45 protein-coding genes and 2 pseudogenes (1 of these 47 running past the window's edge) are annotated in these 57,671 nt (G+C 60.4%); 23 read left to right on the plus strand and 24 right to left on the minus strand.

Annotated elements, in window-relative coordinates; translation table 11 throughout:
- Positions 1 to 190: 190 nt before the first annotated feature.
- From H0I86_RS16310 to H0I86_RS16325, 4 genes are all read right to left on the minus strand, one after another.
- A complete protein-coding gene (locus tag H0I86_RS16310) occupies positions 191 to 409 on the minus strand; it encodes a hypothetical protein (protein ID WP_180921281.1) in 219 nt (72 codons plus the stop codon).
- Positions 410 to 451: 42 nt separating this feature from the next.
- The gene (locus H0I86_RS16315) at positions 452 to 1,792 is read right to left on the minus strand and encodes an erythromycin esterase family protein (protein WP_180921282.1); all 1,341 of its coding nucleotides are present in this window, start codon (positions 1,790 to 1,792) and stop codon (positions 452 to 454) included.
- Between the two features lie 305 nt (positions 1,793 to 2,097).
- Positions 2,098 to 2,511 carry a CBS domain-containing protein gene (locus tag H0I86_RS16320; protein ID WP_180921283.1) on the minus strand — a complete coding sequence of 138 codons (414 nt, stop codon included), beginning with the start codon at positions 2,509 to 2,511 and terminating at the stop codon, positions 2,098 to 2,100.
- 83 nt (positions 2,512 to 2,594) lie between these two features.
- Positions 2,595 to 2,774, minus strand: a complete 180-nt coding sequence (locus tag H0I86_RS16325; RefSeq protein WP_180921284.1) for a con-10 family general stress protein — start codon at positions 2,772 to 2,774, stop codon at positions 2,595 to 2,597.
- A gap of 254 nt (positions 2,775 to 3,028) precedes the next feature.
- Here H0I86_RS16325 and H0I86_RS16330 point away from each other — a divergent pair, with 254 nt between their 5' ends.
- Positions 3,029 to 3,166 carry a hypothetical protein gene (locus tag H0I86_RS16330; protein ID WP_009043940.1) on the plus strand — a complete coding sequence of 46 codons (138 nt, stop codon included), beginning with the start codon at positions 3,029 to 3,031 and terminating at the stop codon, positions 3,164 to 3,166.
- A 130-nt stretch (positions 3,167 to 3,296) separates the two neighbouring features.
- On the plus strand, positions 3,297 to 3,539 hold the full coding sequence (locus H0I86_RS16335) for a hypothetical protein (protein WP_180921285.1): 243 nt from the start codon (positions 3,297 to 3,299) through the stop codon (positions 3,537 to 3,539).
- Between the two features lie 39 nt (positions 3,540 to 3,578).
- On the opposite strand, the gene H0I86_RS16340 is transcribed toward H0I86_RS16335, so the two are convergent.
- The 3 genes from H0I86_RS16340 to H0I86_RS16350 all read right to left on the minus strand — a co-directional run bounded on the left by H0I86_RS16340 (position 3,579) and on the right by H0I86_RS16350 (position 5,220).
- Positions 3,579 to 4,079 (minus strand): DUF4142 domain-containing protein, encoded by a 501-nt coding sequence (locus H0I86_RS16340; RefSeq protein WP_180921286.1) that lies wholly within the window; start codon positions 4,077 to 4,079, stop codon positions 3,579 to 3,581.
- A 157-nt stretch (positions 4,080 to 4,236) separates the two neighbouring features.
- Positions 4,237 to 4,950 (minus strand): SGNH/GDSL hydrolase family protein, encoded by a 714-nt coding sequence (locus H0I86_RS16345; RefSeq protein ID WP_180921287.1) that lies wholly within the window; start codon positions 4,948 to 4,950, stop codon positions 4,237 to 4,239.
- Between the two features lie 96 nt (positions 4,951 to 5,046).
- Positions 5,047 to 5,220 (minus strand): hypothetical protein, encoded by a 174-nt coding sequence (locus H0I86_RS16350; protein ID WP_180925950.1) that lies wholly within the window; start codon positions 5,218 to 5,220, stop codon positions 5,047 to 5,049.
- Between the two features lie 143 nt (positions 5,221 to 5,363).
- On the opposite strand from H0I86_RS16350, the gene H0I86_RS16355 reads away from it, so the two are divergent.
- Positions 5,364 to 6,239, plus strand: a complete 876-nt coding sequence (locus H0I86_RS16355; RefSeq protein WP_180921288.1) for an NAD(P)-dependent oxidoreductase — start codon at positions 5,364 to 5,366, stop codon at positions 6,237 to 6,239.
- A 62-nt stretch (positions 6,240 to 6,301) separates the two neighbouring features.
- Here the strand turns inward: H0I86_RS16355 and H0I86_RS16360 are convergent, their stop codons facing one another.
- Positions 6,302 to 8,920: a hypothetical protein gene (locus H0I86_RS16360; protein ID WP_180921289.1), complete on the minus strand. Its 2,619-nt coding sequence runs from the start codon at positions 8,918 to 8,920 to the stop codon at positions 6,302 to 6,304.
- A 342-nt stretch (positions 8,921 to 9,262) separates the two neighbouring features.
- Between H0I86_RS16360 and H0I86_RS16365 the strand changes: the two genes are divergently transcribed.
- Both H0I86_RS16365 and H0I86_RS16370 read left to right on the plus strand, forming a co-directional pair.
- Entirely contained in the window at positions 9,263 to 11,770 is a 2,508-nt protein-coding gene (locus H0I86_RS16365; RefSeq protein WP_180921290.1) for a hypothetical protein, read from the plus strand.
- Positions 11,771 to 11,780: 10 nt separating this feature from the next.
- On the plus strand, positions 11,781 to 13,739 hold the full coding sequence (locus H0I86_RS16370) for a GMC family oxidoreductase (protein ID WP_180921291.1): 1,959 nt from the start codon (positions 11,781 to 11,783) through the stop codon (positions 13,737 to 13,739).
- A gap of 49 nt (positions 13,740 to 13,788) precedes the next feature.
- On the opposite strand, the gene H0I86_RS16375 is transcribed toward H0I86_RS16370, so the two are convergent.
- From H0I86_RS16375 to H0I86_RS16415, 9 genes and pseudogenes are all read right to left on the minus strand, one after another.
- Complete coding sequence (locus H0I86_RS16375; RefSeq protein ID WP_258019327.1) at positions 13,789 to 15,015, minus strand: phospholipase D-like domain-containing protein; 1,227 nt, start codon at positions 15,013 to 15,015, stop codon at positions 13,789 to 13,791.
- A 63-nt stretch (positions 15,016 to 15,078) separates the two neighbouring features.
- Positions 15,079 to 15,729 carry a MotA/TolQ/ExbB proton channel family protein gene (locus H0I86_RS16380; protein ID WP_180921293.1) on the minus strand — a complete coding sequence of 217 codons (651 nt, stop codon included), beginning with the start codon at positions 15,727 to 15,729 and terminating at the stop codon, positions 15,079 to 15,081.
- Between the two features lie 31 nt (positions 15,730 to 15,760).
- A pseudogene (locus H0I86_RS16385) lies at positions 15,761 to 16,276 on the minus strand (TonB-dependent receptor domain-containing protein); the annotation flags it as partial.
- 185 nt (positions 16,277 to 16,461) lie between these two features.
- The gene (gene fusA / locus H0I86_RS16390; protein WP_180921294.1) at positions 16,462 to 18,582 is read right to left on the minus strand and encodes an elongation factor G; all 2,121 of its coding nucleotides are present in this window, start codon (positions 18,580 to 18,582) and stop codon (positions 16,462 to 16,464) included.
- A gap of 860 nt (positions 18,583 to 19,442) precedes the next feature.
- Positions 19,443 to 20,012 carry a type 1 glutamine amidotransferase family protein gene (locus H0I86_RS16395; RefSeq protein ID WP_180925857.1) on the minus strand — a complete coding sequence of 190 codons (570 nt, stop codon included), beginning with the start codon at positions 20,010 to 20,012 and terminating at the stop codon, positions 19,443 to 19,445.
- 225 nt (positions 20,013 to 20,237) lie between these two features.
- Positions 20,238 to 20,556, minus strand: a pseudogene (locus H0I86_RS16400) (hypothetical protein); the annotation flags it as partial.
- Between the two features lie 113 nt (positions 20,557 to 20,669).
- On the minus strand, positions 20,670 to 21,236 hold the full coding sequence (locus H0I86_RS16405; RefSeq protein WP_180921295.1) for a phosphoribosyltransferase family protein: 567 nt from the start codon (positions 21,234 to 21,236) through the stop codon (positions 20,670 to 20,672).
- Positions 21,237 to 21,498: 262 nt separating this feature from the next.
- Entirely contained in the window at positions 21,499 to 22,056 is a 558-nt protein-coding gene (locus H0I86_RS16410; protein ID WP_180921296.1) for a DUF2231 domain-containing protein, read from the minus strand.
- A gap of 2 nt (positions 22,057 to 22,058) precedes the next feature.
- Positions 22,059 to 23,492: an ethylbenzene dehydrogenase-related protein gene (locus tag H0I86_RS16415; RefSeq protein WP_219637293.1), complete on the minus strand. Its 1,434-nt coding sequence runs from the start codon at positions 23,490 to 23,492 to the stop codon at positions 22,059 to 22,061.
- 489 nt (positions 23,493 to 23,981) lie between these two features.
- Between H0I86_RS16415 and H0I86_RS16420 the strand changes: the two genes are divergently transcribed.
- The 4 genes from H0I86_RS16420 (at position 23,982) to dctM (ending at position 28,414) form a co-directional block, all read left to right on the plus strand.
- Positions 23,982 to 25,201, plus strand: a protein-coding gene (locus tag H0I86_RS16420; protein WP_373369362.1) for an IS3 family transposase whose coding sequence is annotated in 2 segments (ribosomal slippage) — positions 23,982 to 24,327 and positions 24,327 to 25,201 — 1,221 coding nt in all. Because the reading frame shifts where the segments join, the coding sequence is not laid out codon by codon here.
- 246 nt (positions 25,202 to 25,447) lie between these two features.
- Entirely contained in the window at positions 25,448 to 26,443 is a 996-nt protein-coding gene (locus H0I86_RS16425) for a TRAP transporter substrate-binding protein (RefSeq protein ID WP_180921298.1), read from the plus strand.
- Positions 26,444 to 26,501: 58 nt separating this feature from the next.
- Positions 26,502 to 27,134 (plus strand): TRAP transporter small permease, encoded by a 633-nt coding sequence (locus H0I86_RS16430; protein ID WP_180921299.1) that lies wholly within the window; start codon positions 26,502 to 26,504, stop codon positions 27,132 to 27,134.
- Entirely contained in the window at positions 27,131 to 28,414 is a 1,284-nt protein-coding gene (dctM, locus tag H0I86_RS16435) for a C4-dicarboxylate TRAP transporter large permease protein DctM (RefSeq protein WP_180921300.1), read from the plus strand. Before H0I86_RS16430 ends, dctM begins: the two co-directional genes overlap by 4 nt.
- 167 nt (positions 28,415 to 28,581) lie before the next feature.
- Here the strand turns inward: dctM and nhaA are convergent, their stop codons facing one another.
- Complete coding sequence (gene nhaA / locus H0I86_RS16440; RefSeq protein WP_180921301.1) at positions 28,582 to 29,778, minus strand: Na+/H+ antiporter NhaA; 1,197 nt, start codon at positions 29,776 to 29,778, stop codon at positions 28,582 to 28,584.
- 556 nt (positions 29,779 to 30,334) lie between these two features.
- Between nhaA and H0I86_RS16445 the strand changes: the two genes are divergently transcribed.
- The 6 genes from H0I86_RS16445 to H0I86_RS16470 all read left to right on the plus strand — a co-directional run bounded on the left by H0I86_RS16445 (position 30,335) and on the right by H0I86_RS16470 (position 41,537).
- Positions 30,335 to 33,067, plus strand: coding sequence for a cation-transporting P-type ATPase (locus H0I86_RS16445; protein ID WP_180921302.1), 2,733 nt, complete (start codon positions 30,335 to 30,337; stop codon positions 33,065 to 33,067).
- Positions 33,068 to 33,198: 131 nt separating this feature from the next.
- A complete protein-coding gene (locus H0I86_RS16450) occupies positions 33,199 to 33,633 on the plus strand; it encodes a universal stress protein (RefSeq protein ID WP_180921303.1) in 435 nt (144 codons plus the stop codon).
- 515 nt (positions 33,634 to 34,148) lie between these two features.
- A complete protein-coding gene (locus H0I86_RS16455) occupies positions 34,149 to 35,477 on the plus strand; it encodes a TrkH family potassium uptake protein (protein WP_180921304.1) in 1,329 nt (442 codons plus the stop codon).
- A complete protein-coding gene (locus tag H0I86_RS16460; protein WP_180921305.1) occupies positions 35,467 to 36,162 on the plus strand; it encodes a potassium channel family protein in 696 nt (231 codons plus the stop codon). The genes H0I86_RS16455 and H0I86_RS16460 overlap by 11 nt, the downstream gene beginning before the upstream one ends.
- Positions 36,163 to 36,283: 121 nt before the next feature.
- Positions 36,284 to 36,856 carry a CHAT domain-containing protein gene (locus H0I86_RS16465; protein ID WP_258019328.1) on the plus strand — a complete coding sequence of 191 codons (573 nt, stop codon included), beginning with the start codon at positions 36,284 to 36,286 and terminating at the stop codon, positions 36,854 to 36,856.
- A gap of 841 nt (positions 36,857 to 37,697) precedes the next feature.
- On the plus strand, positions 37,698 to 41,537 hold the full coding sequence (locus tag H0I86_RS16470; RefSeq protein WP_124340187.1) for a YobI family P-loop NTPase: 3,840 nt from the start codon (positions 37,698 to 37,700) through the stop codon (positions 41,535 to 41,537).
- A gap of 130 nt (positions 41,538 to 41,667) precedes the next feature.
- Here the strand turns inward: H0I86_RS16470 and H0I86_RS16475 are convergent, their stop codons facing one another.
- The 3 genes from H0I86_RS16475 to qhpR all read right to left on the minus strand — a co-directional run bounded on the left by H0I86_RS16475 (position 41,668) and on the right by qhpR (position 44,133).
- Positions 41,668 to 41,874 (minus strand): hypothetical protein, encoded by a 207-nt coding sequence (locus H0I86_RS16475; RefSeq protein WP_124340186.1) that lies wholly within the window; start codon positions 41,872 to 41,874, stop codon positions 41,668 to 41,670.
- A gap of 180 nt (positions 41,875 to 42,054) precedes the next feature.
- A complete protein-coding gene (locus H0I86_RS16480; protein WP_124340185.1) occupies positions 42,055 to 43,116 on the minus strand; it encodes an AraC family transcriptional regulator in 1,062 nt (353 codons plus the stop codon).
- Between the two features lie 12 nt (positions 43,117 to 43,128).
- Positions 43,129 to 44,133, minus strand: coding sequence for an AraC-like transcriptional regulator QhpR (gene qhpR, locus H0I86_RS16485; protein WP_081361521.1), 1,005 nt, complete (start codon positions 44,131 to 44,133; stop codon positions 43,129 to 43,131).
- A 214-nt stretch (positions 44,134 to 44,347) separates the two neighbouring features.
- Between qhpR and H0I86_RS16490 the strand changes: the two genes are divergently transcribed.
- The gene (locus H0I86_RS16490; protein WP_164485335.1) at positions 44,348 to 44,494 is read left to right on the plus strand and encodes a hypothetical protein; all 147 of its coding nucleotides are present in this window, start codon (positions 44,348 to 44,350) and stop codon (positions 44,492 to 44,494) included.
- 10 nt (positions 44,495 to 44,504) lie between these two features.
- On the opposite strand, the gene H0I86_RS16495 is transcribed toward H0I86_RS16490, so the two are convergent.
- Entirely contained in the window at positions 44,505 to 45,107 is a 603-nt protein-coding gene (locus tag H0I86_RS16495; protein ID WP_124299474.1) for a TetR/AcrR family transcriptional regulator, read from the minus strand.
- 156 nt (positions 45,108 to 45,263) lie between these two features.
- Between H0I86_RS16495 and H0I86_RS16500 the strand changes: the two genes are divergently transcribed.
- From H0I86_RS16500 to H0I86_RS16510, 3 genes are read left to right on the plus strand one after another with little or no spacing between them, the layout of a single operon-like run.
- Positions 45,264 to 46,421, plus strand: a complete 1,158-nt coding sequence (locus tag H0I86_RS16500) for a MexC family multidrug efflux RND transporter periplasmic adaptor subunit (protein WP_124299473.1) — start codon at positions 45,264 to 45,266, stop codon at positions 46,419 to 46,421.
- A gap of 27 nt (positions 46,422 to 46,448) precedes the next feature.
- The gene (locus H0I86_RS16505) at positions 46,449 to 49,580 is read left to right on the plus strand and encodes a multidrug efflux RND transporter permease subunit (protein ID WP_124299472.1); all 3,132 of its coding nucleotides are present in this window, start codon (positions 46,449 to 46,451) and stop codon (positions 49,578 to 49,580) included.
- 4 nt (positions 49,581 to 49,584) lie between these two features.
- Positions 49,585 to 51,009: an efflux transporter outer membrane subunit gene (locus tag H0I86_RS16510; protein ID WP_009049038.1), complete on the plus strand. Its 1,425-nt coding sequence runs from the start codon at positions 49,585 to 49,587 to the stop codon at positions 51,007 to 51,009.
- Between the two features lie 150 nt (positions 51,010 to 51,159).
- Here H0I86_RS16510 and H0I86_RS16515 read toward each other — a convergent pair whose 3' ends face one another.
- Complete coding sequence (locus H0I86_RS16515) at positions 51,160 to 51,732, minus strand: TetR/AcrR family transcriptional regulator (RefSeq protein ID WP_009049039.1); 573 nt, start codon at positions 51,730 to 51,732, stop codon at positions 51,160 to 51,162.
- A 339-nt stretch (positions 51,733 to 52,071) separates the two neighbouring features.
- On the opposite strand from H0I86_RS16515, the gene H0I86_RS16520 reads away from it, so the two are divergent.
- The 3 genes from H0I86_RS16520 (at position 52,072) to H0I86_RS16530 (ending at position 55,400) form a co-directional block, all read left to right on the plus strand.
- Positions 52,072 to 52,245, plus strand: coding sequence for a hypothetical protein (locus tag H0I86_RS16520; protein ID WP_164485450.1), 174 nt, complete (start codon positions 52,072 to 52,074; stop codon positions 52,243 to 52,245).
- 102 nt (positions 52,246 to 52,347) lie between these two features.
- Positions 52,348 to 54,459 (plus strand): 3-hydroxyacyl-CoA dehydrogenase NAD-binding domain-containing protein, encoded by a 2,112-nt coding sequence (locus H0I86_RS16525; protein ID WP_180921307.1) that lies wholly within the window; start codon positions 52,348 to 52,350, stop codon positions 54,457 to 54,459.
- 158 nt (positions 54,460 to 54,617) lie between these two features.
- Entirely contained in the window at positions 54,618 to 55,400 is a 783-nt protein-coding gene (locus tag H0I86_RS16530) for an SDR family NAD(P)-dependent oxidoreductase (RefSeq protein WP_009049041.1), read from the plus strand.
- Positions 55,401 to 55,426: 26 nt separating this feature from the next.
- Here H0I86_RS16530 and H0I86_RS16535 read toward each other — a convergent pair whose 3' ends face one another.
- Positions 55,427 to 56,008 carry a TetR/AcrR family transcriptional regulator gene (locus tag H0I86_RS16535; protein ID WP_028683984.1) on the minus strand — a complete coding sequence of 194 codons (582 nt, stop codon included), beginning with the start codon at positions 56,006 to 56,008 and terminating at the stop codon, positions 55,427 to 55,429.
- A gap of 419 nt (positions 56,009 to 56,427) precedes the next feature.
- Here H0I86_RS16535 and H0I86_RS16540 point away from each other — a divergent pair, with 419 nt between their 5' ends.
- On the plus strand, positions 56,428 to 57,671 hold the 5' portion of the coding sequence (locus H0I86_RS16540; protein ID WP_009049043.1) for a DUF1329 domain-containing protein. The gene runs 181 nt beyond the window's last position; the window shows 1,244 of its 1,425 coding nt (coding positions 1-1,244); its start codon is at positions 56,428 to 56,430; the stop codon falls past the right edge of the window.

Genomic DNA, 57,671 nt, shown 5'->3' on the forward strand with positions numbered 1-57,671 from the left:
CGCATGCTGGAGTACTCGATCCACGCGCCGTTCATGGGCATGGTCAATGGCATGCACCCCAAGCGCATGCTCGAAGAACCGCAGGGGCGCCGAGCACAGGCCAGGCGGGCGGCGAGGGGAAGGGGGGCGCACTTTAGGGCGGGCGCGGCGCCGCCTCCACGATCAGTGGATCACGCCGCTGCTGACGGGCTCAGTTGCCGTCCGCGACTTTCCTTTCTATCTCGGCGATTTTCCTGGCGATGTCCTCGGCCTCCTGCTCGTTGCCTTTCGCAGGGTCTGGCGTGGCGGCGTCATCGAGGTCTTTGCGCTGTTCCTCCTCGTCGCGAGAGTCCGGCGGCTCGGGGCGTTCTTCGGGGGCGGCCGCGGAGGTCGAGGTGGCGGCTTTCGGATGGTGCAAGTCATGGTTCATGCTGGGGCCCTCGCTGGGGTTCTTGATTGCCAAGGGGCAGGCCTATACCCCGAAAGGAAAGGTGTCTTCTTCATGACTGAGGCCGGCTACCACCGGCAACGGCGTGAGGGCGCTCGTTGTTTCGAGCCAGACCAGCGCATCGAACTGCTCGCCCAGGTCCGCTTGGAAATAGTGACTGTGGCGCTCCGTCGCGGGCCGGTAGATGACCCCGATCGCCCGTTCCAGCAGCGGCTCGGACAGCGCCTGGCGCAGGTCTTCGCGCTCGGGCGCGCGCCAGTCGGTCAGCGAAGCGGGGATGCCCGCCTGGAGAAACTGCTGTTCCCAACTGTCGGCGAGGGAAGGCCGCACATCCTTGATCCCCATCTCGCCGTCCCAGTCATCGGCGGCCACGACTTGGCCGCGGTCGGTGCTCATGCCGATCAGCACGGCGCCGTTGCCATAGGCGGTGCGGCACAACTGGCCGATGTTGAACTCGCCGCGCCAGCCCATGTCGGTGGCCGCCGCGTTGCCGATGTGCGAGTTATGCGCCCAGACCACAGCCTTGGCGTCGTCGCCGCGGTGGGCGAGCAAGGCCTGCAAGGTGTCGAACATGTGCTTGTCTCGCAGGTTCCAGGAGGCGGTCGAGCTTCTGAACATGGCTCGGTAGTACTGCTCGGCGGAACGTATGACCCGCGCATTCTGCGTGGCACTGAACAGCGCTTCAGGGTTCGCGGCAAGGCGTTCGCCCAACAAGGTGTTCAACTGCTGCACCACCGCTTCTTCGCAGGAAGCCTCATGGCCGCGCTCGACGGAATGTCCATACAGGGTCGGGTCGTACTGCCAGGGCGTCAGGCAGCCATAACGCCGGCGCGCTTCACGCGCCAGCTGCGGGTCGGTGCTATCAAGGTAGGCCAGTACTTCGCCGATGGAATTGCGCAAGCTATAGACATCGAGCCCGCGAAACTCGATGCGCTGGTCCGCAGGCAGGGTCCGGTTGTAGCGGTGCAGCCAACGGGTGAAGTCGCACACCTCGACATTGCGCCACATCCAGCTCGGAAAACGGCTGAATGCCTGTTGCCTTGCGGTCGACGGGCCCAGGTCGCGCACGCGCCGGTCGATTTGCCCGGCGTCGGGCCAGTCGGCCTCGATAGCGACGATCGTGAAGCCGTGGTGGGTGATCAGGCGCTGGGTGATGGCGGCGCGGGTTCGATAGAACTCCCGGGTGCCGTGGCTGGCTTCACCGATCAACACCACCCTGGCGTCCGCATAACGGTCGAACAGCTCGCCGAAAGCCGCGGACTCGAGTGGGGGCAAGGGTTCGGCGTGACGCCGCAGCAGGGCCTGGAGCGTATTGGCTGGTTCCTTGCCACACCCGGAAATATCCTGCCGTCTGCGTGGGTTCATGGCGCCGCCTCCTTCCAGGTAGAGGATGGGAATTGCCAGGGTCGATACAGAGCAGACGTCGCCGCAGGCAGGGTGTTCCCGCCCGGGGACCGAAGGTCGGCCGCTCAACGCCTGGCGGCCACGACGGCATGCATGACCAGGTTGGCGCAGGCTTATCCAGGCCATAAGAGGTTTGAACGCGGATTTTTCCGGTCTGTACCGCGCAGAGGACGAATGCGCGGGAAAACCCGGGGCCGACGGCTGCCAGCCCATCGGGTAAATACCGGCCGTGGCCGTTCGGCCACAGCCGTCTGGAGGCCAGGATATCAATGGGCCTGGGCCACGCCCTGCAGCACGGTGCTGTTGGCATCGCGATCGTGGGCCTTGGCGATATTGCCCAGGGACACCACGCCCACCAGGCGTTTCTGCCGGTTGACCACCGGCAGGCGCCGCAGTTGGATATCGGCCATGTTGCGGGCCACTTCGTCGACCTCCTGGTCGTCGAAGCAATAGCGGATATCGCTGCTCATCACGCTGCTGATCGGCATATCGCAGCTTTGGCCCTTGGCCACGGCACGAATGACGATGTCGCGGTCGGTGATCATACCGACCAGCCGGTCCTCGTTGTTCACCAGGATGGCGCCGCTGTCGATGCTGGCCATCATGTTGGCGACTTCCCGCAGCGTTTGCTCGGGGCGTGCGGTCTGCACGTCACGGGTCATGACTTCAGAGATCTTCATCAGGGTTCTCCTCGAACGGCCGGGCCGTGGTGGCCCGGCATGAGAGGCAAGGGCCGGAGCCCTTGCACGGTGGGGCTCAACGATCAGCTACGCCCTCCGCGGGCGCCGCTGGGTTGGCCGCCTTTCTTGTTGGCGTCCGACGTTTTCTGCCGGACGTTGGCAACGTTGCCGCCCGATGCCTGGCCACCTTTCCTGCCGGCTTCGGATGCTTTTTGACGATCGTTCGCAAAATTCCCGGGGTTGGAATGTCCGGTGTTGGCCATGATTCGCTACCTCTTGGTCGATTGAATTTCGCTCGCAATTGCAGCAAGCACTAATTGGGAGTGCCGGGATTTTTCAAAAGTTGAAATTTGTTCGGCGGCGTACGACGAGTGGTTAGCCGCTGGTGGAGGGGGCTTCGAGGGTGCTTGCTGTCCGTCTTCGGCAAACTTTTCTGAACGCCGCCGCCAGCCCCGAGTCAGTTTGTTTATGGAGCGCTGCCTGTCCGCGGCGCCGACTTGCCCCCTGGAGCCACGCCATGAACCTGACCCGAGTGTTATCGCTGCTGTGCTGCTTGCTGGTGCTGCAAGGCTGTTTTGAAAACACCGAGGATAAAGACAAGGACAACTCGAAATCCTCGGTGCAGATGACCCAGCCGGATGCCGACAAGAAGTGATCCGGCGCGGGTGCTGGGGCCTGGCTTGGGTGGTCGTCGTCGGGCCAGCCCTGTAGCGGAGCGCCGAGCTGAACATTGGCGCCCGGTCGCGGCTCGAAAATCTATCGGCCATCAACAGAGGAGAACGGTCATGATCAGCGAACGCAAGGCCTCGGTACTGGAGGCCTGGAAGATCCTGCTGGAGGACCGCGGCTACCGTGCGGACTCGCCCGACGCCTGGCATCAGGCGCTGCTGGACGCGGCGGAAAACATGCTGCGCAGCGGCGTGATCGACCAGGCCGGCTGGCTAGAGCTCAAGGACCAGGCCAACGCCGCCTATGGGCGGGCCATCGAGGAAGCCGTGGCGCAAAGGGTCGCCGATTCGAAGGCGTGAGCCGGCAAACCCCGCGCTCAGGCGGGGTTTGCGGGTGCTTCACTTGGTTTTGGACTGCAGGTGCCTGGCCATGTCCAGGTGGTCCTGCAGCTTGGGCAGGGTCTCCTCGGCGAAGGCTTTCAGCTCCGGCTTGTCCGAAGACGCCACTTCTTTCTTGAACAACTCCACGGCCTTCTCATGGGCCACTACCTGGTTGTCGGCATAGGCCTTGTCGAAGGATTCGTCGCGCATCTCCAGGATCATTTGCTTGGCCTTGGCCGTCAGCGAGGCTTCGTCCGGGACCTGGATATCGAGTTTTTTCGCCAGCACCAGCAATTCCTGGTTGGCTTTGCTGTGATCGCTGATCATCTGCGTGGCAAATGCCTTGACGTCCGCGAAGGTGCTCTTTTCCAGGGCCAGCTTGCTGCTTTCGATTTCGTTGATCCCGGCTTGCGCGGCCTCTTCGACAAAGTCGCTGGAGCTCGCCGCCATTGCACCTGAAAGGCTTCCTGCGCTCAGCAGGAACAACAGGCCCATTCGTTTCATCAGCAGGTTGTTCATGTTCTTTCTCCGTTCGTAGCGACAGGTGTCGCCTGACGGTTGATAGGGGCGCTGTGGCAAAGGTTTAAATTATTTCCAGGTTTTTCGACCGCCCGCAGGCTGCCTGGCCCGCTTGGATCTGCAGGCCGTGGACGTGCCGGGTTCAGCCAGGAGTGACTCAGCGGCCGCAGCGCTGGCGAATCACCTGCGCGGCGTCATCCGCGAGGATCCGGTAGAGCGCCGGGGAGGGGTGGAAGCCGTCGCCGGCCATCAGGTCGGCGGCCGGCTGGAAGCGGGTCGCCAGCAATGTGCAGTGCTCCTGGCCGGCCAGAAGCTCGGCCAGCAGGTTGTTGAAGCGCCGGGCCCTGAGGCCCAGGTACCAGCGCAGCGGCTGGGGCAGGGCGGGGAACAGGTGCATGGGCGGCACCGGCAGGAAGACGATATGCCTGGCCTCGAAGCGCTCGCTCAAGAGCGCGATCAGGCGCGAGATCCGCGCCTGCCATTCGGCCGCGGCGATGCTGCCGGTGACGTCGTTGACGCCGATGGACACCAGGGCCACATCGAAGGGCTCCGCCGGGCCGTCCGCCAACAGTTGGAACAACTGCTGCGAGTCCAGCCCCGACTGCGCCCGCAGCTGCCATGACAGCTGGAAGTCGCCGGCCAGCCCGGCCACCAGCCGGCCGGTGATCGCCTCGTCCTGGGTACCGGCACCCACACCCGCCGCCGCGGAGTCGCCGAGGATCAACAGGCGCAGGGCCGGCCCGTTGGCGTCGGCATGCCCGCCTTGGCGCGGACCCTCGGCCTCCGGCAACTTGGGGGTAGCCCAGCGGGTGTAAAGCCCTTGGGCGAGTAACAGCGGCCCCAGGGCCACCTTGGCGAACACGTCAGTCATGGGCAGTTAAGCTCGCGGCAAAAAAAGGCGACGCCCGGTGCGCCCCGTGGGATTGTCTCTGCCACAGGACATGGCAATCGCCAGGGGGCGGGCACTTCAGAAGGCATATTGCAGACGAGTGTAGTAGTAACCGCCGGTGAAGCCGAAGGGCGAATAACTGCCCCAGTTGTCGCCGAACGACGAATTGCTGACGCCGATAGGGTCGGGGTACTTGTCGAACAGGTTCTGCGCGCCAACGGCCACCGGTGGCGCTCCCGGCAGATGCCGCATTGCAAGGCCATGATCAACGCGGCGAACGAGCATATGTTGGAACGCCAGGTCTGCCTGCTTTCGGCGATTGCCGTGGACAACCAGCCGGCCCCTGAGCCAGCGAGCCTTGTTGAACCCCTATTGACGAAATAAGGAGTACGAAGATGAACATCGGTTTTCTCGGGTTGGGCGGCATGGGCGCCGCCATGGCCAGCAACCTGCTCAAGGCTGGTTACCAGGTGAGTGTCTGGAACCGTTCGGCCGACAGCCTCAAGCCATTGTTGGAACAGGGCGCGAGCGCGGCGCAGGACCCGGTCGATGCGTTGCGCAACGACGTGGTCATCAGCATGCTCGCCGACGATGCCGCCACCCGTTCGGTGTTGCTGGACAGTGGCGCCCTGGCCTCCGTCCGGCCCGGGCTGATCCATATCGGCATGGCCACTTTGTCGGTTGGCTTGATCAGCGAGCTGGTGGCGCTGCATCGCGAAAGGGGGGTGACCTACATCGCCGCGCCGGTGTTTGGCCGCACCGATGTGGCCCGGGCCGGCAACCTGAATATCCTTGCCGCCGGTCCCGCCGAGGCGATTGCCCGGGTCCAGCCGCTGCTGGATGCCATGGGCCACAAGACCTGGCTGCTGGGCGAAGACCCGTTGAGCGCCGCGGTGGTGAAGATCGCCGGCAACTTCATGATCGCCAGCGCCATCGAGACCATGGGTGAAAGCGCCGCCCTGGTGAAAAGCCACGGCGTGGAGCCGAGCCAGTTCATCGAGATCATGACCAGCACCCTGTTCAACGCCCCGGTGTATCGCAACTATGGCCCGCAGATCGCCGAGCAGCGGTTTTCCCCGGCGGCCTTCCGCCTGGTCCTGGGCCTGAAGGACGTCGGCCTGGCGCTGGAAGCCGGTCAAAGCCGCCATGTGCCGCTGCCGTTTGCCAGCGTGATGCGCGATTCCCTGCTGGAGGCGGTCGCCCGGGGCGATGGCGAACTGGACTGGACGGCATTGGCGCGGATACCGCTGCTGCGTTCCGGGCAGGGCTGACGGCGGATCTCACACCGCGATGCACGCCCGCGCCCAGGTGTGGCCTCCTGGGGGCGGGCGTTCTACAGGTAGTTCCACAACGCCTGGGAAACCAGCGTCGGCTGGCCGCTGCCGAACAGCGTCTGGCCGATCTGCAGGCCCAGTTGCCGGTAGCTTTCGAACTGCGCTTCGTCGAAGAACTGGTTGGCGGTGCTTTCGTTGGGGAAGGTCGGGTGGGCGTTGGCGTAATTGAGCACGTCCACCGGCACCCCGGCGATCAGGCGTGGCTTGAGCAACAGGATCCGCGCGGTGCGCCGGCCCTGGCGATCGAGCACGTTGAACAGCATCGCGCAGCGCTGGCTGTCGCCGGGGCCTGGGTGGGTGAAGTTGGCGGTATGGCCGAAGTAGGGCGCCAGTAGCGAAACCTCATGCACGCCCTGGTCCTCCTCGATCTCCAGGGCCTGGTCGATCCGCGCCAGGCGAATCAGGTTGGCCAGATCGTCGAACTGGTAGGTTGGGTCGGCGCCGCAGTCGCACATGACGATCAGCTCGATCTTGCGCCCCTCGCGGATAAGCTCGTAGGTGGCGGTGTTTTCGAAATGGCCGCCGTCGGAAAGGTATTGGTAGTCGCGGCGCACGCCATGAAAGTGCGCGCTCAGTTCATAGAACAGGTAGGTCTGGGTCGGGAACACCCGGGCCCAGCCCTTGTCCCGCCAGTTGCGTTGAGCGTCGGCTTGTTCGTCACCTTCGAGGAAATTGCCCGGCCACCAGGTGCCCAGGCGCAGGTTGGTCAGGCCGAACGACAGCGAGGTGCCCAGCGAGGTGGCCCGGCCCAGGCCGGTGGAGATCGCCGCGCCGGAGGTCGCCACCCAATGGGCCAGGCCCAGGGTCTGGTAGATCTCGCTGAACCATTTGCTGCGGGTCGAGCGCTTGCGCGGTTCGCCGTCGAGGATGTAGCTGACGCTGTCGGGTGCCTTCGCGCCATTGGGAGCCAGGCACAGTGGCTTGCCCTTGCGGTCGCGCTGCACCAGTTGCTCGGCCGGGTCGACGGTGAGGTTCAGGGTGACGTTGATCAGGTGCACCGGCGCGCAGGTGGGGACGCCGTAGTACTGCTCGATCGGCACGTCGTCGCCGGGCAGGGCTTCGGCGACGCTCAGGCGCTGCTTGCGGATCTTGAGCGTCCTGCCGGCAAAACGCAGGCCGTTGGAGGCGCCCAGATACGCCCGGGTCAGCCGGCTGCGATAGAAAGACTGCAACGAGGACTGGTTGAGAAAACCGATGAAGCGTCCCTCCGCCAGGCTGAGGATCAGTGCCACCCCCACCAGGCCCATGAGGCGCATCAGGCTGTCGCTATCAAGCCCCTGGTAGCGCACGAACTGCACCAGCAGCCCCCAGAGCAGGGCCACCAGCATGAAGATCGCGATACCGGCGACACCGGTGATCACGTTTAGCGGCAGGCGGCTCAGCCAGCCGGGCAAGGCCTTGTCGTCGAGCAGGCTGGAGAGACTGCGGATCGCGCCGATCAGCAACGGCAGCAGGACCGCCGACGACATCAGTTGCGTGCGCTGCTCGCTGATGTAGATCCACTGGGCCAGCCACGGCACCAGGGTGTAGAAGCCCAGCAGCAGGGTGAAGATCAGCGCTTGGGCCAGGTAGCGGGTAACCAGCACCCGGTAGGTGCGCACGCAGTTGTTGCGCGCCAGGACGTCGTCCTTGTCGCGCTTGAACCGCAGGCGCAGGGCCACGCCGATACAGGCCAGCACACCGAACCAGCTGACCAGCCCGCAGACGATCAGGATCGCCCGCAGTTCGGCGTCCAGCCCCCAGGGTGCGCAGGCCAGGCCGATGAACAGGGCACCGATCGCGCTGTACAGCAGAGTCGCCCAGTTCCACAGGTGCACCGCCTCGTCCTGGCTCTTGCGGAAATACACCATCCAGAACGCCAGCATCAGCGGCACTATCCCGAGCACGGTGGCCGCCACCGGTACCCACCAGAGCGAACCACACAGGACGTTGACCAGGTCCATGGGCAGCAGCACGACCAGCGGCGAACACAGCGGGCTGCTGGAAATGAACACCTGCGCCAGCGTGGCCAGGGCCAGCGTGCACAACAGCGGCATGCCGATCACGACATGCAGCGCCAGCAGGTTGCGCAGCGATAGGCCCAGGACATAGAACAGGTCGCCCGAACCACCCGGGGTCAGGTAGCGGCCGTTCTCCCGAAGCCAGGCCAGCGGCGCTTCGCCCACCGGGGCCTTGGCGTAGTCGATATGGGTGTGGATGCGTCCCGGTGGCTCGAAGTCGAGCACTTCATAGGCATCTTCCGCGGCCTGTACTTCGGGACTGGCCACCACCTGGGCGTTTTCCCGCCCACGCAGGCGCCCGGGCAGGAACAGGCTGCCGAAAAACGAACCCAGGTAACCGCCACCGCTGACGGTGGAGAGGTAGTCGAACTGAGCCAGCAGGCGCTTGCCGATGCCCGGCTCTTCGCCCACGGCATCCGGCGCCCTGGCCCGGGCCATGGCTTGCAATACCCCGAGGCAGAAGGTGGCGCTGCGAATGCCGCCGCCGGACAAGGCTACGGCCCAGTGGCCGGCGCTTTTACGCGCCAGGCCCAGCAGATCCCGACGTTGGTCGATACGGGCATGTTCGGCGTGAAACTGGGCATCTTGAGCCGAAGACGCGGGCTTTTTCCTGTCCATGTGCAGCCTCGCGAAAGAGAGGGCGATCCGTCCCTCACGAGTAAGTTAAAGCAGGAAAACAGCAGCTTGCCAGTAGCGCCTGCGACGGACGGAGCGGTGAGTGTGAACCTCAATAGCCAATCGCAATTACCCCTGGCTTTTCATCGCCAAATGGAAGAATTGACCCGCTTGCCATGGCCTAGTATGGCGGCTGTAGGGCGTTGTAAGGCGACTGGCGTACCGAGGTAAACCGGCCCGGTGCGCAGGCAGTCGGTTGTTCGGCCATCAGAAAAAGAACCGGTCGCAACACCAGTGTCCCCAAGGACAGAGGGACCGGTCTGCAGCACATGCAAGGAGCAGCGCATGACACCCGTGAAGCTGATGTTGAGCATTTTCCTTCCTTTGGTGCTGTTACAGGGCTGTAGCAGCGAGACGAAAAACCCCTGCGGCGACAAACCCGGCGAGCGACTCGACGAAGCCAAGTGCGTTGGCCGCGATGCCAGCAGCCTCAGAGGCGCCGACGAGGACTACTTCGCCGACATGGACTACGGCGTGTCCAAGCAACCGCAGCTGCTGGTCGAGCGACTGTCGCCCTTCATCCCCGGCATTACCGAACAGCAGGCGCTCCAGGCCTTCGCCCGCGGGCGCAACAACTGGATCGTCTGGACCGCCGGCAACGATGCGTTGTGGGACAAGCTCTCGCGCGACAGCGTCGGCAACCTCGACCTGCTCAAGACCATCTCCAACCATCCGAGCCTGAAATACAACCGCGATAAACGCTGGCAAGTGCTGGGGGTGGTCAACGAACCCTGCTACGTCAAGGGCGAGGGGCCACGCGACGATCGCTACGGCCTGTGGCTGGACAAGCGCGACCCGTCCTGCGCCGCCGACCCCTTCGAGAACGAGACCAAGTACCCCGGCGTGAAGATCGGCGCCCGCGGCAAGAACCTGCCGGCGGGTTCCTATTACGGCTACGGCACCGGGATCGTCGGCCTGCGGCTGTTCCCCAACCCGGACTTCGACGAGCATGCGCAGAAGAAGTGGGACGCCAAGCGCTATTACGAAGACCCCAGCTACTACAACGACAGCAAGCTGGTGAAACCTTACCGGGTCGGCATGTCCTGCGGCTTCTGCCATGTCGGGCCGAACCCGACCAACCCGCCGGCCGACCCTGAACATCCGGCCTGGTCCAACCTCAACTCCAACCCCGGCGCGCAGTACTTCTGGGTCGACCGGATCTTCATGTGGAACCAGGACCCGAGCAGCTTCCCGTACCAGCTGTTCCACACGTCGAAACCGGGAGCGCTGGACACCTCGTTCGTCTCCACCGACTACATCAACAACCCGCGGACCATGAACGCGGTCTACAACCTCAAGGCGCGCATCGAGCTGGCCTCCAACCTGGGCAAGGAGAAACTCGCCGGTGGCGGGCTGAACAACCGCCAGTTCAACGAAGTGCCTGGCGTGCCGCCGGACAGCCCGCTGGCGCAGTTCTACAAAAAGCCTGACACGGTGTTCACGCCACGGGTGCTCAAGGACGGCGCCGACTCGGTGGGCGCGCTCGGCGCATTGAACCGGGTGTTCATTAATATCGGCCTGTACAGCGAGGAGTGGACCACTCACTTCCGACCCTTGATCGGCGGCAAACCGATCACGCCGTTCCGCATCGACGTGGCGCGCAAGAACTCTTCCTACTGGAACGCCAACGAGGCGCAGACCCCGGACCTGGCGTTGTTCTTCCTGGCCTCGGCGACCCCGGACTACCTGAAGAACGCCCCTGGCGGCGCGGCGCACCTGAGCGAGCCGGCGGCGGTGCTCGAGCGCGGCAAGGAAGTCTTCGCCGACACCTGCGCCCGTTGCCACTCCAGCAAATTGCCGGAAAAGGCCTGGAGCTTCTTTCCCGACCATGGCTGCGTGAACGACGGCTACCTCAAGTGCTGGAACAACTACTGGACCTGGAGCAAGACGCCGGAGTTCAAGACGGCGATGCGGGCCATCGTCAAGGACGAGAAGTTCCTCACCGACAACTTCCTCTCCACCGAACTGCGGGTGCCGGTCACCCTGACCGAAACCAACGCCTGCAGCCCGCTGGCGACCAACGCCCTGGGCGGCAATATCTGGGACAACTTCTCGTCGGAGTCGTACAAGCAGTTGCCGGCGGTAGGCTCGGTGCTGGTGCAGAACCCGTACACCGGCGAACCCTGGGAATACGCGATGCCGGCGGGTGGGCGAGGTTATACGCGGCCAGCCTCGCTGGTCAGTGTGTGGTCCACCGCGCCGCTGCTGCTGAACAACCGCCTGGGTCAATTCCACTGGAAGGGTGGGGTGGAGGACCGCATGGCGTCCTTCGACAGCGCGATCGAGATGCTGCTGTGGCCGGAACGCCGCACTGGCGACTTCCAGGTCATGACCCGCTCCGGCAAGACCCACATGGGCACCGTTGATGTCACCAGTGAGACCAGCTACCTGCGGGTCAGCAGCGGCTATCTGCCGACCTTCCTGCAAAAGCTCGAAGGCCTGCTCAGTCGCTGGCTGCCGTGGCTGTTCGGCGAGGACGGCATCCAGCTCGGGCCGATCCCGCAAGGTACGCCGGTGAGCCTGCTGTCCAACATCGACCTGGAGAAACGCGACCAGGTGCTGGAGCTGCTGCTGAAGATCAAGCACGACCTCAAGCAATTGCCGGCCGGTGCCAGCGACGAGGAAGCCCGCAAGGTCTTCTCCGGCCTGGTCAAGCCGCTGCTGCAGGTGAGCAAGTGCCCGGACTTCGTGGTGGACAAGGGGCATTACTTTGGCACCAGCTTCCTCAAGGATGAAGCGCCTCTGAGTGATGCAGACAAACGGGCATTGATCGCCCTGCTGAAAACTTTCTAGGTGGCCAGCGATGAACAACGAAACGGATTACGAGTACATCGTGGTGGGTTCCGGGGCAGGGGGCGGCACCGTCGCCGCCCGCCTGGCCGAACAGGGACGCAAGGTGCTGGTGCTGGAGTCGGGCAGCGACCCGGCGGCGGCGGACACCACCGCCCCGCGGCTACCGGAGGAGTACGAAGTGCCGGCCTTCCACCCGCGCTCCACCGAGAACGATGCGATGCGCTGGGACTTCTTCGTCCGCCACTACAGCGACGACGCCCGCCAGTTGCAGGACCCCAAGTTCACCCGGACTTTCCAGGGCGAGGACGTCGACGGGGTGCTGTACCCACGGGCCAGTTGCCTGGGCGGCTGCACCGCGCACAACGCGATGATCACTGTCTACCCGCACAACCAGGACTGGGACCATATCGCGCAGATCACCGGCGATCCATCGTGGAAAGCCAGTGCCATGCGCGAGCACTTCCAGAGCCTGGAGAACTGCCATCACCGGCCGCTCCAGCGGTTTCTCTCCTGGTTCGGCATCAACCCGTCGCGGCATGGATTCAAGGGCTGGCTGCACGTGGAGAAGGCGATTCCGGAGGCAGCGTTCGACGACCAGTCGCTGGTGCGTGCGATCGTCGACGCCGCCGAGCAGGCGTTCAAGACCCTGGGCGAAACCCTCAAGCGCATCGGCTGGCAGTTGCAGGGCGTGGGCGACCCCAACGACTGGCGACTGGTACGCGAGGACGCCATCGGCCTGCGTTATCCGCCGCTGACCACCCGGCACCACCATCGCCACGGTACCCGCGAACGCCTGCTGGATGTGCAAAAGCGCCACCCGGACAACCTGCACATCGAGCTGGATGCGCTGGTGACCCGGGTGCTGCTCGATGATCAGCAGCGCGCCTATGGCGTGGAGTACATCAAGGGCGCGCGCCTGTACCGGGCCTGCACCTTGCCGCGCAATACCTCCGGTGAACTGCGCCAGGTGCGCGCCAGCCGCGAAGTGATACTCGCCGGCGGCGTCTTCAACACCCCGCAACTGCTGATGCTCTCAGGCATCGGCCCGCGCGAAACCCTGGAGGCCATGGACATCCCGGTACGGGTCGAGTTACCCGGCGTAGGGCGCAACCTGCAGGACCGCTACGAGGTCGGGGTGGTCAACCGGATGAACTTCGAGCACTGGGAAGTGCTCAAGGGCGCGCGCTACGCCAAGGGCGATCCGCAGTACGAGGAATGGGCCAAGGGCAAGGTCGGGGTCTACAGCACCAACGGCGCGGTCCTGGCGATCATCAAGAAATCCCTGAAGCAACGGCCGCTGCCGGACCTGTTCTGTTTTTCCCTGCTGGCGCTGTTTCGCGGCTACTTCCCCGGCTACTCGAAGCTGATCGTCGAGCACCTGAACTACCTGACCTGGGCCATCCTCAAGGCCCATACCAACAACAACGCCGGCTACGTCACCCTGCGCTCGAAGGACCCGGCCGACACCCCGCTGATCAACTTCCATTACTTCGAGGAGGGCAACGACACCCAGGGCGAAGACCTGCAATCGGTGGTGGAGGGTATCAAGTTCGTGCGCAACCTGGCCCAGCCGTTGAAAGACGCCGGGCTGATCGCCAGCGAAGAACTGCCCGGCGATGAAGTGCAGACCGACGAGCAGCTCAAGACCTTCGTCATGAACCAGGCCTGGGGCCACCACGCCTCCTGCACCTGCCCGATCGGCGCCGACGACGACCCGATGGCGGTACTCGACAGTGCCTTCCGCGTGCGCGGCGTGAGCAATCTGCGGGTGGTGGACGCCTCGATCTTCCCGAAAATCCCCGGGTTCTTTATCGTCACTTCGATCTACGTCGCGGCGGAAAAGGCCGCGCAGGTGATCCTGCAGGATGCGACCGCGGTACGGGCGCAGGTGGTGCGAGGCGCAGGGCAGGTTGCGGCCGGTGCGGATAGAGCGACCACGGTGGAGGCGATGGTTGCGTCAAAACGCTGAACCATGGGCAGAAGGCCGAGCCGTCGAGAGGCTCGGCCTTTTTTTGCCTTCAAGGTGTGCCCGGATGGGGATCCGGATACTCAGCCATCACCTCGAGCGGCTTTGCATAAGGCCCATCCCACAATTGTTCGTGCAATTCGCCGATGCGCTTGGCCATCGCGCTGTCGTGCATCACCACTTCCAGGTTGCGCGAGTTATCCAGATAGCCACCGAGCCAGTTGCTGGTGCCGACCCAGGCCACCTGCCCATCGATGTCCATGGTCTTGCTGTGAATCACCCGTGCATAGGGAATGAACCCTTGGGACGCCTGGGGCAGGGTGACGATCCGGATCTGGACATTGGGCAGTACCGCCAGGCTTTTCAGGTAGGGCAGTTCCAGTTTGTCGGTGTTCCAGTCGGACACCATCAACTTGATCGACACACCCCGCGCCGCAGCGGCCCGCACGGCATTGTCGATCACCGCGTAATAGGGGCGGGTCCGCTCAGGCCCGTAGGACAGCGGTGCATAGTCCAGCAACTGCACCCGCACTTCGTTCTTCGCTTCGGCCAGCAGGCGCGGCAACTCCTGCTGTGAGTCGCCCACGCCAGGCGGGTTGTAGCGTTGCGGGCTGGCCACCAGGTAATTGCCGCGGCGTGCCGGCTGCTGGCCGGAGGCGGGCAGGGGCACCGGCTGGTTTGCCGCCAGGGCGGCCTGGGCCTGCCAGTCCTGTTCGAAGATCGCCTGCACCTGGGCCACGATGGCTTGATCGCTGATGCGCAACCCGGTTTCGTGGATGTGCTCCAGCGAGCGCCAGTCGAAGTTCTGGCTGCCGATGAATGCCTGTTTGCCGTCCACCACCATGTACTTGGCGTGGATGATCCCGCCGCTCACCCGGGCATAGGGCAGCACCCGGAAGGTCAGGTTGGGAATCGCCCGCAAGCGTTCCAGGGTGGCGGGGTCCGACAGTTTCAGGCCCTTTTCCTCTAGCAGGAAGCGGATCTTCACCCCGCGTTTGCCAGCCGCCTCAAGGTGTTCGATCACCCCGTCCAGCACCGACCCGGGATGGTCCGCTGCATAAAACTGGCCGATATCGATCTGGCTTTTCGCGCCATCGAACAGCTCGATCCACACGGGGCCGGGTTGCCGCAAATCCGCCGTGCCAAGCGCGGTGTCCACTGGCACCGTATGCACCAGCTCGAACCCGGCAATGGCAAAGTCCGCCTGGACCAGCGGACTGATGAGCAAGCCAGCCAGGCCGGCGATCCGAACGCTGAGCAGCGCTCGTGGAAATTTCATGCATACGGACATAGGCGTCTCATATCGGGAAAAGGCGGGCGCAGCCTGCGCCCGCCCTGGGGGTTACGCGGTAGTACGGCTGTGCAACGGGGTCGGCACCCGCTGCGGCACCTCATCCTGCAGCCGGGCACCGGTGGCCGCGCGGATCAGCAGCATCTTCAGTTGATCGTTGATGCGCTCCAGGCTGTCCTGGAAAAAATTATGGAACACCACGCAGAACAGGGCGATGGCGATGCCCAGGCCAGTGGCGAACAACGCCGTGCCGATACCGCCGGAAATCTGGGCCGGGTCGGACACGCCGGCACTGGCCAGGGCCTTGAAGGTGTCGATGATCCCCAGGATGGTCCCCAGCAAGCCTAGCAAGGGCGCGGCGGTGGTGATGGTTTCGATGATCCACAGGCTGCGGGCCAGCGGGGCGCGGGTCGACAGGTATTGGCTTTCGATCACGTCGTCCAGGTCCTTGCGCGAGCCGTGGGCAGCCTTTTGCGTCAGCACCGGCAGGAGCATGCTCAAGGGCAGGCTGTCGCGGCGGGTGGCACCTTGCGGCAGATCCCGCTCGCTGTGCACGTGACTGCCCAGGGCCTCCGTCAACGACCTGGCCTGGCGCCGCACATAGGCAAAGTAGAGACCGCGCTCGATGGCGATGAAGATCGCGATGGCCATCGCGGCATACATCACATAGAAGGTGATGTCGTGAAGCAGGTTCATGTCCATGATGGTTTACCTCATTCTTAGCGGATGACGATCAGAAATTCGCTTCCAGGGAGACGGTCACGGTGCGTTCCAGGCCCACGATGTAGGCCGGGTCGCCGTCACGGAAACCTTCGTAGGTCGCGGCGTTGGTCTTGGTGGTGTACACGCCGTCCAGGTACTTCTTGTCGAACAGGTTGTCGACGTTCAGGCGCAGGGTCGCGTCCTTGACCACTTTCTTGTCCACCGGCAGGTAGATACCGGCGCCGAGGTTGAATACGGTGCGGCCGGAAATGGACTCGTCGTTGGTCAGGTCGCCATACAGCTTGCTGGTGTACTTGCCGCCGAAGGTGCCGTAGAAGCGCCCGTCGTCGTAGCCGATGTTGGCCGCCAGCATGTTCTTCGGCACGTTGGCGAACTGCTTGCCGCTGGTGGGCAGGACAATGGCCTTGCCGGCGTTGTAGACGGTCAGGTCGTCCTGTTGCTCGGCGCGGGTGTAGGTGTAGGAGGCGTAGTAGTTGAAGTGGTGGGGCAGCAGGCCGTCTCGACCCTCAAGTCCTTTGTGGTGGAGTCGGGGCGGGCGGGGGCGATTGCGGTCTAGTCCGTCCGGCTGTAGCGCATTACCCGCCTGCGCTGCTTGACGTCCGCGACCTAGTACTTGCGCTTGAAGTCATTGAGGCAGCCACCACCTCGTAGTCCTTAACGCCGAAGCCAGAGCATCTTTCGCGACACTCTGGTTTCGGTATTCTGGCCTGGTTACTTGATCAGCGTTTCGACAATGTTCAATGGCGCTTCGGCGTACTTGGAGAACTCCATGGAGTAGCTCGCGCGCCCCTGGGACATGGAGCGGACGTCGGTCGCATAACCGAACATTTCACCCAGCGGCACTTCGGCACGGACAATCTTGCCAGAGACCGAGTCTTCCATGCCCTGGATCAGGCCACGACGACGGTTCAGGTCACCCATCACATCGCCCATGTAGTCCTCGGGGGTGACGACCTCGACCCGCATGATCGGCTCGAGAACCACACCCTTGCCCTTTTCGCGCAGCTGCTTGGTGGCCATGGAGGCCGCTACCTTGAACGCCATCTCGCTGGAGTCGACGTCGTGGTAGGAACCATCGAACACGGTCGCCTTCAGGCCGATCAGCGGATAACCGGCGACAATGCCGTTCTTCATCTGCTCTTCGATACCTTTCTGGATGACCGGGATGTATTCCTTCGGCACCACGCCACCCACCACCTCGTTGGCAAACACCAGGCCTTCAGTGATGTTGCCTTTTTCGTCGACGTCAGCCGGAGCGAAACGGATCCAGCAATGGCCGAACTGGCCACGACCACCGGATTGACGAACGAACTTGCCTTCGATTTCACAGCCGACGGTGATCTTCTCGCGGTAGGAAACCTGCGGCTTGCCGATGTTGGCCTCGACGTTGAACTCGCGCTTCATGCGGTCAACGAGGATGTCCAGGTGCAGCTCACCCATACCCGAGATAATGGTCTGGCCGGTTTCTTCGTCGGTCTTGACGCGGAACGACGGGTCTTCCTGGGCCAGCTTGCCCAGCGCAATCCCCATCTTCTCCTGGTCAGCCTTGGTTTTCGGCTCTACCGCAACCGAAATCACCGGCTCAGGGAAGTCCATACGCTCAAGGACGATCGGTTTGTGGATATCGCAGAGCGTGTCACCGGTAGTGACGTCCTTCATGCCGATCAGGGCCGCGATGTCGCCGGCACGGACTTCCTTGATTTCCTCGCGCTGGTTCGCATGCATTTGCACCATGCGACCCACACGTTCCTTCTTGCCCTTGACCGAGTTGATCACCGAGTCGCCGGAACTCAGGAAACCCGAGTAGACGCGAATGAAGGTCAGGGTCCCCACGAACGGGTCGGTAGCGATCTTGAACGCCAGGGACGAGAACGGCTCGTTGTCGTCCGCATGACGCTCGTCGATGATTTCGTTGTCGTCGGTGCTGTCCGGGTGATGGCCCTTGATCGACGGGATTTCGGTCGGAGCCGGCAGGTAGTCGATGACGGCATCGAGCACCAGCGGAACGCCCTTGTTCTTGAACGAGGAACCGCAGACGGCCGGCACGATCTCGCTGGCCAGGGTGCGCTCGCGCAGGCCGGCCTTGATCTCTTCGACGGTCAACTCACCCTCTTCAAGGTACTTGTTCATCAGCTCTTCGTTGGCTTCGGCGGCGGCTTCGACCATCTTGGCGCGCCACTCCTCGGCCAGCGCCCGCATATCGGCGGGAATTTCTTCCTCGCGATAGGTGGTGCCCTTGTCGTCGTCGTTCCAGTAGATCGCCTTCATCTTGATCAGATCGACCTGACCCGCAAAGCTATCTTCAGCGCCGATCGCCAACTGGACCGGAACCGGGGTGTGGCCCAGGCGGCTCTTGATCTGGCCGACCACGCGCAAGAAGTTGGCACCGGCACGGTCCATCTTGTTCACGTAGACCACTCGTGGCACGCCATACTTGTTGGCCTGGCGCCATACGGTTTCGGACTGCGGCTCGACACCGGCAGTACCGCAGAACACCACGACCGCGCCGTCGAGTACGCGAAGCGAACGCTCCACTTCGATGGTGAAGTCGACGTGGCCCGGGGTGTCGATAATGTTGACCCGGTACCTGTCATCGTATTGGCCGCGAGAACCTTTCCAGAAGGTGGTCACGGCAGCGGAAGTAATGGTGATACCACGTTCCTGTTCCTGCACCATCCAGTCGGTGGTGGCAGCGCCGTCATGCACCTCACCCATCTTGTGGCTCAGGCCCGTGTAGAACAGGATCCGCTCGGTCGTGGTGGTCTTGCCCGCGTCTACGTGGGCGACGATACCCAGGTTGCGGTAATGATTGATGGGGGTTGCACGACTCATGATGCTCTCCTTGGGCGGGACAAGGCTGATGTTCACTGGTTCCGACGGAGCTGACCCGCAAGGCGGACGCAACGCTCGCCGCCAGATTGCCAGGCGGCCCGCGCACACCGAGGGTACATGTCCTGCCCGGTGTTAAATGTCCGAATGCATCGTCGAACACCTGAGGATGGGCAATGAAGCCAGTGTTACAAGCAATGTAGTCCTCCTCGCGGACAAGGTGCTTGAGAACTTACGATTGACCTCACCCAAAGGGTTATATAGCCCTGGCGGGCATATATCCCATGGATATCGATGGAGCACTCCCATGGACCGAGGCACCCATCAATGACGTGAGCAGCGGCGTGGCGATGTCCAGGGTACGTTGCAGACTCATCCGCTGCCCTTGGGCGTTGAAGGCCAGGCGCCCGGTTTGCAGCAGGCGCACAGGCACCATGGGTTTCGCAACAGCTGTGTACAGCCCGCCATCGCCGTGCGCGGGCCTGGACATAATCGTCATAGAACCCACGCCCTCGATGCATGTGCACCAGTGCTGAGTCAACGTCGCCGGATTGCGCTGCTTGCAGCAGGCGCGCCAGCACCTCGAGGCTATGTTCGTCGGCCAACCCGTGATGGATCGAGAGGAAACAAGCCTGGCGTCGGCAAGCACCTGCATCATGCCCACCCGTTCGGTTGATTCTGTGGCCGGGCCCTGACGGAATGCCGGGCGGGGAGGGTGTGAGCATTATGGCTTGCAGCATTCCACAGTGGAAAACAGGCTGAGCCGGCCATCAGCGCGGCAGTCGTGGAATGGGTCAAAGTCGGCGGTGCGGCCGAGTAATAGGCCGCAGCACCAGGCGAGGGGAGAGATAGAGGGAAGGGGCTCAGCCGTGAATGTGTTCAGCCGCATGCATGGCCAGGTAGGCATCGAGCTTCTTGTCGTTCAAACCCAAGGTGCTGAGAATTTGCGCCATGAAACTGACAGGCGCGCTACCAGGGGCGGTGACCACACCCTGGTCGGCAACGGCATAGGGCACATCCTGGTAATAATCCGCCCCGCGGTAATGCACCTGCTTCAGGTTCTCAGCGGAGTTGGACGTATGCTGCACGTGATCCAGCACTCCCGCCTGGGCCAGGACGCGGGTGCCGTCACAGATGCCGGCAACGACGATTTTCCTGGCGTGGGCCGCCCGAACCAGCGCCTCGATTGCCGGTGCCTTGTCTGTTTTCCAGACAGGACCTCCCGTCACGATCAGCAAGTCGACATTTTCCAGCTGGATGGCTTCGATGGCCAGGTTCGGGATGATGGTCATTCCTCCGGATGAGATCACTTGCTTGCCACCGGGGGCCGCGAAACGAGTGTCGAAGCCATAGTAGGCTCGCCCCGTGGAGTTGATGAGTGCGGGTTCCCAGTCGGAGAAATTCTCAGTGAGAACAGTGACGGCACGTACCATTTGAGTGTCCTTCTCAAGTATCCATGATGATCGGCAGCAATGATCCAGGATGGTTGTCCTGGCGGGCATTGCCATCGAGTGTAGGCGCTGGCGGCGCCGGTAAATGATGGGGCTGAGTATCGGCAGGATGCATCTCATTCGACAATGACAGTGGTCAAATGGGCGGCGGGTTGAGGATTGAAATCGGCGAGGGGATTCTTCGGTGATGTTGCGGGCAGGCTGCGGCGCCTGACGAAATTGCTCGGCTCTCTTGATACCCCCCTGAGTCCGGGGATACGGCCACCACGTCAGCGTCGCCGACCTGCGAGGCGAACAGTTCCGCGCACTGCAGATTCCACGCTGGCATGCGAAACGCGTTATCGAACGCAGCTGGATTATGCATTTCCAGGGTGATCAGGCAATCCACGCCACAGGCTTCAAAAAACGCCGCATAGTCACGCTCCTCATGGCGCGCCAATTGGCAGCCAAGCCGCTGCGCCACGCGCAAAGCATAGGACTCGCTGCCTTGCAGAGCAAAAAGAAGCGGGGCAGGGTGAGCATACAGGGCTCCGGCCGTTGATAAATGCGCTTCATTGCCGTGGCACGTGTTGCTGATCTCTTACTGCTTTGCCGATCTGGAGCTTGAGTGACAAGGCTACTCCTTGATCGGTTACACCGTCAGCGGGCGGCGCCATGTCGCACAACCTCTATGCAAAACTCCTGTTCGAAGGGCGGCACGTTACATTCAACGATGTCAGTGGTAGCGACTTGCAGATGCACGCCGACAATGTCGGCGCGGATCGGCTGCTGACAGGTATGCCGGTCAACCAATACGGCGGTGTAGACCCGACGAGCCCCCAGTTGCGCCAGATACGCGCAAGTACGCAGCAGCGAATGGCCTTCGAACAGCACGTCATCGACCACCAGCAAGGTGGTATTGGCGAGGTCCAGCTTGCCCAGCGCCGGGTTCTCCGTCAGTTGCGTGTAGGTATGCACCACTTGCAGGTCGTCAGCGTAGCGCTTGATCTGAAGAGGGTAGAGAGGGAACTCCTGCTGACCGGTCTGGCGCGCAATGTACTGGAGCAATCGTTGAGCCAGAGGTTCACCCCGACGCTGGATGCCAATCAGGGCGGCGTGCGCCTGTGGCAGCAAGGTGGTGGCCTTGCGCGCCATCGTTTGCAGTACTTCATCGAGTTCATTGCTGTCATACAGGCGCAACCGCTGACTTGCCAGTAGGATTGTCATCGCCTTCTCCTGTCTGTGAACCACGGGTTATATGTTGCCGAGAATGGAGGCAGGTGCGGGCCATGACATCCTTGTACAGCCGGCAGATCCTGGCGTCCTGAGCAATGCACCCTTTCGCGTGCCTTTTTGATGAATGTAGGCCGTTTGGCGCTGGCGCGATTGATATTGATCAATCTCGATCAAATTGCTCCGTCACCACCACTCGGGCGTTCTGCGTCGCCTCGAAGAACGCTTCGTCATCACGCGCAGATACCTTGTCGGGTCAAGCCGTGGTGTCGGTGCGGCGCCCCCACAGCCCGAGCCCGATCAGCACCAGCGTGATCACCCCGAGCACCATCAGCGTGATATTGGGCAGGTAGAAGGTTGTGAAAACCTCCCAGCCCAGTAGGCGCAGGGCACTCGAGAGCTCCGTATAGATGCCCACCAGGTGACCGCCGAGTGTGCCGGTGACGCCGAGGAGAAAGCTGCCAAGGAGCGCCAGGCCAGCCATGATCCAACGTGAAGTCCCCTGCCACACGGCCTCGCCACGCAGCCACCGCATTGCCAGCAGCAAGGCCCAGTACGCCACCGTCCACGACGCGAACAGTACATGGTTGCGCCCGAGCGGCGTCGACGAGATCGTTTCCCACGGCCACACCATGAGACCGATTGCGAAGGCCACGACACCCGAGATAAAAGCGATTGTCAGGAGCGGGACGAGCGCTCGATCAACTGCCTTCGCCAGCGCACCGTCGGAGAATGCGCGCAACAGGATAGCCAAGGTCGCCGTCATCCAAAGGGCAATCGGGAAGTGAACGAGAACAGCGTGATAGGCGGCCATGATCAGGCTCCTTGATTGCGCTTGAGCAATTGGTTCAGTGCAATGCCAAAACCGCCGATCAGCAGCACTCCGGCAAACAGCGTGAACAGCCATTGGCGGCGAATTTGGTCGGCGAACTCCCCTTCGACGCCGTAATGGGCGAGTTGGCTTTCGCTGTGGCGATACTTGACTGGCACGCCTGTCTTGATGTCCTCGGCGCCCGCATGCTTGACGCTGTTGAGCATGGGCCAGCTGACTTGGCCGGGGTAGAACAGCGTGGTCTTGTGCCACGGCTGACTCCACGTCGGTTGGTCGCCGTCGAAACGGCTGGCGACCAGGTCGGCCTCGCGGCTCAGGCCCAGCGTGATCGGCAGCGAGATGTAGTGCCAGCGGCTGCCGAGCGCATCTCGGTGGACGGAGAAGGCAAGGTTGTAGACCTGCTTGTCGACCAGGATCTTGTCGTCCATCGGGTTGCCGGTATCCATGCCGCGCCTGAGGGTCACCTCCCAGAAACCATCTTTCCAGCGCCCCCTGCCGAATACTTTGATGTCGGCATGGGAACCATCTCCGCGACGCAACAGACGGCGCGGAATGGTGTCTCCGTCCTTCCATGCATGGGCCGCGTCGAAGGGCACTGCAGTGTCCTCACTGATGTAGTAGACATCGTCGAAGCCGAGCTTGCGCTGTACGAGATCGTCCCAGTTCAGCGCCCTGCGGTTGGTTTTCTGCGGATCCAGCATGAATTTTGGCTGTTTTTTCTCGGCGTCCCAGTTATCGCTGAAGGGGCCATTGCCAGCGTCGCCGGATCGGACGTCAAATATGTACTCATCATCGGAGACATTCATCGGGTTCGAGCGATGCGCCCGCCAATGCCACAGATAGAGGAAGTATCCACCCTTGCGCAGGGCTGCCAGTTCGTCCTCCGGGACGACTGAACTCCAGTCGCCGATGTACTTGCGGGTCGCCGGCAGGTGCTTGCGGACCTCGACCTGGTTTCGCTTCTGGCCAAGATAGGGATGGGCCTTCACATCCTCGGGCTTGGCCTCGTTGGTGAAGAACCGCATGCGGTCGCCGATGGTGATGTAACCGCCATAGCGGGCGAACTCAGGCACGCCGCCGTCGTCCACCATCATTGCCACGCGGTCCTCATAGATGCCCTGTTCCTGAGGGCCTGGCACACTGGCCCCGTATTGGACCCATTTGCCACCCTCGAACTTCATCATGTCGTGATAGATCGAAGGCTGCCGTGCCGGCCACCGGTAGCGGAAAAACATGTCCCGACCGTTGTAGGCGGCCATAACCTGAAACGGCATGGTCAACTCATCGGGGATATAGATGTTGCGGGCGATGTCGTTTTTGATGACGCCCGTGCCGTGAGTCAACCATGACACCGAAAGTGCCCCGAGGAACAGAACCAAGACGACACCGACTCCGGCACGCTGCACCATGTTGTTCATTCTGGCCTCCGTACTGACAGGGACAAAACTTTTAGTCTTTTCCTGGTACCGACCTATAACAACATTGAGCAATGCGAATTCAAGCCGGTTCTCGTGCCCAGATAAAACGTGTCCGGGAGACAGCCATCGAATCGCGTGGCCACTTCGCTCTCCTCGAGGACTATAGGCGAACATCTGCTTGCCGGCATGCCGAGATGCCGGAGCGGATATTGTCCGCCAGTATCCGTCGCACCCTGGCTCTCGACCCTCAAGGTCAATTCCATCAGAGCAATTTCTTAGGCGAACTGGTTTTGGTACAGGTGTCCAAGGACATCGACTATTCAGTGGGCATTGTTTCGTCTTCGATCAAGGAATCGAAAACGTAGGTGGGATGGGCGCACAACAAAAAAGGTCGAGGGGAGAGCGGTTTGCCAGATAGCTGAACGAGCCCCATGAAAGACAGGACACTGTTTCCCCCTTACGATAAGGGATAGGCAAACGGTTATGTTTATGACTAACAGCAACGATAAGAGTGGGGAGCTTTTGGGCCAGGAGCGGCGGCGCCGCTGGAGCCCAGAGCAAAAGCTGGCCATGGTTCGCGAGAGCCTTGAGCCAGGACAAAGTGTGTCGGTCGTCGCTCGGCGCAACGGCATCAATGCCAATCAGCTGTTCTTGTGGCGCAAGCTGTATCAGGACGGCAGCCTGTCGGCGGTCAGTGCTGGCGAAGCCGTGGTGCCTGCCTCCGAGCTGAGCGATGCGCTCAAGCAGATCCGTGAACTGCAACGGATGCTGGGCAAGAAAACGATGGAAGCCGAAATCCTCAAAGAGGCCGTGGAGATCGCCCGGTCGCGAAAATGGATTGCGCACTCACCCTTGTTGCCGGGGGACGACCAGTGAAGCTGGTCAGCGAATGTCTCGGTGTGGCGCGCTCGCAATTAACGGTTCGAATCAAGCAATCGGTATCGCCCAAAGTACGGCGAAGTAGGCCTGTGGACGATGCTGCGCTGGTGGTCGAAATCCAGCAACAGGTCAGCGAGCTTCCCAGCTATGGCTACCGTCGTGTCTGGGGATTGCTGCGTCGCGCCCGTGAAACCCAGTCGCTGCCGGCGATCAACGTGAAACGAGTTTACCGGGTCATGCGTGATCACAACTTGCTGTTGGAACGTCGACTCAAACAGCCCGGCGTGCCGCGTCGGCACGAAGGCCGTATTGCGGTGAAAACCAGCGATACGCGTTGGTGCTCGGACGGCTTTGAGTTCCGCTGCGAGGACGGGGCCAAACTGAGCGTGACCTTCGCCCTGGACTGCTGTGATCGCGAGGCCATCGGCTGGGTCGCGAGCCCGACCGGGTACAGCGGCGATGATATCCGCGACTTGATGCTGGAAAGCGTGGAGAAGCGCTTTGGTGATCAACTGCCCGTCACGCCGGTGCAATGGCTAAGCGACAACGGCTCGGCGTACACCGCCGAACAGACACGCCTGTTTGCTCGACAGATCGGCTTGCAGCCGGTGACCACCCCGGTGCGCAGCCCGCAGAGCAACGGCATGGCCGAGAGCTTCGTGAAGACGATCAAGCGTGACTACGTGGCGCACATGCCCAAGCCGGATCGAGAAACGGCGTTGCGTAACTTGGCAATTGCCTTCGAGCATTACAACGAGCAGCATCCGCACAGCGCCTTGAATTACCGTTCACCGAGGGAGTTCAGGCGCTTGGCGCCAGCATCAATTTAACGGGGAGTTGGTGTCCGGTTTTGTAGGGGCAAGTCCAATAGCGAGGCGTCTGGTCCTTCACTTATTGCTACTAATAGGGGGCGTATTGGAACGTTTCGTTTGACTACACTCGACCAGTGAGCGTTCGGCGTGTAAGTCCCACTAGGCCATTTTATGCCTAGACTACCTTTTGTTCGCCGTGCCTATGTATTCCTGAGCATGGAGCCGGAACTGTAGGAAAACAAAAATAAGAGGAGTGCCCCTTAAATGTTCAAGTCTATGTGGAACGCATTCGCCTGTGCTCTTGCTCTGAGCACCATGAGCACGGTAATGGCTGCAGATCCGGTGGTCATCAAATTCTCCCATGTGGTTGCAGAGCAGACTCCCAAAGGCCAAGGCGCCCTGTTGTTCAAGAAACTGGTGGAGGAGCGTCTGCCCGGCAAGGTCAAGGTCGAGGTCTACCCCAACTCCTCATTGTTTGGCGATGGCAAGGAGATGGAAGCCCTGTTGCTCGGGGACGTACAGATGATTGCACCGTCGCTGGCCAAGTTCGAGCAGTACACCAAGACCGTCCAGTTGTTCGACCTGCCTTTCCTGTTTGATGACATCGCCGCCGTTGATCGCTTCCAGTTGAGTCCACAGGGCCAAGGCCTGCTCAAGTCCATGGAAAGCAAGAACATCACCGGCCTAGCCTATTGGCACAATGGAATGAAGCAGCTGTCCGCGAATAAGCCGCTGCGTGTTCCTGGTGACGCCCGTGGCCTGAAGTTCCGGGTGCAAGCCTCAGCGGTGCTTGAGGAGCAGTTCAAGGCCGTGCGTGCCAACCCACGCAAGATGAGCTTCGCCGAGGTGTATCAGGGATTGCAGACCGGTGTGGTCAACGGTGCGGAAAACCCCTACTCGAACATCTACAGCCAGAAGATGCATGAGGTGCAGAAATACATCACCGAATCCAACCACGGTGTACTTGATTACATGCTGATCACCAACACTGGGTTCTGGAACGGCTTGTCGCCGGAGATTCGCAGCGAGCTGGAAAAGATCCTCGTCGAAGTCACCGCGCAAGTGAATAAAGAAGCCGAGCAACTGAACCAGAACGCCAAGCAGAGCATCGTCGCGGCCAAGACCAGCGAGATCATCATCCTGACACCTGAGCAGCGTGAACAATGGCGAGTCGCGATGAAGCCGGTCTGGAAAAAATTCGAAGGCGATATCGGCCCCGAGCTGATCGGCGCCGCGCAAGCAGCCAACCAGGTTCAATGACCGATCGGCAGGTGTTGTCACACACCTGCCTGTCATCACGCGACAGGAGCGGCTATCCATGAATGTCCTTCGGCGCATCTGGGAACACTTCGAGGAGGGCTTCATCGTCTTCCTTCTGGCAGCCATGACGTTAATCACCTTCGTCTACGTCATCCTCAACAATCTCTATACCCTGTTCTACCGCCTTGCCGAGAGCTGGCAAGGCGTCAGCGAACCGCTGTTCGCCATGGGCGATCGGGTCATGACGATGGCTCAGGCCATGACCTGGAGTACCTCGCTAACCAAGGCCCTGTTTGGCTGGCTGATATTCTTCGGATTGTCCTACGGTGTGCGCACAGCCGGCCATATCGGCGTTGATGCGCTGGTACGGCTCGCCAGCAGATCCGTCCAGAAACGCATTGGCATCATGGCCTGCCTTTGCTGCCTGGCCTATGCCGGACTGCTCAGTATTGCCAGTTTCGAATGGATCCGGACCCTGATGATCGCCGATATAGGTGCCGAGGACCTGGGCCACTTCGGCATCATGCAATGGCATGTAGGACTGATTGTCCCTTTGGGTTTCGCGCTGGTATTTATCCGCTTCGCTGAAATTCTCGTGCGCATTCTGCAAAACCGTCAGACCGGCCTGGGCCTGGCCGATGAAGCCACTGATGCGATGAAACTGACCGAGCACGAGGATGATAAGTCATGACGATTGCCTTCCTGTTTGTGACCCTGTTCGTGCTGATGTTCATCGGCATTCCCATTGCTATTTCCCTGGGGTTGGCAGGCTCGCTGACCATCGTTTTTTTCAGCCAGGACTCCGTGCGCTCTCTGGCAATCAAGCTGTTCGAGACATCCGAGCACTACACATTGCTGGCCATTCCGTTCTTCTTACTCGCGGGCGCCTTTATGACTACTGGTGGTGTCGCGCGTCGCTTGATCGATTTCGCTAACGCCTGTGTCGGGCATATTCGTGGTGGCTTGGCCATTGCAGCGGTGCTGGCCTGCATGTTGTTCGCAGCTCTATCCGGCTCCAGCCCGGCGACAGTGGCGGCGGTGGGCTCCATTGCTATCGCCGGCATGGTCCGCTCCGGTTATCCGCAAGCCTTTGGCGCAGGAATCGTGTGTAACGCAGGAACCTTGGGCATCCTGATTCCGCCCTCGATCGTGATGGTGGTCTACGCAGCTGCAACCGAAACCTCCGTCGGCAAGTTGTTTATGGCAGGGGTGGTACCGGGCTTGTTACTGGGGGGAGTGCTGATGATCGCAATCTACATCGTCGCCCTGAAGAAAAAACTGCCCGCCATGCCGCGCGCGACGTTCCGTGAATGGCTTGGCACGGCACGTAAGGCGATCTGGGGCCTGCTGCTGATGCTCATCATTCTTGGAGGCATCTACTCGGGAATGTTCACCCCGACCGAAGCGGCGGCGGTGGCGGCGGTGTATTCGGGTTTCATTGCCCTGTTCGTGTACAAAGACCTGACGCTCCGCGAAACACCCAAAGTACTGCTGGACTCTGCCAAGTTGAGCATCATGCTGATGTTCATCATTGCCAACGCCATGCTCTTCGCCCACGTTCTAACCACCGAACAGTTGCCTCAACAAATCACCGCCTGGGTCATCGAAGCTGGCCTGACACCCGTGATGTTTCTGCTTGTGATGAACATTGTGCTCTTGATTGCGGGTGCCTTCATGGAGCCCTCGGCCATCATCCTGATCCTGGCCCCGATACTTTTCCCCATTGCCACGAAGTTGGGTATCGACCCGATCCATCTTGGCATCATCATGGTGGTGAACCTGGAGATCGGCCTGATCACGCCACCGGTGGGGCTAAACCTGTTCGTCACCTCCGCGGTGACAGGTATGACCCTGCCTGCAACCATAAGAGCCGCCATGCCGTGGCTAATGCTATTGCTGCTGTTCTTGATCCTGATTACCTATGTACCCTGGATTTCCCTGGTTCTACCGAACTGGCTGGGCATGAGTTGATGCCTTTGGGCTGAGTTGTCTTAGACCCAACCAATACCCAATTGAGAGGGATGGAGAACTGATAACAGAACGCAGGCGGCTAGTAATGCCAAAAGGTATTTTTCAAAGCAATCCGGCCAAAGCGAGACAGCAGTCGTAGTTGACGATAGCGTCACATTATACTTCCGTTATTGGGCTTTGACTGGGCTCGCCATGGTGCTACTGCGACGCAGGACTATCACACCAGCAATCGCAGCCGAGACCGAACCAATCAGTACCCCAACTTTGACTTCATCGACCAAATGAGGAAGACCAGGGAATGCCAGGTTGCCAATGAACAGGCTCATGGTAAAACCAATACCACAGAGGAGCGCGACCCCGTAAAGCTGCAGCCAGTTGCTCCCTTCCGGCAACTTGGCCAACCCTGTGTGAATGGCTAGCGCAGCCAATAGGAAAACCCCTACCTGCTTACCCGCCAAAAGACCCAGCGCTACCCCTAGAGGGACCGGATCGACCAGGTTTTCCATGGATATACCGCCCAGCGAAACACCGGCATTGGCAAAGCCAAAAATGGGTACTACGGCGAACGCAACCCAGGAGTGCAGTTTTTCTTCAAGAAACAGCAACGGAGAACGAGCTTCTTCTTCCGGCCTCCCCATCGGAATGCACAACGCCAGTGCGACACCCGCCAGGGTGGCATGTACCCCCGATTGCAGAACGAAGAACCACAATACGCTTCCGACCAAGAGATATGGAAACAGCTGTCTTACTCCCAGTCGACTCATTGCAATCAGAATGAGCAGGGTGGTGAGCGAAGCCAGTAACATCGGCATGGAAAGGTCCGACGTGTAGAAAAAGGCAATGATCACCACCGCACCGAGGTCGTCGATAATCGCTAGAGCTGCGAGAAACACCTTCAGCGAAATAGGGACGCGCTTACCCAGCAGCGACAAGACACCCAAGGCGAATGCGATATCAGTTGCTGCAGGGATGGCCCACCCCCCGAGAGTCTGGGCATTCCCCCAGTTAAACGCAATGTAGATAAGGGCGGGAACAAGCATGCCACCCATCGCAGCAAATCCCGGCAAGGCACGCTGACCCCAAGTTGAAAGCCCTCCAGCCAACACTTCTCTTTTAATCTCTAGACCGACCATCAGGAAGAAGATCGCCATCAGCCCATCATTCACCCAATGTTCGACAGACATGCCCAGCCAAACCGTGCGCAGTACGGCGAAGTAATCCTGGGAAAGTGGCGAGTTGGCAACAATCAGAGCAGCCAAAGCTGAGGCCATCAGTACTAGGCCTCCAGCGGCTTCCGAGGACAGGAAACGAGCCAGAATTGCAGCTGCTCTAGGGGTTTCGGCAGTGGCTTGATGCTTGGTCATCAGCGTCCTTTAGGGGCACTTAAAAGGAAGCATATTAACATCTGGTACACACGAACATGGCAGTGACGAGCAGTCTGAAATGGCTAATGATATTCATTACGACTAGTGGCTTGTACGGTTAACGTTACTTTTCATTGGAGTCCTCGGTAACTGCCCCTCTCAGATATCGACCGGTGAGGCCCGCATTGAAGTCGCGACGATGTACAAATGCATCCAGAGGAATTGCTGGAGGAGTGAAGCATCAAGAGATTTAAATAGATCCAGGTCGATAGCAGTACGCAATCAATCAAGGTGGATAGCGCTTTCTCGGCGAGGCTTTTATTTGAATGTGTGAAGGGGGAGGGAGTCCGTCGTTATTAATGAACTAATAAGCTTTACTGTCGATTGTTTGGATTTTGACCTGGATCAATGATTGCTTGGCAGCACGGTTGCGCACATCGCTTAGTTCGTCTCAACTCAATTGATATATCTGTGTCCGTTCATGAGTGCGGTAATTGATAATTTGTAGGCGGTCATACCTTTTCGATTGAGCTGTGCACACAGGAGATACTCCTTGATGAAGCAGGTGGTCGACACTGTCGCTGAGCAAGCACCAATTCCCATGCATCCCGCGGCTTGGCACACGCTGCCGGCGGAGCAGGTGACGAGCTTGCTTGGAGTCGGCGAGCATGTCGGACTGGGCTCGGCCGAAGTTCAAGCCAGACTTGAACACATGGGGTTCAATCGCTTACCAGAAACCGCACGGCGACCAGCATGGCTGCGTTTCTTGCTGCAATTTCACAACATTCTAATTTATGTGCTTCTCGGATCTGCGGTGATCACCGCGATACTGCACCATCTGTGGGATACGGTGGTGATTCTTGCGGTGGTTATTGCCAACGCAATCATTGGCTATGTCCAGGAAGGCAAGGCAGAAAAAGCCATGGACGCTATTCGGCAGATGTTGGCACCGCACGCAGCGGTACTTCGTGCAGGAGAACGCCTGAGCGTTGTGGGCGAAGAGTTGGTGCCTGGCGATATCGTATTGCTGGAGGCCGGAGACAAGGTTCCTGCTGATCTACGCTTGCTGCACGCGAACAGACTACAGATTCAAGAAGCAATTCTTACTGGTGAATCCATACCCGTAGAAAAACACACTGAACCCGTACCCCTAGGAGCGGCGCTGGGTGATCGCACCTGTATGGCGTTCAGCGGTACGCTCGTGACTTGCGGACAAGCAAAAGGGGTTGTAGTCGCGACCGCTGCAGGAACCGAAATTGGACGTATCAGTTGCCTGCTGTCACAAGTAAAAACGCTGACCACGCCGCTGGTGCAGCAAATGAACGTATTTGCGCGCTGGCTGACAATCCTGATCCTGTTAATCGGCGGCCTGTTGCTCATGTTCGGCCATTATGTCGGACACTATGAATTCACCGACATATTCATGGTCGTGGTGGGGATGTCGGTAGCGGCGATACCAGAAGGGTTGCCGGCCGTCCTTACTATCACGCTGGCTGTCGGCGTTCGGGCAATGGCTTGCCGCAATGCCATTGTACGTCGCTTGCCTGCCATCGAAACGCTGGGCTCGGTATCAGTCATCTGCACTGACAAAACGGGTACTCTCACCCGTAACGAGATGATGGTAGCGTCGGTAGTAACAAGTGATCTCACCTTCACGGTCGATGGTGCTGGTTATCAGCCAGTGGGAAACATGAACCTTGCTGATCATCTGATCGACACATCGAATCACCCGACATTGGCGGAGCTAGGGCGAGCCGCCAGTCTTTGCAACGATGCTGTGTTGAGCCTGCATGGGGACGTATGGCGAGTCGAAGGAGACCCGATGGAGGGTGCCTTGCTGGCGTTTTCCGGAAAAACCGGAATTGATAGCAATGAAGAGCGTCGTACCTGGACCCGCACCGATGCCATCCCATTTGATGCGAAACATCGCTTTATGGCGACGCTGCATCACAACCATGAGCGGCATGCCTCAATTTACGTGAAAGGTGCGCCAGAGCAGATTCTGGCAATGTGCACGCAACAACGGGTCAAAGGAGGGGGGATTGACCGACTCAATGTTGCCTATTGGCACGAACAGGCAAATACCATTGCTAGAAAAGGGCAGAGGGTATTGGCATTTGCAATGAGATCAGTACGGCCCGAACACACCGTTCTGGAATTTGGTGACGTACACAAAACGTTAACCTTGCTAGGCATGGTCGGAATGATTGACCCACCTCGACCAGAGACGATACAGGCAGTTAGGCAATGCCAGATGGCGGGCATTGTAGTGAAAATGATCACCGGCGATCACGCCGGCACTGCCTCCGCTATCGGCAGTCAGATTGGTCTGCAAAATTCCGACAGGGTACTGACCGGTATCGATCTAGACACCATGAACGATGCAACCCTCAAGGAGGCGGTAAAGGACGTCAATATCTTCGCTCGCACCAATCCAGAACATAAACTCAGGCTGGTGATGTTACTGCAATCGAATGGCATGACCGTCGCCATGACCGGCGATGGAGTCAACGACGCACCGGCGCTAAAGCGTGCCGATGCCGGAATCGCCATGGGAGGAAAAGGCAGCGAAGCTGCCAAGGAAGCCGCAGATTTGGTGCTGGCAGATGACAACTTCGCGTCCATTGTGGCAGCGGTTCGCGAAGGGCGGACTGTCTACGACAACATCAAGAAAGTGCTGAGTTGGACGCTACCCACCAATGCTGGCGAGACCATGACTATTATTGTCGCGCTGCTTTTGGGTATTACGCTGCCGGTGACGCCGATACAGATTCTGTGGGTCAATCTGATTACCGCGGTGACACTTGGCATCGCGCTCGCGTTCGAGCCTACCGAAGAAAACACCATGCGCAGACCACCCCGTTCACGTAAAGAGCCACTGATAAGCGGTGCATTGGTTTGGCATATGGTGCTTGTTTCTATTCTGTTTCTCTGCGGCGTTTACGGCATCTTTTCGTATGCACTCGACCGTGGCTACTCAACGGAGTTGGCCCGAACCATCGCGGTGAACACGTTAGTCGTGATGGAAATATTCCATCTGTTCTTCATTCGCAATCTCTACGGCACATCGCTTACCTGGAAGGGCATTCGTGGCACCAAGGTCGTGTGGATGACCGTCGCGGTGGTTACCTTTGCTCAGTTCGTCATTACGTATGCACCTCCTCTGCAAAAGGTTTTTGCAACGGAAGCGATTCCCTTCGTTGATGGCCTACTGATCATCGGCGTTGGTATTGCGCTCTTTGCCATTATTGAGATCGAAAAACAGATTCGAATCCGTTTGTCCGAGTAGAGCCCGGTTGCAAGCTGGCCCCATACTATTGAGGTGCAATCTGTAACTGCTCCCCTTAAGCCGCAAGGTGGTTCGCTTGGGGAAAGCTTGCTGGACAAGCACCTTCAGGCCACTGAAAAAAGGATCTAGAAATGCATAAAATTCTTGTTGCTGTCGACGGATCCGAACATTCAGAGCGCGCAGTGCTTTACCTCATCGGACTGATCCAGGATGGCGGATTGCTGGGAGGAAGTGTTGAGGTACACTTGGTGAATGTGCAGCCCCTTTTACCGACACGAATCGCACAAGACATAGCGGGGGATGAGCTTGATCGCTACTACGATCACAAAAGTACTGAAGAATCACAAAAGGCTGTGGCGCTTCTGAAACAAGAAGGCATTGCATTCACATTCCACACATTGTTGGGCGACGCGGCTAGCAAAATTGTAGCGGCTTCACAGTCCTTGGGATGTGATAGCATCATTTTAGGTTCACATGGCAACGGTTTCCTGGCAGGAATCTTTCTGGGCTCCGTTGCAACCAAGGTGATTCAACTCTCCAGTATCCCAATCACCTTAGTCAAATAATGGATAGTGAGTTGCTCGTTGATAGCCTGATCATTACTACGTTATCAAAAGCAGCTATTCGGTAGATGCTTTGACTGAAGCTCATCCATAACGGCTGCTATATCACCCTGCTGAGAGGGGGATCTTGTTGATAAATTTTGAATTGAATATGCTCTCGACAAAGTTCTCATATCGAGTAGCCTAGAATTTAGCATCAAGCAAATCGCTAGGTGAATACAGCCAGCTACTGCTTATGTATTATTGCTTCGTCCGTATTATGGGCGGGGTCGCGTCGGCACCCGAAAGGGTGGTCGGTCCTTGTGGTCGGCACGCCAACCTTCGCGGCTTTGCCCACCCCCTTTGGACTGGGAGCAGATTCCCGTATCTCCGACAACTAAGTTTCGCAATCGAACCTAGCTCTCATCAGTACGATCATGACAACCTTGAAGACGGCCCGCCGTTAGGGTTCAAAATACGTGTGGCATGTTTATCGAGCGCAGTAGATTTCCTTGTCGCGACATAAGTTCGGATACTAAATGAAATTACTGCTACATCCAGCCAGGGTTGTCGCTCTGGTTTTCTTGGCCGCGATACTGGCCGGCACAGCTATTCTGATGCTGCCGATTTCCCACGCCGAGGGTATCGTTACCCCTTGGGTGACTGCCTTCTTCACCGCAGTATCTGCCGTCTGCGTTACTGGGCTAGTAGTGGTGGACACTGGTACGTACTGGTCGACCTTCGGCCAGTTGGTGATTCTGCTACTGTTCCAACTCGGTGGCTTCGGCATCATGACGGTAGCGACCTTGCTGGGCTTGATGGTCAACCGAGGCTTTCGCCTACGCACCAAAATGGTCGCACAGTTCGAGTCTCGCTCATTAGGGTTGGGCGACATTGCCAGCGTGGCCAAGCTGGTTCTGGTGGTGACGTTCGCCTTGGAACTCCTCGTGACCCTGTGGCTCACCCTCAGATTACACCTGACCTATGACCTATCATGGGCCGATGCTGCGTGGAGCGGCCTATTTCATGCAGTATCTGCATTCAATAACGCCGGCTTCTCCATTCATTCCGACAGCCTGATGCGCTACGCCTCGGATGCTTCGATCCTACTGCCGGTCATGGCTGCGATCATTATCGGTGGCATAGGCTTTCCCGTGCTGTATGACTTGCGCAGCAGGTTCAACGACTCCCGTCATTGGTCGCTTCATACCAAACTCACCCTGGCTGGAACGGCAATCCTGCTGCTGGGCGGTTTTTTCACGCTTTTGCTGTTCGAGTGGTCCAACTCGGCAACCCTCGGCCCCATGCCAGTGGCCGATAAAATGCTCTCGGCGGCATTTGCTGCCGTTTCTGCGCGTACCGCCGGCTTCAACTCCATAGATATTGGCGCGTTGACCCGTGAAAGCTGGGCATTGCACTACTTCCTGATGTTCGTCGGGGGGGGCAGCGCGGGAACCGCAGGTGGCGTCAAAGTCGGTACTGTTGCCATCCTGATTTTACTAATCATCGCCGAAATTCGTGGCCATAGTGACAGCGAGGCATTTGGCCGACGAGTCAGCGCCTCAGCCCAGCGTCAGGCCATCACGGTACTCGTGCTGGGCAGCTCCTTGATCGTACTGGGGACGCTCTTTATCTTGCGTGGAACAGATTTCCCCACCGACCAAGTCATATTCGAGGTCATCTCGGCATTTGGTACGGTCGGCTTGTCCACCGGCATCACCGCCGACCTCCCAGAGTCGAGCCAACTGATGCTGACGCTGCTGATGTATATCGGGCGAGTCGGCACTATCACACTTGCGGCGTCACTGGCCCTGGGCGAGCACCGCATGCCCTACCGCTACCCAGAGGAGCATCCAATTGTTGGCTAAGTTTCTGTTTACCGAACAGTTTGCCTTTTCCAAGGGCGATAGCGTGGTGGTCATCGGTCTCGGCCGCTTCGGCGGCTCCGTGGCCCAATCGCTGATGCGGCTCGGTCACGATGTGATGGGCATCGACCGAGACGCCGAGCCTGTCCATGACTGGGCCGATCTCTTGACTCATGCGGTCCAGGCCGACTCCACCAACCTGATGGTCTTGCGCCAGCTAGGCGTTGCCGACTTCGCACACGCCATCGTAGGGATAGGCACCGATCTGGCAGCTAGCCTGATGACCATCATGGCGCTGACCGAACTGGGTATCCAGGATATCTGGGTCAAGGCCCTGACGGCCGAACATGGGCAGATAGCCCAGCGAATTGGCGCCCATCATGTCGTCTACCCGGAGAAGGATATGGGGGAGCGAGTCGCCCAGCTCATTACTGGGCGGATGATCGATTTCATTGAGTTTGACGATGGTTTTGCCATCGCCAAGATTCACGCCCCCCCGCCTAGCCACAACAGCACACTGGCCGACGGCAATATCCGTGAAAAATTCGGCGTGACAGTTGTGGGGGTGAAGCGCGCCAATCAAGACTTCCTCCATGCCACCCCTAGCACCCTGATCCTGCCGGGTGATCTGTTAATCGTGTCCGGCCCGACCCACCTGATTCAGAAATTTGCGGGCCACTCGACATAGCCAGAGGAACACTGCCAGGCAGAGACGGGACAGTAGGGATAGTGCGTATGAACCGGGAGGGCACACACACCGACTCCGTTCCGCCGTCGTACCACGCATTCCTCGCTACCACGATAATCGGTTGAACCTGGCGAGCGTTGAGCAGGAAGCGAAAATGCTCGGCGATCTGCTCGGTGCTGTGTCCATTGGTGACGAAATCGCGCCGGTACTTAGCGCACTGGCTCGCGACAAGGGCGAGGATTTTGATGTCCTGCATTTTGCCTGTCATGGCAGTACCGACTACACGCAGGTATGGAACGCCGGACTGTTGCTCAATGTGGCGGGCAGTGACAAAACCACACTTCTGTCGGTGGCTTCAGTACAGACCTTCGCCAACCTGGCGGTCGATGGTCAGCGGCCGCTGATTTTCCTCAATGCCTGCCAGTCCAGGGTTACAGGTCGCACCCTATCGGGTGCCGGAGGACTGGCCCAGGCGTTCGTCCAGCGCGGCGCCGGGTTGTTCGTCGGCACGCTGTGGTCGATCGGCGACAGACCGGCGCAGGGCTTCGCCTCGCAGTTCTACGGCCAGCTCAAGGCCGGCCAAAGCGTCAGTCAGGTGTTGCGTGCCGCCCGTGAACAGGCCAAGCACGATCTCGACACGTCATGGCTGGCGTACACGGTCTACGGTCATCCCTACGCGCGTTTTTCACCATAACGAGGGGAGGGGGGAAAGTAGCGCCCGATACCGGACATTCTTTTGTCGCTGCGCTTGCATCGTGGACCCAAGGCCCGCAAGGAGCACCCAATGTGGCTTGACACACTTCAAGCACGTTAGACAACGCGCGGATCGACAGCGGGCGGCCCCGGTCTGAGATGAACAGATAGCGGTACGACAATTTCAGATGATGTGGCTCTCAAAGCGCCGGCGACATCTGCAAATACCGCCTCATCGCCTCAAAGTGGCATGCCAAGATGGCCTCATCGATGATCTCCACCAACTTGCACCAGCAACGGTACCCGCTGACCTGAAGAGAACCGGCACTGAATCAGCTTCATCTGCAGCCACCTCAGTTAAGGGCTAGCCATGAACACGGAGTACATGGCCCGTTAACAGAGTGGACGTCAGAAGCAGGTCTGTCGAATCAAGACCTTACGATCCTCATGAACATCTATGACATGACCTGTCGTTTAACAAGTGGGCGATGACAGATGTTCATAAGTCAGTCTGGCTCTTGTTCTAAAGACTTACAGGACGAAATCGTCGGGGTATTGTTCATCGATTTATGTTCATAGCGTGCTAGCCAGCAACCTCCGGCACGACGTATGACGATGTACGCTTCGCAGTTAGAAAAACGCATCGGGGCTACGGGCTTGCCGCTAGAGGACTGCAGCGCTGAGCCCCATCCACTGGATATCCTTCAAGAAGGCTTAGGTGATCAAAAATGGCATATCGCCGCCATGGTATTCTCCCGATCCAGTTGGGGAGGTGAGATTTTCCAAGCTCCCGTATCGACGTTTCAGGATGGAAGTCAGGGGCAGGGCCGATGTATCGATCAATGCTGAGTCGCATCAAACGCAATTGGATGGCGCTGTCCATAGGCAGTCGAGCCGCAGTAACCGCCTTCAGCGCTGCGCGGAGGCCAGCAAACTCCCTCGGATCGTTCGAGCCGTTGACTCCTGTACTCTTGGAGGACAAGGGATTCAAGCGCTATGAAGAGGAGCTACTCAAAGGTCTCCAGAATAAAGAAGTCCTCAACATCGCAGTCACTGGCGGCTACGGGGCAGGCAAGAGCAGTGTGCTCAAGACGTTTTTAGAGCGGCATCCAGAATTCCCGCACGCCCTGGTGTCCTTGGCGACCTTCAGCGAAACCAAACCATCGCCCAGCAAATTTGGTACGTCGATCGAATCAGTTGGTGAGGCAACAGCCGTCCCGTCAGCGAACATAGCAACTACTCCTCCGACGCCTGACCTTATGAATCGGATCGAAGAGACCATAGTGCAGCAGCTTCTCTATTCGGTGCCGGCGTCAAAGCTACCCAAAACCCGGCTCAAACGTATTGTTCAGGCATCCGGGCTCGCAGTCTATCTGCACACCGTATTGCTGATTTGCCTGTTGGCCAGCGTTCTGCGCTTCTGCCTTCCCTCGATCGAGAAGCGTACAGACGTTGAAGTGAAGTGGCTGGTCGACGGCCTAAATGCGATTCCAGAGTGGTTGGCCATCGGATGCATCCTTGGGAGTGGAATCTATCTGCTGTACTCAGGGCTTAGATTCATCTCAATGTTCAGCATCGACGGCCTGACGCTCAAGGGTGGGAAGCTTGAAGCCACACACCATGGCTCTGTGCTGCACAAGAACGTCGACGAGATCATCTATTGCTTCGAGCGAAGCGACATTCGGGTCGTGGTGATTGAAGACCTGGATCGCTTCGATACCCAAGACATCTTTTTTCGGCTACGCGAAATCAACTTCACAATTTGCCAGTCCCCGCAAGTGCGTCGACCAGTGCACTTTATCTACGCCATCCGCGATGAACTGTTCACCGTTACCGACAAGACAAAATTCTTTGATCTCATCATCCCGATCATCCCAGTGGTCAATTCTGAGAATTCGCGTGAGAAGCTGAACGAGCTCATGAGGAGCAGAGCTGTAGGTGAAGCAGTCCTTGGAGCCAAGCTGGATCCGGCAGTGGTCGAGACGGTCTGCTATTACGTAGATGAGATGAGGCTCATCAAAAATATTGTCAATGAATACGATATCTACTCGAGTCTGCTGGCAAATGATGGCCTGGAACTCAACCCGAACAAGCTGTTCGCCATCGTGGTGCTCAGGAACCTTCACCCCGAGGCCTATGCTGAGCTGCTCAAGCGCCGGGGCGCGATCCACTCGGTGCTTGCAGGCTTTCAGGACTGGGTAAAACGGCAAGTAGTGGCGCTCCAAGGTGAGATTGAAATGCTTCGCGAGAACCTCACACGCAAGCAAGCGGAGGTAGCCAAAAGCGTTACCGAACTTCGCGTGTGCTTCTGGTTCGAAATCATCAACCGGGCGAATCTGGAGCGGGCCAACCGGATCAGATGCGATCAGAGTTCGGCCTTTACTTTACCTACGTTTGTAGGTGATGACGCCTTCGCAATCGTTACCCAATCCAGGCGACTTCAACCAGTCTTACAACTAGAGAATTACGGCCCTAGCGAGCAAGGCGGGCAAGTTGATCTCAAGCAAGCGCTTGAGGCGTTTGATTATCAAGCTCGTGCCGCACGACTCGAGCAGTCATTTGATGACCTTGAGGAAGAAATCACCCAGCTCCTTAAGCAGGTGACACGCCTCAAGACCATCCCTTTCCGTGAGGCTGTGAAGGATGGCTATAGCGACGTGGTAGCTGTGGGGCTCCAGGGCCTTGAAGTCGTCATCTACCTGATGCGTAAAGGGCTGCTCGATACCGATTATGTGGACTACCTGGGGTATTTCTACGAAGGCTCAATCACCCAGGCCGACAAGAATTTCATCCTGGCGATGACCAGAGGCGAAGTGCTGGACGTGGCAACGGTGCTGGACGATCCAGAACGCGTTTTGAGTAAGCTCGACGTCGACGCTATGGACGCCGGCCGAGGGCTGATTGCCAATGTGATCAAGACGCTGGCGCGCCATCGTGACACCCAGTTCGTCGAGCAAGCCAGGCTAAAGCTCGCGACGATTTTCAAAAGTGCACACGCCCGTTTAGAACGATTCGCCGAAGCGATGGAGCTTATTGTCGCAGAGCCTGGTGATGGCAAGACGCGCACTGTCCAAGCGCTTCTGGAAATCGATCAGCACCTAATCCTCCAGTTGCTCAAATCCGAGCGTTTTCAACCCAATCACACGAGAGCCGGTCTTATCTGCACCTTTCTGGATACCCTGACGGAAGAGCAGATAGCAGGTATGAAGGATCGACAAGGGTTGCTGCTTAAGGCGATCAATGCCTTGCCCAACGTTGCCGAGCTCGTCCCGCAGCTTGAGAACCCGTTCAATGGTTGGAAGTGGCTGAGAAGCAAGCCTGCCCAGTTTGACAGCCTTAACGAAACGACCGACGCGACGATACTGCGCAAGCTGGTTGAACTAGGATGCCTCAAGCTTTCGATTCCAATGCTGAAACTGGTCATGGTGCGGCTGGCTAATGCTCCTCTGACAGACAGCCCCGTTACATACCAGGGCTTGCTTTCGCTCGAGCTGGCAGGATTCGCTGACCAGGTTAAGCAGATGCCAGATGCATTTGTAGATGAGCTGTTGAGCCAGCAACAAATACTGCCTGAATCCGAAAGTTCGCTTGTGACGCTGTTGGATTATTGTCAGCCGGATCAAAAGCAGATGGAGGCGTTACTGACCTTCACGGACTGCAAAATCTCAGATCTCGAACCTATACCTCATTCGCTCTGGATCAGGCTCCTCGAAGACGATAGGATCGAACCTGTCAGCGCTGCGGCCTGGACCTTCCTCGAGCGGAGATATCGTCCTGATGAAAGTGCTGAGGCGACTGAGGAAAACGGGGTCAACACCGAGGCGCTGGCTGCCATTCAGGAGGCATTTCTGCAATACGTCAATCGACACGCTGAAGCGTTGGGTAGGACGCTATGGGAGGGCGATGAAGATGACCAAAGAGCACTGCAACGCTTTTTTCTCCAAAGCGCAACCATCAGTAATACGACGCTGCGGTCGGTATTCCAAGGCGTGAACCTGTCGCCGGAAGTCGTGCTCAACTCGAACATTTCTGCCACCCGCTGGGCCTACATTGCCTATAACAGCACTGTTCCTTATACACCAAAGATCCACTCTGCACTTGTCAGGGCAGCCGGCAATTTGGAGGGTGCTTATATTCAGCACCGGTGGACGGTTGCGCGGGACATACTTGACCTGGACGCATTGCCAATTAAGGTGGTGCATGAAGTCAGCCGAAATGGTAGGGCCACACTGGAAGATACGCTTCGGATGTGGGCGGGTATTTCGTTTGATGCCTATCCCACTTGCGAAGGCGCAACAGTGGAGCTGGCCAAGGTGTGCGGTCATGCCAACGCTCAAGGTGCACGTTTCAAGGCTGACTACCTGAGTGTGCTCGTTCAGATCGCTCAGGTGGGCGACCTGGAGCGAGAAGAGCGCGTGGAGGTTGTCATTCAGGCGCTGGCGCTGAATGGCGCCTGGGAGCAGATAGTACCGGCCCTTGACCTCCTTGATAGCGCGTACCTAAAACTAGCTAAATCGGGAAAAGTGGTGCTGCCGACAGCGGGTGAAGACCGACGCTTGGTCGAGGCCTTGCAGGGCCGAGGCTTTGTCAGCTCAAAGAAGTTCGAAGACAAACGTACCGTTGCATATGGCAAGCCCAGCGCGATTCGGGCGGCGCTCGGATCCGCTGGGTGGCTGACTTAGCTCTACAAGGGTTTACCGGTGGCGCAGTGGGACTTCGTTCTTTCCACTTGTCGACGTCAAGTTTGGATCTATCAGCAGCTTGGATAGGTGCAGTCCCATTGCCTGCTGGTTAGCATTGGGACAGAAGCGTTCAACTCAGCATCTGGAAAAGCGCTGGATAAAAAGCTGTCTTGGGATCACGCAGGCACCATGCTGCATTCGTGATGGGGCTCAGTGATCCAAACCCCATGGACATCCAGTCAATCGTCATAGAAGCCATGCCTGACTCTCCTTGCAGCAGCTTTTCCCGACCGGCTAATACCTCCACAAGCAAGGCAGAGGGGATCTCGAGACTCATGCCATTGTTTCCAGTTGTCATACGGATAAGCGATTGTGGCATCAGGACGTAATGGGCGTCATCTGGGATGCAGAAATGGCGCTGGTCCTGGATGCAAACCAGGGGGTTAGTGGAAACAGACAGCAGGTGTTCATAAACGATTGCACACATCATATTTAACGTATGGTTGATGTCAGCTGTTCACAGTCGGCTTTGACGATCATTCAACCGGCTCTGAAGCAGAAATGGCTGTCTGCGTAACCCCAACTGCTTCTGGCATTCCAACGGGGACATGCCGAACCAGCGATTGAATGCTCGGGAAAAGGTACTGACGTCGGCGTAGCCGAGCAGTTGCGCCACGTGGGTCATGCTGATCGAGGGGATTTTCAGGTAGTTGTGCACCATTCCCTGGCGGGTTTCATCCAGCAGTCGCTGGAAGGAGGTGCCTTCCTGGGCCAGGCGGCGTTGCAGTGTGCGTGGGTTTATCGCCATGCAGTCGGCAACCCGCTCGATCGTGGCCCGACCGCTGGGCAACAGGTTGCGCAGCAATTGTCTGACGTAGCCCGGCATTTCGTCCGCGGCCAGGCGCTCCATGCCGCTCAGATGTTCAGCCATCAGTTGGTGCAGGGTTTCATCGGCAAGACTCAGTGGCAGCGCCAGCACCGAGGCGTCGAATAGCAGCCCGGTGTGGGCTGCGGCGAACGTCGGCGTAATACCCAGCGCCCGCCGATAGGCCGACTCATCGCCAAGGGGAGGGTGGCGAAGCAGCACCGCCTTGGGTTGCCAGTCTCCACCTGCCAGGGTGCGCATCAGCCGCAGGCCGACACCACAGGCCAGCTCTTCTGCCTGGGGCAGCCCGGGAACGGCCTGTTCACCGGCCCGATAGCTGAGGAGTGCCATGCCGTCGACGACATCCAGGCCGATTTGCGCCGCGCCGTTGTAAAACCCGTAGTGGGTCCGCAGTTCGAACAGCGCATCACCGACGGTCCTGGTGTTGTGGATCAGGTAGAAAATATCGCCAAAGACATCGATCCCCTGGTAGAGCCCATACTCCAGGCCGAACAACGCGTTGCTGGAGCTCTGCTGGCAGAGCTCCAGCAACTCGCAGTAGCGACGGAAGGACAAGATATCTTCCGGACGGCGCAGGGATGCCGGCGGCAGGGAAGCGCAGCGCAACATATGGGTCGGATCCAGACCCTGACGGGCAGCGAATTTGTCGAAACCCGCAAGGCTGAGTGCGCGAATGAAAGGATTGATCGTCATGTTCCGCCACTTCTATTGCCGATGAGGGGGTTGCAAACGCTGCTTCCACTTTTGCGGGCTCATGCCGTTCCAGCGGTGGAAGGCCCGGGAGAAGGCGCTCAGGTCCGCGTAACCGAGCAGGCTGGCCAGCTGCGTCAGGCTGATCGACGAGTCGCAGATATAGCGCGCGGCCATTGCCTGGCGCGTCTTGTCCAGCAGCTCCTGAAAGCCAGTGCCTTGGGCCTGAAGATAGCGCTGCAGGGTACGCGGGCTGATCATCATGTACTCGGCGACCTGGCGTATCGTCACCTGGCCGCCGGCAAGCCGGCTGCGCAACAGTTTCTGCACGTAGGACGGCAGCTCCTGCAGCGTCACCCGGGCCAGCTCGTCGATATGCTGCTGGACCAGTTGTTGGCATCTGGCATCCGTCGGGCCCAGTGGGGTCGCCAGCAGCGATTCATCGAACACCCAGGCATTGACCGGGCTGTCGAAGCGCGGAAGCACACCCAGTAGGGCCCGGTAGGCTCCGCGGTCCGCGGCGGCAGCATGGCGCAACATCAAGGCCCGCGGTTTCCAGGCGTGCCCCAGCAAGTCATGCAGCAAGTGCGCGGCCACGCCCATGGCCAGCTCCACGGTCTGCCGCACCGAGGTCAGATCGCCGTCGGTGATGTCGTACAACAGCAGGGCACTGCCGGCCTGTCGTTCGAGACGCACTTCCGCACCATCGCTATGGACATGGAAATAACGGGTCAGCAGCGTCAGCGCTTCCCCCAGGTTGCCGGTGCTGCGCATTGCGTACAGCAGCGGCCCTAGCCCTTGCGGCCCTTGGCGCAGGCCGAACTGCAGACCGAACAGGGGATTGTTCGCACGCTGTGCGCACAACTCGATCAAGGCATTGAACTGCACGCCGGAAAGCTGCTCGGGTAGCGGGTCTGCGGGCAGCTTGACCTCAGCCAGGGCCAGGGATGGATCGAGCCCCAGGCTGCTGACAAACTCAGTGAACCCAAGCAGGGCGGTGCCACGGACAGTAGACGTCATCTCAAGCCCTCGAATGAGCCATGGGGCGTGGCCAGGCGCGCGGTTGCCGGCCCGACTCCCGTCTGTTGCCAGAGCGCGCGACCCGAGCACCTGGCAGGATTTGCACAATAACTGGCGCGATCTGCAAAGCTTTTACCCCTGCCGGCGACCAGACTCGAATCACCAATAACAAAAGACCTGCGTTCAGCCCGAGGCTGGATGATGGAGGTACTAGATGCGCCGGTTCCTGTCCGCTTTCCTGGTTGTCGCCCTGATCTCGGGCGCCGTCTATTTTCAGTTTCAGCCTTCGAACAAGACGATTCACCATCAATCCAAGCACCCCCCGGTTGCCAGCATCAGCGAAGCGCTCGGCCATTTCTGAGGGCGCGCACTCACACCCAAAGAGCCGTTTCCGGCGTGGGCGAACGCTCGTTCGACACGCCGGAACACAGGGCACCATGCAAAAACATCTGCTCCAGTGTGCGGGCTGAATTGGCATTGGCCGCGCGCCCGCGTTGTTCGGCATCGACCATGCCGTAGATCAGGGTGATGAACAGTTCGCTGAAGATCGCCGCGGTAATGTCGATACGAAACACGCCTTTTTGCTGGCCGCGCAGGAAAAACGCGTCCAGCGCTTCGATGTAAGGCCGCCAGCGCGCGTCGCCGCGTTCGAAGTCGAGGAAGTCGGGGCGGTATTGCACCATCAGGAACGCCAGCAGCTCACGATGGGCCAGGTGTTCTCTGATCAAGCGGCGCAGTGCCTCCAGCGGCTCGGCGTGCTGCAACCCGGCGCTCTTGATGATCCGCTCGAGCGTGCCCTCGGCGTACGCCTCCAACTGGTGTTCCAGGTTTTCCCGTGTGCCGCAGTAGCGATGCAGTGTCGCCTTGCTTACCCCCGCCAATTGCGCCAGCTCCTTCATGGTGGCGCGCGGTCGATTGACTACCGCCAAGGTCAGCGTCTTGAGCAGATGTTCATCATGGGAAGTCGGGGTCATCACCAAGCCTCGGATGGATTTTCCGGATGGGCACCTGTGCAGGTCACTATCCAGGTTTCTGAAATATGACAAATATTACCCATATGAGACATTGTTGACTCATTGGGATTTAGAAAGTAGCATTCGAGTCGTTTTCAATCAAGCCTCGGGTGATTTATGGGCAATTTGCGTGCAATAGGGATGGCAGGCTCGTTGGCAGCAGCCATTGCGCTGGCCGGATGCGGTCCGGCGAATGAACAAGAGAGCGTGGCCGAAGTGGCGCGTCCGGTAGACGTGGTGGCGGCGGTGACCGAACCCCTGGCCCTGACCTCGGAGCTGCCGGGCAGGGTCGAGCCCATGCGTGTGGCGGAAGTGCGTGCACGGGTGGCGGGGATCGTCATGAAAAAACGTTTCGAGGAGGGGGCTGATGTAAAGGCCGGCGACCTGCTGTTCCAGATCGATCCGGCGCCGCTCAAGGCGGCGGTATCGCGGGCCGAAGGCGAGCTGGCGCGTGCCCAGTCCGCAGTGCAGGAGGCGCAGGCGCGAGTCAAGCGCTACGAACCGCTGGTGAAGATCGAGGCGGTCAGCCAGCAGGACTTCGACAGTGCCACCGCCGACCTGCGCAGTGCCCAGGCCGCGACCCGTTCGGCCCAGGCCGATCTGGAAAGCGCCCGGCTGAACCTGGGTTATGCCTCGGTCACCGCGCCGATTTCCGGCCGTGTCGGCCGCGCCCTGGTAACCGAAGGCGCTCTGGTCGGCCAGGGTGACGCCACGCTGATGGCGCGGGTTCAGCAGCTCGACCCGGTGTATGTCGATTTCACTCAGTCGGCGGCGGATGCGCTGCGCCTGCGGGAGTTGCTCAAGGACGGAAAACTCTCCGGCGACGACAACAAGGTGCTGTCGATCCGCGTTGAAGGCACGCCTTTCGAGCGCCAGGGCTCACTGCTGTTCACCGATGTGGCCGTGGATCGCGGCACCGGGCAGATTGTCCTGCGCGGCAAATTCGACAACGCCGACGGCACTCTGCTGCCGGGCATGTACGTGCGGGTGAGCACACCCCAGGGAACGGATAACCAGGCGATCCTCGTGCCGCAGCGCGCGGTGCAACGCACCAGCGATGGCAGCGCCCAGGTGCTGGTGGTCGGCGCGGACGAGCGGGTCGAGGCGCGCGCGGTGCGCACCGGCACCATGCAGGGTTCTCGCTGGCAGATCAGTGAAGGGTTGAAGGCGGGGGACCAGGTCATTGTCGGTGGTCTGGCCGGCCTGCAACCGGGTGCCAAGGTCACGCCTAGCCAGCCGCAGGCCCAGGCTCAGTTGCCTGAGTCGAAACAGTAAGGCCGAGTTCGCCGCGAGGATTTTCCGATGTCTCAATTCTTCATCAAGCGCCCGAACTTCGCCTGGGTCGTGGCGCTGTTCATTTCACTGGCGGGCCTGCTGGTCATTTCCAAGCTGCCGGTGGCGCAGTACCCCAGCGTCGCGCCGCCGCAGATCACCATCACTGCCACCTATCCCGGCGCCTCGGCGAAGGTGTTGGTGGACTCGGTCACCACCGTGCTCGAGGAGTCGCTCAACGGTGCCAAGGGCCTGCTCTACTTCGAGTCGACCAACAACTCCAACGGCGTGGCCGAGATCGTGGTCACGTTCCAGCCCGGGACCGACCCGGACCTGGCCCAGGTGGACGTGCAAAACCGCCTGAAGAAGGCCGAGGCGCGCATGCCGCAAGCCGTGCTGACCCAGGGCTTGCAGGTCGAGCAGTCCAGTGCCGGCTTCCTGCTGATCTACGCGCTCAGCTACAAGGAAGATGTGGAGCGTAGCGATACCACGGCGCTGGGTGACTACGCCGCGCGCAACATCAACAACGAGCTGCGGCGCCTGCCGGGCGTCGGCAAGTTGCAGTTCTTCTCCTCCGAAGCGGCGATGCGCGTCTGGATCGACCCACAGAAACTGGTGGGCTACGGGCTGTCCATCGACGACGTGAGCAATGCCATTCGTGGCCAGAACGTCCAGGTGCCGGCCGGTGCCTTCGGCGCCGCCCCGGGCAGCTCCCAGCAGGAGCTGACCGCGACGCTGGCGGTCAAGGGGACCCTGGACAATCCGGATGAGTTCGGCCAGATCGTGCTGCGCGCCAACGAAGACGGCTCCCTGCTGAAGCTGGCCGATGTCGCGCGCCTGGAAGTCGGCAAGGAGAGCTACAACCTTTCCTCGCGCCTGAACGGCAAGCCGACCGTGGGCGGCGCGATCCAGCTGTCGCCTGGCGCCAACGCCATCGAGACCGCCACCCTGGTCAAGGCGCGCCTCGCCGAGCTGTCGGCATTCTTCCCCGACGACATGGAGTATTCCGTACCTTACGACACCTCGCGCTTCGTCGACGTGGCCATCGAGAAGGTGATCCACACCCTGATCGAGGCGATGGTCCTGGTGTTCCTGGTGATGTTCCTGTTCCTGCAGAACGTGCGCTATACGCTGATTCCATCGATCGTGGTGCCGGTGTGCCTGCTGGGTACGCTGCTGGTGATGTACCTGCTGGGCTTCTCGGTGAACATGATGACCATGTTCGGCATGGTCCTGGCCATCGGTATCCTGGTGGACGACGCCATCGTGGTGGTGGAGAACGTCGAACGGATCATGGCGGAAGAGGGGCTCTCTCCGGCCGAGGCCACGATCAAGGCGATGCAGCAGGTCTCCGGGGCCATCATCGGCATTACCCTGGTGCTGTCGGCGGTGTTCCTGCCGCTGGCGTTCATGGCCGGTTCGGTGGGCGTCATCTACCAGCAGTTTTCGGTATCGCTGTCGGTATCGATCCTGTTCTCCGGTTTCCTTGCCCTGACCTTCACCCCGGCGCTGTGCGCCACGCTGCTCAAGCCGATTCCCGAGGGGCACCACGAGAAGCGCGGCTTCTTCGGCGCCTTCAACCGGGGTTTCGCCCGCGCCACCGAACGCTACTCGTTCCTGAACACGAAGCTGGTGGCGCGCACCTCGCGCTTCATGCTGGTGTACGTCGGCATCATCGCCGTACTCGGCTATTTCTACCTGCGCCTGCCGGAAGCCTTCGTGCCTTCGGAAGACCTGGGCTACATGGTGGTCGACGTGCAACTGCCGCCCGGCGCAGCCCGCTCCCGTACCGACGCCACCGGTGAAGAACTCGAGCGTTTCCTCAAGTCCCGCGAGGCGGTGGCCTCGGTGTTCCTGGTCTCGGGCTTCAGCTTCTCCGGCCAGGGTGACAACGCTGCGCTGGCCTTCCCGACCTTCAAGGACTGGTCGCAACGCAGTGCGCAACAGTCGGCCGAGGCGGAAATCGCGGCGGTCAACGAACATTTCGCAATGCCTGGCGATGGCTCCATCATGGCCGTGTCGCCACCGCCCATCGATGGCCTGGGCAACTCCGGCGGTTTCGCGCTGCGCTTGATGGATCGCGGCGGCCTTGGCCGCGAGGCGTTGCTGCAAGCCCGGGATACGCTGCTCAGCCAGGTCTATGGCAACCCCAAGTTCCTCTACGCGATGATGGAAGGCCTGGCCGAGGCGCCACAGCTGCGCCTGGTGATCGACCGCGAGAAGGCACGCACCCTGGGTGTGAACTTCGAGACCATCAGCGGCACGCTGTCCTCGGCTTTCGGCTCGGACGTGATCAATGACTTCACCAACGCCGGGCGTCAGCAGCGCGTGGTGATCCAGGCCGAGCAGGGCGCACGGATGACTCCGGAGAGCGTGCTCAAGCTGTATGTGCCCAACGCCAAGGGCGACCTGGTACCGCTCAGCGCCTTCGTGACCATGAAGTGGGAGGAGGGGCCGGTCCAACTGGTGCGCTACAACGGCTATCCGTCGATCCGCATCGTTGGCGACGCCGGGCCCGGTTTCAGTACCGGCCAGGCCATGGAAGAAATCGAGCGCCTGGCCTCGCAGTTGCCGGCCGGTATCGGCTACGAATGGACCGGCCTGTCCTATCAGGAGAAGGTTTCCAGCGGCCAGGCGACGCAACTGTTCGCCCTCGCCATCCTGGTGGTGTTCCTGTTGCTGGTGGCTCTTTACGAGAGCTGGGCGATCCCCCTGACGGTGATGCTGATCGTACCGATCGGCGCGATCGGCTCGGTGCTCGCGGTCATGGTGGTCGGCCTGCCCAACGATGTGTACTTCAAGGTCGGCCTGATCACCATCATCGGCCTGGCGGCGAAGAACGCGATCCTCATCGTCGAGTTCGCCAAGGAACTGTGGGAGCAGGGCTACAGCCTGCGCGACGCGGCGATCGAGGCGGCCCGCCTGCGTTTCCGGCCGATCATCATGACCTCCATGGCCTTCATTCTCGGCGTGGTGCCCCTGGCGCTGGCCACCGGTGCCGGCGCGGCCAGTCAGCGCGCGATCGGTACCGGGGTGATCGGCGGCATGCTCAGCGCGACCTTGCTGGGTGTGCTCTTCGTACCGATCTGCTTTGTCTGGGTGCTGTCAATGCTGCGCAGCAAACCGGCCCCCATCGAACAACCGGCCCTGGCCCAGGAGTGACTCCATGCGTATCTCAGCCTTTTCTACGCTTCTGATCGCCATGGCGCTGGGCGGGTGCTCGCTGGCGCCCACCTATGAACGTCCTGTCGCGCCGGTGGCCGACAGTTGGAGCGGCCAGGCCCATCAGCGGGGCAGTGCAGTCAACGAGATGGTCTGGCAGACCTTTATCGTCGACCCCGACCTGCGCCGCCTGGTCACGACCGCGCTGGACAACAACCGCTCGCTGCGCCAGACGCTGCTGGACATCGAGCAGGCCCGGGCGCAGTACCGGATCCAGCGTGCCGACCGGGTGCCGGGGCTGAACGCGGGTGCTTCGGGCAATCGCCAGAGAGTACCGGCCGACCTGTCCAACAACGGCAGGTCGGGCGTAGTCAGCAGCTATCAGGTGGGCTTGTCGCTGCCTGAATACGAGCTGGACCTGTTCGGTCGGGTGAAGAGCCTCAGCGATGCCGCGTTGCAGGAATACCTTGCCACCGAAGAAGCCGCGCGTGCTGCGCAGATCGCCCTGATCGCCGAGGTCAGCCAGGCTTACCTGATTCATGATGGCGCCCTGCGCCGCCTGGACCTGACGCAACAGACCCTGGCCAGCCGCGAGTATTCTTTCGCCCTGATCAGCCAGCGTCGCTCGGCCGGTACCGCGACTGCGCTGGACTACCAGGAGGCCTTGGGCCTGGTGGAGCAGTCCCGCGCCGAAGAGGAAAGCAATCAACGGCAGAAGCAGCAGGCGTTCAACGCGCTGGTTCTGCTGCTCGGCACCGCGGACGCCGCGAAGTCGATACCTCAAGGTGTGCGCAAGGAACCGATGCTGGTCCAGGACATCGCGCCGGGCACCCCCTCGGCGCTGATCGAGCGGCGCCCGGACATCCTCGCCGCCGAGCATCGCCTGCAGGCGCGTAACGCCGATATCGGCGCGGCGCGCGCGGCGTTCTTCCCGCGCATCAGCCTGACCGGCAGCTTCGGCACCTCCAGCGCACAGATGTCCGGTCTGTTCGATGGCGGTTCGCGCTCCTGGAGCTTCGTGCCGAACCTGTCCCTGCCGTTGTTCGACGCCGGTCGCAACAGTGCCGGCCTGAGCCTCGCCGAAGCCCGCAAGGACTCCGCCGTGGCGGCGTACGAAGGCACTATCCAGACGGCGTTTCGCGAAGTGGCGGACGCCCTGGCGGCCACCGATACCCTGCGTCGGGAAGAGGCGGCCCGGCGCGCCCTGGCCGACACCAGCAGCGAGTCGCTGAAGCTGGCCAAGGCCCGGTATGAAGGGGGCGTGGACAGTCACCTGCGTTATCTGGACGCCCAGCGCAGCAGCTTCGTCAACGAGACGCTGTTCATCGAAGCCAGCACTCAGCGGCAGATTGCCCTGGTCGACCTGTTCCGCTCCCTGGGCGGGGGCTGGCCGTCTGCACGACACCAGGCCGAGCAGGCCAGTAGATAAGGGTCGGTAATAACTTCCTGGGTTGGCGCATCCAACCGAGCTTTAGCCCCGTGGACCTTCAGGTCGCGGGGCTTTTTTTGGCCTGCGCCATGGCTGGAGAATGCGGCAGTAGAGCGGGGCAGCGATGTCGATTGATAAGCCTGGAGCAGGCTACTTGGGGCTCACAGCCGCGGCTGCGCCATGCAGGAACATCTGTTCCAGTACGTTGGCTGAATTGGCGCTGGCCGCGCGGCCGCGGCGTTCGGCATCGATCATGCCGAAGACCATGGTCAGGAACAGTTCGCTGAAGACCGCAGCGGTGATGTCGATGCGAAAGGCGCCCGCTTGCTGGCCACGCAGGAAGAACGCATCCAGGGCATCGATGTAGGGTTGCAGGCCTGTAGCTTCACCATTTATGCCGAAGGTGTCGGGGCGATACTGGAACAGCAGGAATACCAGCATTTCGCGGTGCGCCGGGGCCAGGTGTTCGTTAATCAGGCCACGCAGTGCTTCCTGAGGTTCATCCTGCTGCAGATTGGTGGCAGCGATGATCCGGTTGAGCACCGTATCGCCGTGGCTTTCCAGGATCTGCACCAGATTGTCGCGAGTGCCGCAGAAGCGGTGCAGGGTGGCCTTGCTCACCCCGGCGGATTCAGCCAGTTCCTTGAGCGTCGCCCGAGGGTGGTCGACAATGGCCAGCGCCAGCGCCTTGATGAGTCGTTCGTCTTGAGGAGTCAGGGACATCAGTCGGTCTCGGATCAAATTTCAATGGCTGGTATTGTGCAGGAAAAGCTCATTGCTTCAACGAAAAGCGATGAAGATACTTCATCTGAGACATTATTTCCTCAGGCAATCCATGAGGAAATCTCTCTTCTCGTTCCCGTACCCGTCACCGCGCACTGACCTCCAGGGCGCGGTTTCGCCGCGGCTGGACAATCGCCATGGTCAGGTTTTTTGAGCGTCATGATCTGCATATTCTGTGGCGTGATCTGCAAAGCTTTTGCCTGTACCAGCCCCCAGAATCGAAACCCTCAATAACAAAAGACACTGCATTTGGCCCCGGCCGAATGACGGAGGTTTTCGATGCGCCCATTCCTTTTTTCCTGCCTGGCCGTGACGCTGGTTTCACTCGCCGTCTACTCCATTCACTCGTTTTACTCGCTGGCTTCCTTTGGCTCTGTGGCTTCGGGGGCCGCCGCCGGCTCCCCGCAGAATTATCCCGTTGCCAGCATCGGCGAAGTCTTCAGGAACTTTTGACGACCAGGGCCCCATGAGCCCACGAGCGCATGCGCGGCGACAGCCCCGATGAAATGCACAACACCCGTTCGCAGTCCTGGTAACGCCAATTAAGGATCTCCCATGTGCGACCTGATCCACTTCCGTCTCGAAGGCGGCCTGGCCCTGATCGGCCTGTCCCGTCCGCCGGTCAATGCACTCAGCCAACCGCTGCGCGCCGCCATCATTGAGGCGTGCGAGCGCGCGGCGGCTGACATCAGGGTGCAGGCCATCATTCTTTATGGCGAGCATGGCCTGTTCAGTGCCGGTGCCGACATCGGCGAATTCGGCACCGAGGCCTGTTTTGCCGAGCCGGACCTGCCCAGCACCCTGGTCCGCCTGACCGAAATCCCCAAGCCCCTGGTTGCCGCCATGGGCAAACTGGCGCTGGGTGGCGCCCTGGAGCTGGCCCTGGCCTGCGGATACCGGATGGGGGAGCCGGGCACTCGGGTGGGCCTGTCGGAAATCAACCTGGGCCTGCTGCCCGGGGCGGGCGGGACCCAGCGCCTGCCCAGGCTGATCGGTGCCGAGTCGGCGCTGAACCTGATTCTCTCGGGTGAACAGATAGACGCCGAACGCGCCCGCATGCTGGGTATCCTCGACCGCATCGCCAACAGCGCCGAGCAGTTGCTGGATGAGGCATGCGCTTATGCCAACGAGTTGATCGAGTGCGGTACACCGGCGCGCCCGGCGGAGGCCTGGCCGAAGCCGGCCGAGGACCTGCCGGACGACTTCCTCGCGCGCTACCGCGCCGAGCACGAACCTCGCTGGAAAAGCCGCCTGGCCCCGCGCCTGGTGCTCTCGGCGCTGGAGGCCGCCTGCCTGTTGCCACTGGAAGAGGGGCTCACCCGCGAGTTGGCGCTGTTCAAGCAGGCCGAAGCGTCCCGCCAGTCGAAGGCGCTACGCCATGTGTTCTTCGCTGAGCGCGAGGCCGGGCGCGTTCCAGGTATCGGGCCGGACATTACCCCGCGCAAGCTGGACAAGGTCGCGGTCATCGGCGCCGGCCCCCTGGGTGCCGGCATTGCCATGAGCTTTGCCAACGTCGGTATCCCCGTGGCCTTGCTTGAACCCGAGGGTGGCGCGCTGGATCGCGGCCTGATGCAGATCCGCAAACTCTACCAGGCCAGCGTCAAGCACGGAAAAATGAGCGCCGCACAGCTGCAGCAACGCATGGACCTGCTGTTCGGCACCCTTGACTACGAAGATCTGGCCGACGCCGACCTGGTTATTGAAGCGCTGTGCGAGAAGCCGGACGTCAAGCGGCAGGTGTTCCTCAACCTGGAACAGGTCTGCAAGCCAGGCGCGATTCTCGCAACCGGCACGTCGTCGCTGGATATCGATGCCATCGCGGCGAGCCTCGATCGTCCGCAGGATGTGATCGGCCTGCATTTCTTCAGCCCGGCCAATGTCATGCGCCTGGTGGAAGTCGTGCGCGGCAAGGCCACCGCGCCAGAGGTGCTGGCCAGCGCCATGCAGATCGCCAAGCGGATCGGCAAGCTGCCGGTGATCTCCGGCGCCGGCCAGGGATCTATCGGCGAGCGCATGCTCGAGCCCTATGCACGCGAAGCCCATCGCCTGGTACTGGAAGGCGCAACGCCGGCGCAGGTCGATAGCGTACTCACAGGCCTGGACTTGAACATGGGGGTGTTCAGCATGCTGGACCTGGCCGGCATCGACGTGAGCTTCCTGACGCGCGACGCCAATCGCGCCGCCACGGCCCATGATCAGAGCTACTGCTGCATCGCGCAGGAACTGTGCGCCCTGGGGCGATATGGGCAGAAGACCGGGCGTGGCTTCTACCTCTACGAGGGCCAGAACCGCCAGGAAGACTACGAGGTAACCGCGCTGGCAGAACAGCTTGCCGGTGAGCTTGATGTTCCTCGGCGCGCCATCGAAGACCTGGAAATACATGATCGCTGCCTGTTCATGCTGATCAACGAGGGCATCCAGCTACTGGACGAGGGTATCGCCCTGCGGGCCAGCGACATCGACCTGGTGTGGATCAACGGCTACGGTTTTCCCGCCCATCTTGGCGGCCCGCTGCATTACGCCGAGCAACTGGGGCTGGACCAGGTGCTTTGCGGCATCCTCCACTATCGCCAGGCTCTCGGTGAGTACGGCCAGATGTGGTTCCGCCCGGCGGCGCTGCTGGAGCGCCTGGTTGCCGCTGGCAAGACCCGCATCGAACGAATCTGAAGATTCCCCCTTTCTCCGGGGGAGGGTAAGGCCTGGGGGTGACCACGCATCAACCTCATCCTGACCCGATCCCGAAGAAAGAGGGTCCAACCTGCCTGCACAACACCCTGTGCATTGTCCACGCAAGACGTGCCGCCATTCTTTATCGAGGTGTACCGATGAGTCACGATTTCGCCCAGAACTTTTCCCTCGCCGACCGGACCGTGCTGATCACCGGCGCGTCGAGCGGCATCGGTGCGCACCTGGCGCGGATTGCCGCTCGCGCCGGTGCCCGCGTGGTACTGGCGGCGCGGCGCCTCGATCGGCTCGAGCAAGTGGCCAGGGATGTCGAGTGGGAGTGCGCCCAGGTGCTGTCGGTCGCTCTCGACGTCACCGATCGGGCCAGCGTCGAGGCAGCTTTCGACGCTGCCGAGGCGCGTTTCGGAGTGGTTGATGTGGTGCTCAACAACGCCGGCATCGGTAACGGCCAGCGCCCGCTGGAGATCAGCGAAGAGGAGTGGCGCGCCATGCTGGCGACCAACCTGGACGGCGTCTGGCGGGTGGCCCAGGTCGCCGCGCAACGGCTGGCCAAGGCTGGGCGTGGCGGCAGCATCGTCAACATCGCGTCGATACTCGGGCTGCGCGTCGGCACTGGCTACAGCCATTACTGCGCTGCCAAGGCCGGCGTGGTGCAACTGACCAAGTCACTGGCGCTGGAGCTCGCGCGCTACCGGATCCGGGTCAACGCCATTGCCCCGGGCTACTTCAAGACCGAGATGAATGCCGCGTTCTTCGAGAGTGACAAGGCCAAGAGCTACATCCGTGACCTGATTCCCATGCGCCGCCTGGGCCAGCTTCATGAGCTGGAGGGACCGTTCCTGCTGCTCGCCAGCGATGCCGGTGGGTTCATGACCGGGAGCGTACTGGCCGTGGATGGAGGCCATCTGGTCAGCAGCATTTGATACGCCTGTTGATGTTCGAACAGGACTCAGTGACTGGCCACCAACAGTGCCAGCGCCTTGCAGGCTGTCTCGGTTTCGCTCTCCAGGCGCGCCAGGTCGTCATGGGCGGACCAGGCAATGATCAGGCCATCGACCAGGTGAATGAGCAGGCGGCTTGCGGCCTGTAGAAAGGGCTTTTCGAGCTGCGCCCCCATGGCGCGCTCCAGGGCCTGCTCCGTTGCTTCTATAGCAACCGAGTAGATCTTGTTCGCCAGCTCGGGATTGTTGCGCATCGCCCAGAAAAACAGCTCGGTTTGCGCCCTGGCCACGTCGGGGTGGCTGGTAAGCCAGGCAATCAATTGGCGAAGTACCTCGGCAGCCTTTTCCGCGGCCGTGGTACCCGTGGGTACGTGTTCCAGGGCTTGATGGGGCAGATCGAAAAGCGACTCATAGACCGCATAGAAGAGGTCGTCCTTGGTATGGAACACGTAGTGCAGCGACGCCAGCGGGCAGCCGGCGGCAGCGGCGATGCGCCGCGTGGTTGCATTGGCGACCCCGTGTTCGGCAATGACCTTGACCGTCGCCTCGACGAAATCCTGCCTGCGTAATTCAGCGCCCATTCTGGCCATGGATCAGCAATCTCCCCTAGTGCGCTCGCGCCGTACCTGCGGCTTTGGCGGTGTCAGTGCTGGCGGATGCTACAGCAAGCGCTCCGAGCGCGTCAGGGCCTGCGGAGCATCACAGTGATGTGTATACCTGTTTGAACTAATTTAGGTAACAAGTGTTTCGTGAATTCCCATTATGGTGCGATCCGACGAAACAAACCGCGGCAGGGCAGGACAGCATTTCGTCCGCCGAATCCATTGCCCGAACTTAAACACTTGATACAAAAAGAGAAATCCAAAGCCATGGAATCTTGGCATCAGGTTTGCCTCTTGATCAATGGACTTGGTCATTTGATCAAGTCAGTTGACTAGATTAACCCAGGCAACGTGTTGCGGCTTTCCCGGAGCGCACGCTGCCGCTCGAGGCCCATGAGGATCTTCCAATGAAAGACGTGATTGAGTACCCGGGCGCCGGGATTTCCATCGGTGGTGGAACCAGACAACTGATCCTGGCATTGGCCGTATCGGCTGTCATGTGCAGCGCTCAGGCAGCGGACAAGGATCCGGCGTCACTGGGCAGCAAGCTGACGCCCTTGGGTGGGGAGGTCGCGGCCAGCGCCGATGGGGTGATTCCGGCCTGGACGGCGCCGGGCCCGCAGGCGGTTGGCTGGAGCCATGGCCAGCCGCGGGGCCAACACTGGAAGTTCAAGGGCGACAAGCCACTCTTCAGCATCGATTCGAGCAATGTCGCGAAATACGCGAGCAAGCTCTCTCCTGGCCAGGTGGAACTGTTCAAGAAGATCCCGGGTTATCGCATGGACGTGTACCCGACCCGTCGCAGCTGCGGCGTACCGGATTTCGTCGCGGACAACACCAAGAAGAATGTCGGCTTCGCCAAGCTGGACGCCGATGGCCTGGCACTGCAGGAAGCCTACGTACCCGGCATTCCGTTCCCGTTCCCGAGCAACGGCGCCGAGGTGATGTGGAACATGAAGATGCGTTACCGGGGCGTTGGCTTTGAAATGTCCAAGACCGTTTCCGGCATCTCGCCACGCAAAGGCAGTGAGGACTGGCTGCGTACCTCGACCGACTGGTTCATGTATACGCCGTGGGGAGAAAAGGGCAGCGCGTTGTTCTCTTCGGTCGATCGCCTGGAAGTCGCCACCTACTTCTCCTACTACGATCCCGCCGCCCTTGCCGGGCAGGCCGGCGTGGTGACGACCAAGGCCGGCGAGCAGGCCAGCACCTTCTATTACTTCCCCGGTCAGCGCCGTGTGCGTCGCATGCCGGCCTATTCCTATGACGCGCCGCAAATCGGCCTGGACAACCAGTACACCATCGATGAGTCGAACGTGTTCTTCGGGCCGATGGATCGCTTCGACTGGAAGCTGGTCGGCAAGCAGGAGTTGCTGGTGCCTTACAACGCCTTCGGCCCCTACGACAACTTGGCGAAAATCGAGGATGTGGCCAAGCGTGATTACATCGCCCCCGAATCCCGCCGCTATGAATTGCATCGCGTCTGGGTGGTCGAGGCCACCGTGCGTCCGGGCATGCGCCACCAGGCACCGAAGCGCCTGTTCTATATCGATGAGGACAGCTGGAACGCCCTGATGGCAGTCGATTACGACAAGCAGGGGCAAATCTGGAAAGTCCGTGAAGGCTACACCATTCCTGTCTACGAGACCGG

Source organism: Pseudomonas chlororaphis subsp. aurantiaca, from assembly GCF_013466605.1.
Lineage (GTDB): Bacteria > Pseudomonadota > Gammaproteobacteria > Pseudomonadales > Pseudomonadaceae > Aquipseudomonas > Aquipseudomonas chlororaphis_I.

Excerpts from the sequence above, each read along its gene's own strand:
- H0I86_RS16310 (WP_180921281.1), bottom strand. The coding sequence starts at position 409 with ATGAACCATGACTTGCACCATCCGAAAGCCGCCACCTCGACCTCCGCG.
- H0I86_RS16315 (WP_180921282.1), bottom strand. The coding sequence starts at position 1,792 with ATGAACCCACGCAGACGGCAGGATATTTCCGGGTGTGGCAAGGAACCA.
- H0I86_RS16320 (WP_180921283.1), bottom strand. The coding sequence starts at position 2,511 with ATGAAGATCTCTGAAGTCATGACCCGTGACGTGCAGACCGCACGCCCC.
- H0I86_RS16325 (WP_180921284.1), bottom strand. The coding sequence starts at position 2,774 with ATGGCCAACACCGGACATTCCAACCCCGGGAATTTTGCGAACGATCGT.
- H0I86_RS16330 (WP_009043940.1), top strand. The coding sequence starts at position 3,029 with ATGAACCTGACCCGAGTGTTATCGCTGCTGTGCTGCTTGCTGGTGCTG.
- H0I86_RS16335 (WP_180921285.1), top strand. The coding sequence starts at position 3,297 with ATGATCAGCGAACGCAAGGCCTCGGTACTGGAGGCCTGGAAGATCCTG.
- H0I86_RS16340 (WP_180921286.1), bottom strand. The coding sequence starts at position 4,079 with ATGAACAACCTGCTGATGAAACGAATGGGCCTGTTGTTCCTGCTGAGC.
- H0I86_RS16345 (WP_180921287.1), bottom strand. The coding sequence starts at position 4,950 with ATGACTGACGTGTTCGCCAAGGTGGCCCTGGGGCCGCTGTTACTCGCC.
- H0I86_RS16350 (WP_180925950.1), bottom strand. The coding sequence starts at position 5,220 with ATGCGGCATCTGCCGGGAGCGCCACCGGTGGCCGTTGGCGCGCAGAAC.
- H0I86_RS16355 (WP_180921288.1), top strand. The coding sequence starts at position 5,364 with ATGAACATCGGTTTTCTCGGGTTGGGCGGCATGGGCGCCGCCATGGCC.
- H0I86_RS16360 (WP_180921289.1), bottom strand. The coding sequence starts at position 8,920 with ATGGACAGGAAAAAGCCCGCGTCTTCGGCTCAAGATGCCCAGTTTCAC.
- H0I86_RS16365 (WP_180921290.1), top strand. The coding sequence starts at position 9,263 with ATGACACCCGTGAAGCTGATGTTGAGCATTTTCCTTCCTTTGGTGCTG.
- H0I86_RS16370 (WP_180921291.1), top strand. The coding sequence starts at position 11,781 with ATGAACAACGAAACGGATTACGAGTACATCGTGGTGGGTTCCGGGGCA.
- H0I86_RS16375 (WP_258019327.1), bottom strand. The coding sequence starts at position 15,015 with ATGAAATTTCCACGAGCGCTGCTCAGCGTTCGGATCGCCGGCCTGGCT.
- H0I86_RS16380 (WP_180921293.1), bottom strand. The coding sequence starts at position 15,729 with ATGGACATGAACCTGCTTCACGACATCACCTTCTATGTGATGTATGCC.
- fusA (WP_180921294.1), bottom strand. The coding sequence starts at position 18,582 with ATGAGTCGTGCAACCCCCATCAATCATTACCGCAACCTGGGTATCGTC.
- H0I86_RS16395 (WP_180925857.1), bottom strand. The coding sequence starts at position 20,012 with ATGGTACGTGCCGTCACTGTTCTCACTGAGAATTTCTCCGACTGGGAA.
- H0I86_RS16405 (WP_180921295.1), bottom strand. The coding sequence starts at position 21,236 with ATGACAATCCTACTGGCAAGTCAGCGGTTGCGCCTGTATGACAGCAAT.
- H0I86_RS16410 (WP_180921296.1), bottom strand. The coding sequence starts at position 22,056 with ATGGCCGCCTATCACGCTGTTCTCGTTCACTTCCCGATTGCCCTTTGG.
- H0I86_RS16415 (WP_219637293.1), bottom strand. The coding sequence starts at position 23,492 with ATGAACAACATGGTGCAGCGTGCCGGAGTCGGTGTCGTCTTGGTTCTG.
- H0I86_RS16425 (WP_180921298.1), top strand. The coding sequence starts at position 25,448 with ATGTTCAAGTCTATGTGGAACGCATTCGCCTGTGCTCTTGCTCTGAGC.
- H0I86_RS16430 (WP_180921299.1), top strand. The coding sequence starts at position 26,502 with ATGAATGTCCTTCGGCGCATCTGGGAACACTTCGAGGAGGGCTTCATC.
- dctM (WP_180921300.1), top strand. The coding sequence starts at position 27,131 with ATGACGATTGCCTTCCTGTTTGTGACCCTGTTCGTGCTGATGTTCATC.
- nhaA (WP_180921301.1), bottom strand. The coding sequence starts at position 29,778 with ATGACCAAGCATCAAGCCACTGCCGAAACCCCTAGAGCAGCTGCAATT.
- H0I86_RS16445 (WP_180921302.1), top strand. The coding sequence starts at position 30,335 with ATGAAGCAGGTGGTCGACACTGTCGCTGAGCAAGCACCAATTCCCATG.
- H0I86_RS16450 (WP_180921303.1), top strand. The coding sequence starts at position 33,199 with ATGCATAAAATTCTTGTTGCTGTCGACGGATCCGAACATTCAGAGCGC.
- H0I86_RS16455 (WP_180921304.1), top strand. The coding sequence starts at position 34,149 with ATGAAATTACTGCTACATCCAGCCAGGGTTGTCGCTCTGGTTTTCTTG.
- H0I86_RS16470 (WP_124340187.1), top strand. The coding sequence starts at position 37,698 with ATGCTGAGTCGCATCAAACGCAATTGGATGGCGCTGTCCATAGGCAGT.
- H0I86_RS16475 (WP_124340186.1), bottom strand. The coding sequence starts at position 41,874 with ATGAGTCTCGAGATCCCCTCTGCCTTGCTTGTGGAGGTATTAGCCGGT.
- H0I86_RS16480 (WP_124340185.1), bottom strand. The coding sequence starts at position 43,116 with ATGACGATCAATCCTTTCATTCGCGCACTCAGCCTTGCGGGTTTCGAC.
- qhpR (WP_081361521.1), bottom strand. The coding sequence starts at position 44,133 with ATGACGTCTACTGTCCGTGGCACCGCCCTGCTTGGGTTCACTGAGTTT.
- H0I86_RS16490 (WP_164485335.1), top strand. The coding sequence starts at position 44,348 with ATGCGCCGGTTCCTGTCCGCTTTCCTGGTTGTCGCCCTGATCTCGGGC.
- H0I86_RS16495 (WP_124299474.1), bottom strand. The coding sequence starts at position 45,107 with ATGACCCCGACTTCCCATGATGAACATCTGCTCAAGACGCTGACCTTG.
- H0I86_RS16500 (WP_124299473.1), top strand. The coding sequence starts at position 45,264 with ATGGGCAATTTGCGTGCAATAGGGATGGCAGGCTCGTTGGCAGCAGCC.
- H0I86_RS16505 (WP_124299472.1), top strand. The coding sequence starts at position 46,449 with ATGTCTCAATTCTTCATCAAGCGCCCGAACTTCGCCTGGGTCGTGGCG.
- H0I86_RS16510 (WP_009049038.1), top strand. The coding sequence starts at position 49,585 with ATGCGTATCTCAGCCTTTTCTACGCTTCTGATCGCCATGGCGCTGGGC.
- H0I86_RS16515 (WP_009049039.1), bottom strand. The coding sequence starts at position 51,732 with ATGTCCCTGACTCCTCAAGACGAACGACTCATCAAGGCGCTGGCGCTG.
- H0I86_RS16520 (WP_164485450.1), top strand. The coding sequence starts at position 52,072 with ATGCGCCCATTCCTTTTTTCCTGCCTGGCCGTGACGCTGGTTTCACTC.
- H0I86_RS16525 (WP_180921307.1), top strand. The coding sequence starts at position 52,348 with ATGTGCGACCTGATCCACTTCCGTCTCGAAGGCGGCCTGGCCCTGATC.
- H0I86_RS16530 (WP_009049041.1), top strand. The coding sequence starts at position 54,618 with ATGAGTCACGATTTCGCCCAGAACTTTTCCCTCGCCGACCGGACCGTG.
- H0I86_RS16535 (WP_028683984.1), bottom strand. The coding sequence starts at position 56,008 with ATGGCCAGAATGGGCGCTGAATTACGCAGGCAGGATTTCGTCGAGGCG.